We start from the raw sequence: 57,671 nt of genomic DNA on the forward strand, positions 1-57,671 counted from the left end.
CAAGAGGAGCGTATGAAAGTGCTTTAGATTACACCAGAACACGTGAGCAATTCGGAAAACCAATTGCCTCTTTTCAAATGATTCAGGGACACTTGGTAGAAATGCTTTCTAACTTAACTGCGATGCAGACTATGGTCTTCAGGCTGTCTGAAATGCAGGATGAAGATATTTTGAAAGACGAACACGCATCGCTGGCCAAAGTTTTCTGCACCATGAGAACGCGGGATATTGTTTCGCGAGCCCGTGAGGTTTTAGGCGGAAACGGAATTCTGCTTGAGTATAATGTAGCGAGATTTGTGGCAGACGCAGAAGCTATTTATTCTTACGAAGGAACGAAAGAAATCAACTCACTAATCGTTGGAAGGTCGATTACAGGGTTTAGCGCATTTGTGTGATCAAATGTAAATGATAGAAATATAAAGGGTCAATTGTAAATAAAATTCACAATTGACCATTAAAGGTTTTTCAGCTAATTAAAGCTTTATACTTTTCTTTGTTATCGATAATCATCCAAAGGTTGATAAGAAAAAGAACACACGCAATTGACATTCCCGTTGTAGACTTGTCTATGGTGAAAATGTGCAGGATAATTCCAACCATCACAGGTAGAATAATAATTGCGCCTAATGCTCTTGTTTTTGGAAAGATGAATAATAATCCGCCAACAATTTCTACAGCACCCACTAGAGGCATTAACCAATGCAACTGATTGAATGACTCGAAAATTTTCATTTGTTCGGGTGTGATTTCGGGCATGGGCATGTAGTGAAGAAATTTGTCTAAACCGGCATTGGCGAACATCAGTCCAAAAAGAAGACAGATAATAAATTTTACGATTTTCATGATATTGATTTTCATCAAATTTAAATAAAAATTTTATCCGTTGAAGAAAAATTTATTTCTCAAAAAATCATACTATGCATATTTTAATCCATTTCCTTTAACGTAATGTTCTTAGATATTTTATAGGTTTTCTTCTTTTTATGAGGTTTTTCATCTTCTCCCAGAAGTTTCCCCCAAGGTTGTAACCCTTCCACTCTTTCAAAAATAATTTTAATGATGGCAATGGCCGGAATACAGAGGAACATTCCGGAGATTCCCCAAAGATGTTCTCCTACAAGGATTCCGATAAATGAAAACAGTGCATTGATTTTTACTTTTGAACCCACCACAAATGGCAAAACAATGTTTCCGTCAATAGCATGGACGATGACATATCCTAAGGCAACATATACGCAAGTCGAAACCGTGCCAGTAGCAAATGCAATAAAACACGAGATTAATAAGGAAATACAAATTCCAATATACGGAATAACGTTTAATAAACCTGTCAAAACACCTAATAGAATAGCATATTTTACTTCTAAGATCGTTAAAACAGTGGTTGTTAAAACTGAAACAATCACCACCTGAAGAGAGAGCCCGATAATGTATCTCTTGGTCATGATTCTTACTTCAGAAACTACTTCCTGGACACTTGATTTATGCTTTTCATTAAAAACATTAATAATGAAATTGTTTAAGATCCTTCTGTAATTTAAAATGAAAATAAAGAACAAAATGAAAAAAGCTAAAAATCCTAAGCTTGAAGAAAAAATACCAAAAGTAAATCCTAAAATCACTCCGGATGAAGACAAAAGCTTGCCTAGGCCTTGATCAAGATAATCCAGCTGTTCATCTATTTTTACGTTAAAAGTATGAGAGACCCAAGTCTGTAAATTGTGAAAAACCGAATTAAACTGTTTTGTCAAATGAGGTACATCTCTGCTGAAACTCGATATCTGTGAACCGAAGAAAAATATTAACCCCGTTAAAATAACCAACATCATCATAACCGAAACTATGGTAGAAATTGATCTTGGAAATTTCAGTGATTTCTCAAAAAAATTAGCAACAGGCAAAAAAAGCATTGCCATTAAAAACGCCAAAAAGAACGGAGCCAGAATACTTTGTCCGAGATTGATCAGATATCCGATTCCTATAATAGAAATCACGGCAAGGGTAATCTTGAGAAGAAAAGGAATTTTGAAAAAATTCATGATAAAGTTTTTCCAAACATAACAAAAACCTCACCGTTATGATGAGGTTTTAAATTTTATTAATGAAAATTTATTTTTCGATGGCGAGTTCAAGAACCTCAGTCATCCAATTCACATAATTTACTTTCAGATTTTTTAGATAATCCTGTTTGATCTCTTCTACATCCTTTCTGTTGGCTTCACACAAGATTACTTCTTTAATTCCGGCTCTTGTTGCAGCAAGGAGTTTTTCTTTAATTCCGCCTACAGGAAGTACTTTTCCTCTCAGCGTAATTTCACCTGTCATTGCCAAATGAGGTCTTACTTTTTTATTTCTGAAAGTAGAGACCATAGAAGTCAGCATTGCAATTCCGGCTGAAGGTCCGTCTTTAGGAGTTGCACCTTCAGGAACGTGAACGTGAATATTTTTCTTTTCTAAATCATCCTCTGTAATACCTAAATCTTCATGTTTAGCTTTTATGTATTCCAAAGCAATCGTTGCAGATTCTTTCATCACGGTTCCCAAATTTCCGGTCATCGTAAGATTTCCTTTTCCTGTGCTGGTAATACTTTCAATGAAGAGAATGTCTCCACCAACGCTCGTCCATGCCAATCCGGTTACTACGCCAGGAACATCTGTCAATTCAGACAAGCTTTTCGGTCTTGGAACGCCTAAAATTTCGTCAACTTTTTCTATTGTGATTTTTGCATCATAATCTTTCACCATAGCAGTTTGAAGGGCTACCCAGCGAGCGATTCCTGCAATTCTTTTTTCTAAAGTTCTTACACCGCTTTCTGAAGTATGTGCTTCGATGATATGTTTTAATTCAGCATTTCCAAGCTTGAAAGATTTTGCGGTCAAACCGTTTTCTTCCTGTTGTTTTTTAATTAAATGTCTCTTGGCAATCTCAATCTTTTCCTCCAAAGTATAACCCGCAATCTGAATGATCTCCATTCTGTCCAAAAGTGGAGTTTGGATGGTTGACAAAGAGTTTGCCGTAGCCAAAAACATCACTTTAGATAAATCGTAACCCATTTCAAGGAAATTGTCGTAGAAAGCATTATTTTGTTCTGGATCAAGAACTTCAAGCAGAGCCGAACTCGGATCGCCATGCATTCCTTTTCCTACTTTATCGATTTCGTCTAAAACAATCACGGGGTTTGATGTTCCAGATTTTTTAATGGATTGAAGAATTCTTCCTGCCATCGCACCAATATAGGTTTTTCTATGACCACGGATTTCGCTTTCGTCATGAAGTCCACCTAAAGAAACTCGTACATATTTTCTTCCCAAAGCATCGGCAACAGATTTCCCAAGTGAAGTTTTACCTACGCCCGGAGGCCCTACTAATAGTAGGATAGGAGATTTCATGTTATTTTTCAATTTTAAAACAGCCATGTGCTCCAAAATTCTTTTCTTAATGTCTTCTAAACCGAAATGAGCTTTATCTAAAACTTTTTCAGCTTTTTCAATATCAAATGTGTCTTTGGTAAACGTTTCCCAAGGAAGATCTGTAAAGAAATCCAGATAATTTCTCTGAACATTGTAGTCAGGAGAATTCGGATTTTGGCGTTGAAGTCTTCCGATTTCTTTTTGAAAATGTTCTTCAACTTCCGGTTTCCACTTTTTTTCGCTGCCTTTTTTTAGCAAATCTTCGACATCGCTTTCAGGGCCACCTCCCAATTCATCTTGAATCGTTCTTATCTGTTGGTTTAAGAAATATTCTCTCTGCTGCTTATCAAGATCCTTTGACGTTTTCTGATGAATCTGATTTCTCAATTCCAGCTTTCTGAAATCTTCGTGCATCATTTCATAGCACTTTTTGGCTCTTTCCATAAGGCTTTTTTCCTCCAGAAGTTTTTGTTTTTCTGCGTAAGGAAAACTGGCGTTGGTGCAGATGAAATTCAATAAGTCATCGTTGTTATTGATGTTTTTGATTGCAAAATTGGCAGCATTAGGAATGTTTGGATCGAGTTCAATTATTTTTAAAGCTAAATCTTTTACATTTTCAAGTAATGCTTCGTACTCTTCTTTGTTTTTTGCTTTAGCATCTTTTAGTCTTGTGATTTCTGCTTTAAAATAAGGTTGGCTATCCGTTATTTTTTTAATCTTAAATCGGTGGAAACCTTTGGTGATTGCTGTAACATTTCCTTCCGGCAGTTTAATGATTTTAATGATTTTGGCTAAAGTTCCGGTCTGGTGAAAGTCTTTTTCCGTAGGTTGTTCGATATCAGAGTTTTTCTGGCTTACAATTCCAATAAAATCACCGTTTTGTTGTGCTTCCTCAAGGAGTTGAATTGATGTTTTTCTTCCAGCAGTAATAGGAATCACAACATTAGGAAACATCACCATATTTCTTACCGGAAGTATCGGGAAAATAACCTGCTCAGAGTTTTTTGCGGTTTCATCAATATCAGAAAGATTGATTTCTTCGGTCACAATATCAAATCCATCGCCCAAGATTTCCTCAAAATTTATATCTTCAAATTCTGTCATAATAAGTTAAATGACAAATTGTCATTTATAGTTTTAATCGTTAAAGGATAAAATCAAAATATGTTCGGCAAAAGCACTACATATAATGTATATGTAATTTTCACAATACTTATGCCATTTGCTTTTCGATAAAAAATACGGTCAAAATTTCCATTTTAGATGTATTTAAATTTTAAAAATTAAAAAACCATCTTATATTTCTGTAATTTCTTAAAAATGTGTATTTTCGCACACTGATATAAAACTATATTTATAAAATGGCAATTTTAGGACAGATTAGGAGTAGACCTTGGCTTTTGATGGGAATGATCGCATTGGCGCTTTTGGCGTTTTTGGTAAACCCAGAAAGTCTCGATAAAGTTTTTGGAAAAAATCCTGATGTTTTAGGAAAAGTAAATGGTGAAAAAATAACCCGTGAGGAGTATAATGACCAGCTTTTCGTATTACAACAGCAAGCTGAGCAGCAACAGCAGCCAAAAAACGGACTTGAAGAGCAGGCTTGGCAATTGCTTGTGCAGTCAAAATTGGTAAAACAGCAATTTGAAAAAATGGGATTCGAGATGACAGACGATTTGTTCTGGAATCAGATTCAGTTTGATCAAATGTTTGCACAAAGCCAGGACATGAGAGATGAAAAAGGTAATTTTAAAACGATGGAGCTTAAAAAGAACATCGAGACCATAAAAAATACAAATCCTGAACAATACAATTTGTGGCTGAAAACCAGAAAGACAATTGAGTACAGAATCATGGCAAGACAGGTTTTTGCTAATATTTCTACAGGGATCACTACTGGTAAGAAAGAGGCTGAAGAATTGATGAAAGAAAGAGATCAGCTTGCTGATATTGATTTCGTTAAAGTTGATTATGCTTCATATCTTCAAAAAAACAAAATTAAAGTTACTACTGAAGATTTAAAAAAATATATTGATCAACATCCTGTGATGTTCAAAACTGAACCTAGCAGAAATCTTGGTATCGTATTTTTCCCTTCACAGCCAAGTCCTGCGGATGATGCTGCTGTATTGAAAGATATTACAAAATTATACTCAGTAGGAACAGACGAAAGTGGTGGAAAAGAAAATTTCGTGAATACGACAAACGATTCTATGTTTGTAGCAACAAATTCTGATATTCCTTTCAATAATCAATATGTTCCAGCTAATCAAATGCCTCAAGGTGTACAGGGGAAAATTGAGACAGCTGCTATCGGTCAGACTTTTGGTCCATACAAAGAACAAAATTTATATGTGGTTTCTAAGTTGGTAGACAAAAAAGCTTCAGATTCTACTTTGTCTAAGCATATCTTAATTTCTTACAAAGGTGCAGAAAGATCTACAGCTACAAGATCTAAAGAAGAAGCAAAGAAAATTGCTGACAGCTTAATGGCTGCTATCAAAGGAAATCCTGCAAAATTTGCGGAGGGGCTTAAATTGTCTGATGAGCCTGGTGCTGTTGAAAGAAATGGTAGTGTGGGTTGGACGACTCCTCAGAGTCAGTTTGCTCCACCATATTTAGCATTCTTAGCAAACAATGCAAAAGGAGCTACAGGTCTTACTGAAACAAGTTTCGGTTACCATATTATTAATGTTGAAGATAAGAAAGCTGGGGCAATGGGTTATAAAGTAGCTCACTTGGTGAAAACAATCAAACCTTCTGAAGCTACCGAGGCGGTAGTTGATAAAAACTCAAGAAGATTTATTCAGCAGGTTCAAGGGAAGTCATTCAATGATTTTGTGAATATTGCTAAAAAATCAAACTACCAATACTCAAACGCAAAATCTGCAAAAAGATTTGACGGTCAGTTACAAGGTTTAGGAACCGATAAAGACGGAGAAATCCTTACTTGGGCTTTTGATAAGAAAAGAGAAAAAGGAGATTCTGAAATCTTCACAGTTGAAGGAACAGGAGATAAGATCGTTGTTTACTTAAACGGAAAACAGGAAAAAGGGCTTGCTGATCCTGAATCGGTAAGAGATCAGATTGAAACGGTTGTTATGAATAAATTGGCAGCTAAAAAGATTTCTGACAAGATTGGTAAAGCGACAAGCTTAGATCAAGTGGCAAAAACTTTTGCTACGACTAAGCAGTCTGCACAAGTAAACTTACTGAACCCTTCAGTTGCTGGTGCAATGGAACCTAAAGTTGCAGGTGCTGCATTCGGTGTTAAAAAAGGAGCAATCTCAAATGTAATCGAAGGTGGAACCGGAGTTTATGTTTTGGTGAAAAAGAACGAGACTACCAACAAACAGCCGGGAGATGTTAAGCAGTTTACAGAATCTGTTACACAGAGAAATGCTGGAATGTTTGGTCAGGCGTGGTTGAAGAGTTTACAGGATAACGCAGATATCGATGATTACAGAATCGAGATATGGAGTAAGCTTGGAAATCAACAATAGAAGATCTAAAATCAACAATATTAAAAGTGGCAGAGTTTTTGCCACTTTTTTTGTGTTTAACCCATAGCAATAAAGAAAAACATTAATTTAAATGTATTATATTTGCTTACTAGAAAAAATATAAAAAGTGAAGTTCAGTAAAGAAATAAAGGCTGGTTTAATAGCGATTTTAGCTGTTATCGGCTTTGTCATTTTGTTCCAATTCATGAAAGGTAGAAGCCTTTTTACTACAGATAATATATTTTACGCAAAATATGATAACGTTGAAGGTCTTGCACAGTCTTCACCGGTTTCCATTAATGGGTTAAAGGTTGGTCAGGTAGATAAGATCATTCCGCAGACATCAAAAGATGGAAAAATTCATTTCATTGTAAAAGTTACTGTTGATGATAATTTTGAATTTTCAAAAAATTCAAGCCTTGAGATTTTCGAGCCAAGCTTGATGGGAGGTAAAGAGATGAGAGTAAATTTGTTTTACGGAGGTCCTAGTGCCAAAGATGGAGATACCCTAAAGGGTGCTTTCAAATTGGGTATGATGAACAGCCTCTCTTCTCAGGTTGGCCCTGTAAAAGATCAGTTGCAGACTGTATTGCACAGAGTAGATTCTCTAATGGTAAATGCTAATCAGGTAATGAATGAGCAAAACAGAGAAGAAATTAAAATTCTTCTTCATAATCTTAACAAAACCGTGGGCGCATTAGAAACTACCGCAGGAAGTGTAAATAGATTAGTTGGAAATAATGACCCTAAACTTCAAAAAGTTCTTGATGAGGCAAGCCTTACGATGAAGAGCGGTAAAGTTACTTTAGACAAATATGGTAATTTAGCTGAAAGCATTGATACACAAAAGTTAAATGCCACGATTGCTAATTTAGACAATACGGTTGGGCAGCTTAATAAAGTAGTTTCTGGCATTGACAGAGGTGAGGGAAGTTTAGGCAAGATTATGAAAGATGACCAGTTGTATAATAACCTTAATGCAGCGTCAAACAATCTAAATTCATTGATTGAAGATTTAAAAGCCAATCCTAAGAAATATGTAAATTTCTCTGTGTTTGGTAAGAACAGTAAAGACTAATCATCCTTATGCAACATCTTGACAATATCATTTTTCTGATTCTATTAATTGCCGGTTTTGGGCTATTCGGAAAAAGCCTTTTTAAGATTTATAGAAATATCAGACTCGGAAGAGAAATAAACCGCAGCGACAGAAAATCTGAACGTTGGGAAACGATGGCTCGTGTAGCAATGGGTCAAAGCAGAATGGTGAAAAGACCTGTGGCAGGTATTCTTCACCTTTTTGTGTATGTGGGTTTTGTGATTATCAACATCGAGCTAATAGAAATTATAGTGGACGGAATTTTCGGAACGCACCGTTTTTTGGCAACCGTTTTCGGACATACTTTTTACAATATTTTCACCGCGACTCTTGAAGTTTTAGCACTTTTAGTTGTTATTGGTGTCGTACTATTTTTCATTCGGAGAAATTTCTACGGTGTTAAGCGATTAACAATGAAAGAACTTTTCGGATGGCCAAAAAATGACGCCAATTGGATTTTGATCATCGAATTTGCGTTGATGGTATTTTTCTTTACCATGAATTCTTCAGATTTGATCTTGCAGCATAAAGGTGTTTTAGCAGAACATGGAAGTTTCACGATTAGTGAAATGACGTTGGTGCCTTTTTTAGAGATTTTCAGTTTTGATAATGGTTTTTTAGTTTTCGTTGAGAGATCTGCGTGGTGGTTACACTTTGTAGGAATTCTGTTCTTCATGAATTACCTTTATTACTCAAAACATTTGCATATTATCTTAGCCTTTCCGAGTACTTGGTATGCCAATTTAGATTTGTACGGAAAGTTTAATAATTTAGATTCAGTTACGGCAGAAATCAAATTAATGATGGATCCGAATGCTGATCCTTATGCAGCTCCTGCTGAGGGTGCAGTTGAAGAGGCTCCGTCAAAATTTGGTGCGGAAGATATTTTTGATTTAAATCAGGTACAGCTGTTAAATGCCTATTCCTGTACAGAATGTGGTCGTTGTACCTCAGTTTGTCCTGCGAATATTACAGGTAAAAAATTATCGCCGAGATTGATTTTGATGAAAACCAGAGATCGTCTGGAAGAAGTCGGAAGAAATATAGATAAAAACGGAAAGTTTGAAGACGACGGTAAAAAATTACTAAACGATTATATCACGAAGGAAGAACTTTGGGCTTGTACGACTTGCAACGCTTGTACAGAAGCTTGTCCGGTACTGTTAGATCCTTTATCTATCATTTTTGAAATGAGAAGATTCTTAGTGATGGAACAGTCTGCGGCTCCGCAAGAATTGAATCTGATGATGACCAATGTAGAAAATAATGCTGCACCTTGGCAGTACAATCAGGCCGATCGTCTTAATTGGGCAAATGATTAATTATTTTTAAAATTTAAATTCATATTAAAACAAAATACATTTTACAATAAAATGGATTTCACTATAAAAACAATGGCAGAATATGCTGCCGAAGGAAAATCGCCCGAAGTTTTATTTTGGGTGGGCTGTGCTGGAAGTTTTGACGACAGAGCGAAAAAAATTACCAAAGCATTCTGTAAGATTCTGAATAAAATCGGGGTTGAGTTTGCTGTCCTCGGACAGGAAGAAAGCTGCACAGGTGATCCTGCTAAACGTGCCGGAAACGAGTTTGTTTTCCAGATGATGGCAATGACGAACATTGAAGTTCTGAATGCCTATGATGTGAAGAAAATTGTAACGGCTTGTCCACACTGTTTTAACACTTTGAAAAACGAGTATCCAAGTTTAGGCGGGAATTTTGAAGTGATTCATCATACGCAGTTCTTGAAGCAGCTGATGGAAGAAGGAAGATTGAAAATTGAGGGTGGTGCTTTTAAAGGAAAAAAAATTACATTTCACGATCCTTGTTATCTAGGAAGAGCAAACGGTGAATACGAAGCGCCAAGAATGCTTTTAGAGAAGCTTGATGCAGAACTAGTAGAAATGAAACGTTGCAAAACCAACGGACTATGTTGTGGGGCAGGGGGAGCGCAGATGTTTAAAGAACCTGAAAAAGGAAATAAAGACATCAACATTGAAAGAACGGAAGAAGCTTTATCTTTCGAGCCAAAAATTATTGCAACTGGTTGTCCGTTTTGTAATACCATGTTGACAGACGGTGTAAAACATTTCAATAAAAATACTGAAGTTGAAGTAAAAGATATTGTAGAACTTTTGGCTGAGGCTGAAGATTTATAGGTTTTACTTTTTAAAAATTATACTAAACTCAGGATTGTTCCTGAGTTTTTTTTGGTGTCATTTGAATCAATAAAATTGCGTAATTTTGTTATTTAAGATAGGGTTAAATAAAAATGATATCGTTGTTTTTGATTCTCAGGAACAATGAAAAATAGGCTTATTTGACCATTAAAACAATGAATACATATGAAAATAGAAGAATCAAATATAGTAGAAGCTGAAGATTACAGAGTGATTATTTATCCTGCGTCAAGAGCTTTTACAACGAAAGAGGCAAAAGCAATTACTGAAAGATTATATGATTTCTTGGCAGGCTGGGCCGCTCACGGAAAACCGCTTTCATCATCTTTTAAAATTGAGAAAAATCAATTTATCGTTATCTGTGTAGACGAAGAAAAAGAAATGGCTTCCGGCTGCAGTATGGATGCTTTAGGTAAAATAATGAGAGAGATAGACGAAGAATATCAATTGGGATTATTTGACCGTATGAAAGCGAGCTTCATAGAAAATGGTGAGGTTAAAACACTGAAACTTTTAGACTTTAAAAACAAAGTGAGAAGCGGCGAATTATCTAAAGAAATTGAAGTTTTTGATTTTTCTAAAAATACTTACTTAGAATTTTTGGGTAATTTCTTACTTCCTTTCAACAGAAGCTGGGCTGCAGGGATCAAATAATTTTTAAACAGTGGGGAAATTGACAGCCGGATTATTCAGAATCTTATTTAAAATTCCTTTTTTAAGGGAAAAATATTTTGGATTTCATAAGCATATTTTTAATCCATATCAACTTTTTTCGGGTGTAAAAGAACAGATTCTGTACAGAAAAAGTATAAAAATTCATGTGAATTTGTCTGACTGGATACAGCAGCAGTTATATTTCTTAGGTGATTATGAAAAACCTGAAATCGATTATGTAACCGAATTTCTTAAACCAGGAGATGTATTTATCGATATAGGAGCCAACATCGGACTTTTCTCACTCAATGCTTCGGAAATAGTGGGTGAAAAAGGAAAAGTATATGCGTTTGAAGCATTTCCTTCTAATTATAGACAGTTCAAAGAAAACATTTCAATTAATAAGTTTGAAAATATTATTCCGGAAAACAAAGCAATTTCCAATCAGAATTCTACGATTGAAATTCTGTATAATGAAAAGGATCGGAATATTGGGATGGCATCTGCATTTCTGAAAGATTTTACTTCAAATGAAGTTGTAGAGTGTACTACTTTAGATCAATATTCAGATGATCATAATATTAATAAAATTGCGCTGATTAAAATTGATATTGAAGGAAGTGAATATGATGCGCTTTTAGGAATGACAAAAATACTGACTGAAATAAAACCTCAGATTTTAATCGAAATCAACCATAAAACTTTACAGGATTCCGGGCATAATGAAGTTGAAATCATTAATCTGCTTCGTAAATTCAATTACAAAATCATCAAAAAACTTAGCAGCGACGAACAATCGTATAATGCTGTTTTCGGAATTTAATTAAAGTTTAATAGCTGTTAGTTAAGAAAATTTGTTCTTTTCAATTTCAACGGTAAATATACTTTCGGGCTCTTTCATTTTATTAAATGCAGAAGATTTCAATTTAGCTTTAATAAAAACGGCACAAATGGTATTTTTCGGATGATAGAGGTAAGAATGATTCTGACTTCCCACACCGTCTAAAATCGCCTGGAAAACCTCATGACGTATATTTTGCGGACTGTATGCATAGTCGTGCCACACAACGATAGAATGCTCATGCAGAAGATGTTTGAATACTTTTCGGGTGTCATTCAAAACCATTTCATAGCTGTGATCACCATCGATAAAAACTAAATCATATTTTTTGTTCAGTGAGGCAAAATCAAAGGTTTTGGTATTGGTTCCAAGGTGAAGAATTTTAGGATTTTTAGATGAAAGAATAGCGTGCTGTTCTGCATATTCGGGACTTAATCCCATGGATTTCATTTCCTCTTTAGAAAGGTTAATCGTCGTGCAGTCATCAATATGCTTGGCTACGTTATGTACACTTTCACCACGCCAAGTACCGATTTCAAGGTAAGAATGTACATCTTTTCTGGCAGAAAGTGCAGAAAGCAGTTGAAGATCTGTAATCAGTGAACCACCGTCAAGAATAAAAGTGTCAATATTTTTAGGGATTTCCTGACTTAACTGGTCTAGATCGATCTGAGGCAATGAAGGAAAATTAGGATAATGTTTTTTAAATTTTTCTTCAACCACAAGCGGACTGTCTAAAATAATATTGATTAAACTCGGCCTTTTGAGAATGATGCGAATAAAAGAAAGAAATTTATTAAATTTAGCGTTCATTATGCTTAGATTCGTTTGATATAAGTGATAACAAAGATACATTTAAATAAAATTTTGGAAAGAAAAAATATCCTCTTCATCTCTTCGTGGTTTCCAAACAAAGTTGAGCCATATAATGGAAATTTTGTTCAAAGACATGCTGAGGCTGTATCTCTAAAGCATGATGTTGAGATTTTGCATTCTATTGGTGATTTCAATCAAAAAGAAAAGTATTTGATTGATGATCAGTTGATTAATGGAATCAGAACATTGATTGTCTATTATAAAAATTCAAAAAATCCTTTCCAAAATTTTTATCGTAGAATGAACGCTTATAAGATGGGCTTTGCAAAAATGAAAAAGCCAAATCTTGTACATGCGAATGTGATGCATAATTCTATGCTTTTTGCTGTTTATTTAAAGAAAAAATTTAATATTTCGTATGTAGTCACAGAGCACTGGACAGCCTTTCAGGAGCAGAATCTTTCTAAGACATCAACTATTGCAAAAATAATTGCAAGGTACATTTCAAAAAACGCTGAGTATATTTTGCCCGTGAGTAATAATTTAAAGAGTAGCCTTATTCTCATGGGAATCAAGAGTCCGATGAGGGTGATTTCAAATGTTGTAAATACAGAACTCTTTAGTATAAAATCGATACTAAAGGACATTCATACCGTTAAATTTCTGCACGTGTCCAGCCTGATTCCCAGAAAAAGACCCAAAGATATTATAAAAAATGTTGTGAAATTGCATCAAAACGGATATTCTGTAAGCTTAGAAATTGGGGGTGATGGAGAAACTCAATCGTTAACTTCTTTGGTAGAAGAATTGTGTGCAGAAGAGTATATAAAGGTGTTTGGTGCTATAACGTATAGTCAAGTGGCAGAGAAAATGCAAAACTCCGATTGTTTTATTCTCTTCAGTGAAAATGAAACTCAAGGCTGTGTCATTTTAGAATCTTATGCATGCGGAAAACCGGTGATTGCAACAAAAGTAGGGGGAGCCGCTGAATTTATTATTGATGGTTTAGCAATAGGCATTGAGAAAAACAATACTGATCATCTTTACAGTGTTTTAGAAAAGATATGTAAAAATGAAATTTCCTTTAAAGATGAAAAAGAAATAAGACAGTTTTCAGTAAAGCGATTCTCAATGGAATCTATTGGAAGTCAGTTTTCAGAAATTTATGATGAAATTTATAGAAGATCAATGTCATGAAAAGTTTGAAACTCTTTCTTAGAAATTTTATCAATAACAGCGGGCATTATGTTTTTCTGTCGTTCTTTCTTGCTAAAATTTGTGGTTTTGCGGGGTCTTTACTCATCATCAGATTACTGCCGGAAAATGAATTTGGAATTCTAAGTATCGTATTTTCGGTTTTCGCTATTTTTCTTCCCTTCACGGGTTTTGGTAGCGGACAAAGCTTGATAAGATTTGGTGCAATTTCTTCAGATGAAAATGAAAAACAACAGATTTCGTCTTATTTTTTTTTCAGAGGAATCTTTTTTGAAATTCTGTTAATCATTGTATTTTTAAGCCTATCATTTTTTTATTTTAAGTACGACAATATTTTATCCATATTTGTTTTCTGTGCTATTCGGCTCGGAGGAATTTATTTTGCAAATCATATTCAGGCGTACTACCGGATTACTTCCAGAAATAAAACTTTTGCGACCATTAATAATGTAGTGAATGTAGGAGGTTTACTTTTAATACTCGTTTTGACTTATTTTTTTAAATTATACGGGTATCTTTTCGCCATTGCAATCACGCCGTATCTTTCATTATTGTGGCTCAAAAAAGATATTTATTCATCCAGGAAATTTATTCCCCCAAATTATAAAGTAATGTGGCGCTATGGTATGTTTACTGCTGCAACGTCGCTTATTTCTGAGACTTTGTTTTCTTTAGATATTATTCTGCTGGGATTTCTGATGAATGAAAGTGCTGTTGCCCATTACCGTGTTGCAATTTTGATACCGTCGAACATTACTTTTTTGGCAGTGAGTTTTTTACAAAGTGATTTTCCGATACTTTCCAAAAATTATCAGAACAGGAAATTTCTAACATCTTATATTATCAATTTTCACAAGGTTTTTATTCCAATATGTGTCGCAATTTTCATTTTTTTCATTTTTTTCGACCGATATATTTTGCATTTCATTTTTGGCGAAACATACGAAGACAATTCAGGATTATTGATAACTTTACTCATTGGTTTTAATTTAGGAATGCTTACCAGAAACTTATATGGAAACCTTCTTCCTGCAGTAGGGAAAATTGAGATCAATACATGGGTGAGCGCCTTCTCTCTACTTTGCCTAGCAGTGATCGCTTATTTGTTGATACCATCTTATGGCGTTTTTGGTATGGCGGTTGCGATGTCTTCAACCTTAGTGATTTCAGGTTTAGCATATCTTGTTTTTTTCTTTTTATACCTTAGGAAACTCTCATAGTTATAAATCTTTCCTATCTTTGCTTATATGAATAAATCGTTTTTCCTGACATTCATGGCATGTTGTACACTTCTAAGCTGCAGAAGTGATGAAGATTCTATTCAGAAAATCGATCAGATCATGAATTTTTATATTCAGGATGCAAATGGCAAAGATTTGTTACGTCCTGGCCAAATCGGATCTTTCACAACAATCACACTGAATGATAATTTGGCAGCAACCGACGTTGCTCCGATTAGTTTTTCACCAAAAATGACAACTGATTCTATCTTTTATCAAGAATATATTGCAGGGGCTACTAGACAGCTTGTAAACGGGAGCGATGCCAATTCTGAAAACAGACAATATCGCTCAGATGTAAGAGTCGCATTGACGAAGAAACTTACTGACAGTACATTTTCTGAAATTGATAACGATACATTACAGATTTTTTATAATTGGACACCTAGTATTTTTGAGGTTTCGAAAGTTCTTTACAACAATAATGAAGTACAGGTAACCAAAGATTCTGAGAATCGTAATATCGTGAAAATCACAAAATAATCTTTAAATTTGCAAAGCACGGTTCAATGTTGACGGGAAGGAGTTTTTTTGCTTAAAATGCTCACCACTTTCAACCTTAAACTTTTAAACTATAAACTTTTATGTTACAAGTCAATTTTTTGCGCGAAAACAAAGAACGCGTTTTAGAAGGTCTTCAAAAAAGACAATTCAAGGGTCTTGAGTTGGTAGACGAGGCAATCGTTACCGACGAAGAGAGAAAAAGAATTCAGTTTGAATTAGATTCTCAACTTTCAGAAATCAATAAAATCTCGAAAGAGATCGGAATTCTAATGAAAGAAGGGAAAAGAGAAGAAGCTGAAGCCTCAAAATCTAAAACCGCACAGTTCAAAGAATCGAGCACAGAATTGAAGTCTCAACTGGAAGTGATTGAAAAAAAGTTGTTGGATATTCTGTATCAGATTCCAAACGTACCTTACGAATTGGTTAAAGCCGGAGTTTCTGCAGACGATAACGAAATTATTTACCAGTCTCACGATGTTGAAGGTTTGGGTGAAGGCGCAATTCCACATTGGGAACTGGCTAAGAAATATAACCTGATTGATTTTGAACTGGGTGTTAAAATTGCAGGAGCCGGTTTTCCGGTTTATTTTGGGAAAGGAGCAAGATTGCAGAGAGCTTTGGTTCAGTATTTTTTGGATAAAAATGTGGATGCTGGTTATTTGGAAGTGAATCCGCCTCATGTTGTTAATGAAGCTTCAGGATATGGAACAGGACAGTTGCCGGACAAGGAAGGGCAGATGTACTATATCAATGCAGACGATTTATATTTAATTCCAACAGCGGAAGTGCCGGTTACGAATTTGTACCGTGATGTTTTGTTGGATGAAAAAGACCTTCCGATTAAAAATACAGCATTTTCTCAGTGTTATAGGAGAGAAGCGGGAAGTTACGGTGCTCACGTAAGAGGTCTTAACCGTCTTCATCAGTTTGAGAAAGTAGAAATTGTAAGATTAGAAAAGCCTGAGAATTCTTATTCAGTTTTGGAAGAAATGGTAGAACATATCAAAGAAATCCTGACTGATCTTGAATTGCCTTACAGAGTTTTAAGATTATGTGGCGGAGATACCGGTTTTGCTTCTGCGATGACCTACGATTTCGAAGTTTGGAGTGCTGCTCAGGAAAAATGGCTGGAAGTAAGTTCAGTTTCAAATTTTGAAACCTTCCAGGCCAACAGATTGAAGTGCCGTTACAAAGCGGACGGAAAAACTCAGTTGGTGCATACGTTAAATGGTTCTGCTATGGCATTGCCAAGAATTATGGCGGCTTTGCTTGAAAATAATCAAACTGCAGAAGGTATTAAGCTTCCTAAGAAAATCGCAGAGTACGCGAAGTTTGAATTTATTAATTAACAGTCTGTTTTTATATAAATAAAGCCACCGAAATTTCGGTGGCTTTTGTTTGATGATTTATCTAGTTATCTGTTGACAGTGCGTACTGGTTTTTTGAATGTGAACAAAATAATAGTTCAGCTACTATAGATGATTTGACAATTTTTAGATTGTAGGAGTCACTCCCTTTGTATGTGGATTTTGAAATTGGTAATAGAGAATTGGTAAAATTAAAACTATTGTCCAAATTATGATTGTACTTTTAGCCGTGTATTAATTTGAACTATCTAATCAATGACAGTTCGCATTATGTGGATGTGTACTGTGATCTCCCGGTAAGTGACATTCACCATTGTTATCTTTAGAAACTGTCATCGCTTCAGCTTTTGGAGAGAGGTAAGGAATCCCCAATTCTAAACCTCGAACAATAAATAATCCACCAAGAATAATCATGATGACAGGAATGGCTTTTAAAATTTTAAATCTGAAAGCTTGATTCATCAGATTTCCGACCAGAACTACGGCAAACATGAATGGAAGTGTTCCCAATCCGAATAAAGCCATGTATGAAGCTCCCTGCCATATTCCGCCTGCTGCTAAACTTGCGGTTAAAGCCATATAAACCATTCCGCATGGAAGAAATCCATTAAGAATTCCTGTGGTGAATCTTGATCGGTAATCTGCTTTCTGTAAAAGTTTACCTAAATTAAATTTTACTTTAAATAGAAATTTAGATAGAAAAGGAATTTTTGAAGCAAAGTCTTTTCCTCCAAATGAAAATAATGCCATCACAATCAGTAAAACCCCCACAGCAATCGTTAAATACTGCTGAAAACCTGCCATCTCAAAACCTTCACCGATAATTCCTAGAATCCCACCGAGCAAAGCATAAGTGAAAATTCTTCCGAACTGATAGGTTAAATTCTGGAGGTAAAAATTAGTTGCCTGTTTTTTTGTGAGTCCCATCGACAAAGCAATAGGGCCACACATTCCGATACAGTGAAAACCGGATGCAAAACCTAAAGCGATTGCTGATAGTAAAAGTGCTATTTCCATATCACATCATAATCCAGTCGGTAGTCTGTCTTGTCGGTAGTCCACATCAATCGTAACGTATAATTTCCCTTTGTCAAAACCTTGGCAGGAATAGTGAATGACTGATTGGCATCGAGCTGTTCAGATCTTTTGATATCTAAATTCTGATCGTCTGATCTGTTGAGTACAAATTTAATTTTAGAATTTGCATTGTTGATCGTTGCAGGAAAAGTCATTTTAATTCCTTCCGTAGTTTGCGAATACGCCGGTTTTTCCTGTAGCGTGTCTGCTCGTCTTTTAGCATCGATAACGGTTTGGTATTCCAATTCCTCTTCGTAGTATTTGTCGGTTACCATTTCTGAATTTTTCTGTCCGTTTGGAAACAGAAACAGCATTGATAAAATAAATATAATAAATGAGCCTAGTGCCAATAATACACCGTGTCCCCAAGTAAAATTTTTCATTATTATAGAAAATTAAAATTGTAATTTAAATGGTCCTTCGAAATAAGTTTCATAGGAATCGATAAGCTCGCCTTTCATGTCATAAACACCGATGGTGATGTTTTGTTTAGACAGCTTCATGGCGTTTTCAGGGAAGCTGATGTTAATCGTTCCTTTGGTAATTTTATCTCTGTTCACTGTAATTTTGCTTGATCCACTAGAGCTGATTTCGCCTTTTGCAGGTTCGATTACTTTAATGGTAACTACTTTTTTATCGTTGGTCTTATTCAGGAAAGTATAATTGTAGGTATTGGTAATTTTTCCTTCTCTTACAAAGAATGTACTTCCTGCCGGTTTGATGAATTTGGCTTCCATCTCCCCTCGGCTTGACAGTAGATATCCTAGAAATCCTACCAATAAAACAAGAACTACAGCAAAGCCTCTCATTCTTCCGGTAAATTTGTATGGTGCTCCGGTTTCTATTTCTTTTTCTGATGCATAACGTACCAGACCTTTCGGTAAACCTACTTTTTCCATGACTTCGTCACAGGCATCGATGCATGCTGTACAGTTGATGCATTCCAGCTGCTGTCCGTCTCTGATGTCGATTCCTGTCGGACAAACGACAACACATTGATAACAGTCGATACAGTCACCTTTTCCTGCTGCTTTACGATCTTCGCCTTTTCTCCATTTTGAACGGTTTTCGCCTCTGTTGAAATCGTAAAATACATTGATGGTTTCTTTGTCAATCAAAACGCCCTGCAATCTTCCGTAAGGACAAACCAGTGTACAAACCTGTTCTCTGAACCATGCAAACACAAAATAAAATGCTGCGGTGAAAAGAATCATTACAATAAAATTAGTAGGATGTGCAAATGGTCCGTCTGAAACAATGTCGAGAACCTGCTGGTAACCCACAATGTACATAAACATAAAATGGGTAATAATCAATGAGATGACAACATAGATTGACCATTTCAAGCTTCTTTTCCAGATTTTCTCGCTGTTCCATTCCTGTCGGTCGAGCTTCATCTGCTTGTTTCGATCTCCTTCAATTAGATATTCAATTTTACGAAAGATAGATTCCATAAAAATTGTCTGAGGACATATCCACCCGCAGAAAATTCTTCCGAATGCAATCGTAAAAATGATGATAAATAGGAGAGAGGCAATTGCTCCCAAAGTAAGGATGAAGAAGTCTTGCGGGTAGAAAGGCTGCCCCACGATGAAAAACTCTCTGTCGATCACATTAAATAAAAAGAAAGGATTGCCATTGATCTTTATAAACGGCACGATGAAATAAACAGCCAGTAATAAATAACTGACGATGTTTCGGTAATTGGTGTACTTACCTTTTGGTTTCTTAGGAAAAACCCATTTTCTCTTTCCGGATTGTTCCATTGTACCTATAGAATCTCTATAGGTTTCAGGATCTAAAACCTGTCCCTGTCCGCCGCGTAGAATTTCTTCTTCTTTATCTGACATTATAGTTTGGTTTTATTAAAAAAAAGAAAAAACATAATTCGTTACTATTTTTTAATTTAATAACAAATTATGTTTAATCATATTTTAAAGTTTTAGTTTACTGTTTCTCCCACTTAGCTTCGTCACCATAAGCTGGTGCACCGCCCTGAGCCGGAGTAATTGGTGGCTGTTCTTGGTTGATGTGGTATACATACGCCGCAACATTCTGAATGTCTCTTCCTGTAAGTACTCCGTTTTTACCCCAAGCCTGCATTGCAGTTCCTGTAACTCCATTTTCTACAACGTGGAATACGTTTTTGAATAATGTTTTTTCAGGTTGGTTGTGCCAGAAGTTATCTGTCAGGTTAGGACCGATACCTCCTTTACCACCGTCTGAGTGACAAGATACACAGTTTGTTTTGAAAACCTCTTCACCTGCTGCGATATTGTCTTCAGAGAATGCTGCAGTTTCTATCGTTACCTGTGGCTGAGTTTCTTCATACTTTGTAATGCTTGCAATTTGCTCTTTATATTCAGCTTCATACTCAGTCAATGGATGTGCAAAATCTGTGAACGAATATGCACATATATACACTGCACAAAATACTGTACCAAACCAGAATAAACCTACCCACCATTTTGGTAATTGGTTATCCAACTCCATGATGCCATCGAAACCGTGATCGATCAGAATGTCTTTCTCTTCAGTTTCAGATTGCTTTTTGAAAGCTGCATCATACTGTCTTCTCAAGAAAGGAATTTTCTTTTCATTAAGATAGGCTGCCTTTTCTTCTGGAGTTAGTTTTTTGAATTTATTGTTTTCAATTAAATCTCCGATTGCGCTGTGAATGTATGCCAAGATTGCACTGATCACTACCGTTCCCCAGAAATATGGTGATGCTAAAAACGAATAGCTCTGTACAAACAAATAATAAAAGATTACCAATAATACTGTTATTATTAAAATGTTTACAAAAACAGGTGTTCTTTGTCTCATAATAAATAGTTTAATTTTTCAAATTAACGTCATCTTGGTCATCCTCAAGAGGTGCATGCTCTTCTTCTTTGTAATATTTTTTAGGTCTGCTAAAGACATAGATTACTAAAGCAATGAAGAACAACATAAAGAAAATCAGAGCCAAAGTTTGATACAAACCTGCATTTTCCGTATTGGATAATATATCTTTAAAGTTCTGAGGAATCATGAGAGGTTAATGTTTAGTTATTACTCGCAGTTTTTATTTCTGTCGTTTTAATATCGGTACCCAATCTTTGCAGATAAGAGATTAACGCTACAATTTCTTTCTTTTCAAGCTTCACATCCGGTCTCTTAGCATATTCCGTTTTTAAATCGGCTGCTTCAGAGAAGATATCTTTTACAATTTTTGCTGCCTGATTGTCTGCCCATTGATCAGCAGAATCAATCTGAGCTTTTGTATAAGGTACTTCAAAAGATTTTTTCATCAAGGTCATCTTGTCAACCATCTTAGATCTGTCTAAGTTAGTAGCGATCAACCAAGGGTAACGAGGCATAATAGAACCTGCAGATGTAGATCTTGGGTTATACATGTGTTTGTAATGCCAAGAACTTGGGTTTTTACCACCTTCTCTATGCAAATCTGGTCCTGTTCTTTTAGATCCCCAAAGGAAAGGTCTGTCGTAAATAAATTCACCTGCCTTAGAGTACTGTCCGTTTTTACCGTTAAATCTTACAATCTCGTCTCTGAATGGTCTTACCATCTGAGAGTGACAAGCATTACAACCTTCACGGATGTAAATATCTCTACCCTCTAATTCTAGTGGTGAGTAAGGTTTTACTGCTGAAATTGTTGGAACACTCTTATCTAATGAAAGTGTTGGAACAATTTCGATCAAACTTCCGATTGATATAGTGATGAAAGATAAAATACCTAATAGTACCGGCATTCTTTCTAACCAAAGGTGAGTACCTTCTCCTTCTTTTCTTTTCTTGCTGATGATTGCCAAAGCCGGAGCTTCTGCTGGAACTTCTTTTTGAAATGATCCTTTTCTAACGGTAGCAAAAACATTGACTACCATCAATAGACCTCCAGAAAGATATAAGAAACCTCCTAAAAATCTTAATTTATAATAAGGGATAATTGCAGTTACAGTATCTAGCCAGTTTTTCCATAATAATGTTCCGTCTGGGTTGAATTGTTTCCACATTAAACCTTGAGTAAATCCTGCAATATACATTGGCACTGCATAGAAAATGATTCCTAAAGTACCTAACCAGAAATGCCAGTTAGCTAATTTTACAGACCAAATTTTTGTTCTCCACATAATCGGCACCAAATAATAGATAACACCGAATGCCATGAAACCATTCCATCCTAATGCACCTAAGTGTACGTGACCAATAACCCAGTCAGTAAAGTGACCAATTTTGTTGATGTTTTTTGTTGCTAAAAGCGGTCCTTCAAAAGTTGCCATACCATAACATGTAACTGCAACCACGAAGAATTTCAATATCGGGTTTTCTCTCACTTTATCCCATGCTCCTCTCAATGTAAGAAGACCATTCAGCATACCTCCCCAAGATGGTGCTATAAGCATGATTGAGAATCCTGTAGAAACTGCCTGTACCCAAGCTGGAAGAGCTGTGTACTGAAGGTGGTGAGGTCCAGCCCAGATATATACGAAAATTAATGACCAGAAGTGAATAATTGATAGCTTGTAAGAAAATACAGGTCTGTCAGCTGCTTTCGGTAAGAAGTAATACATCAAACCTAAAACTGGTGTTGTCAATACGAATGCAACCGCATTATGACCATACCACCACTGAACAATAGCATCTTTTACTCCGGCATAAACCGAATAAGATTTCCATCCTGAGAATGACAACGGAACTTCAAGGTTGTTGAAAATATGCAACATTGCCACTGCAATCCAAGTACCGATGTAGAACCAAATTGCTACATACAAGTGTCTTACTCTTCTTTTTGCGATTGTCAGGAACATGTTCGCTCCAAATATAATCCAAGAGAATGCAATCAATATGTCGATTGGCCACTCATGTTCTGCATATTCTTTTGAAGTGTTGATCCCCATAAAGAATGTGATGAACGTAGCAACAATCATCAACTGCCAAGTCCAGAAATGTAACCAAGATAATGTATCGCTGTACATTCTTGCTTTTAATAATCTTTGTAATGAGTAATAAATACCGGTATAAACGATATTACATACAAATGCCCAAATTACGGTGTTGGTGTGAAGCATTCTAATTCTTCCAAAACCAAACGCACCATGAGTGTTGATCAAACCTTGAATATCTCCGGATGACAGACTTTTAATCGTCGTATCATCGGTCCCGAATAAAAATTCAGGAAGTTCAGGGTAGAAAAGCATTAATGCTGCCGTAAGCCCAAACACGAATCCTATAATTCCAAAAACTATGGTCGCGTATAGGAATGCCCGAACAATACTGTTGTCATAACTAAACTTTTGTGTCTCCATACTAACTATTCACTTTTTTCTTCAATTTTATTATTTTCTCCTATTTCCTCTTTATCGTTTTTGTTGCCAGAATCTACCTTTTTATCCTCTTTTACTTCATCTTCAAAAAGTATACGTACAGCGGGAGATTCATCATCTTCAAACTGTCCTTTTCTAGCATTTACTATAAATACGATCAGGAAAACTGCAGCCAAAGAAGCACTGCATAAGATCATTAAATATAGAATATCCATCAGACAACAAAATTAACCTATTTTCGGGGTTCAAAATTAGTGAAAAATAATGACATTAATCACGAAATACGGGTTCTTGCTAATTTAAAATCAGTCTAAATAAGGCTGTTTATGCGGTTTTTCTGAAATATTTGCGACCAAGAATCCAGGTCGAAAGTGTGGTGAAAGAAATTACGGTGATTGAACTTATCGGCATTAAGATAGCAGCAAATAATGGTGACATGTGTCCGGTTACGGCAAAGCTTAATCCAACAATATTATAAAGAAAACTGATTAAGAACGTCAATTTAACAATCGTGATTGATCCTTTACATACGTTTAAGTAGTTGTCGAGCTGTGATACTTTTTCACCGTTCATAATAACGTCGGAGGATGGTGTAAAGCTGTTTGTATCGTCAGAAATAGCAATTCCGACGTTGCTCTGCTTCAGTGCGCCAGCGTCGTTTAATCCGTCTCCGAGCATTGCTACTTTCAGTCCGCTATTCTGTAGGTTTTGAATGTAGTTCAGTTTGTCTTCCGGGCTTTGGTTAAATGCCATTGAGCTGGCATTTGGGATGATTGTTTTAAGCTGGTTTTCTTCTGAAGAATTGTCTCCGCTTAAGATAAATATCTTGTAAAAATTCAGTTTTGAGAAAAGATTTTTAAGGTGTTCACGGTATTCATTTGTGAAAATAAATTTTCCAATAAACTCATTATTTTTGCTGATGTAAACTGCGGTTTCAAGATTTTTAGACTCCTGGTTGTTGTATTTTGCAGAGCCAACTTTATAAATATTTCCTCTGATGTTTGCTTCGTAGCCCTTTCCTGAGATTTCTTCAAAATTCTCTACAGGGAAATATTGATCGCTGATTTCAATGAATTCATAAAGAGATTTAGAAAGCGGGTGATTTGAGTTTTTCAGTAAGGTTTTGATATTCATTAAATCAAATTCAGGTATTTCTGGACCTTCAAATTTGATGTTGGTTTTTTTTCTTTGGGTAATCGTTCCAGTCTTATCAAAAACAATTGTGTTGATTTTTGCAATTTTTTCAATCGTCAACGTATCTTTTACGTAAAATTTATTTCGCCCCAAAATCCTCATAATATGTCCGAAAGTGAAAGGTGAAGAAAGTGCCAGTGCACAAGGACATGCAATGATTAGAATCGCAGAAATCACCTGGAACATTTTTTCTAAATCGATAAACGACCAGTAAATTCCTGAAATTAAAGCAATTCCTAAAATAATAAATGTGAAATACTTACTGATGTTATTAATTAATGTGTCTAGACCGGTTTCATGCTTCTTGAAAGCTTCTTTGTTCCAAAGTTGAGTCAGATAACTTTGGTCTACATTTTTGATAACCTCCAACTCAAGGGATGAGCCTACTTGCTTTCCTCCTGCGAAAATTTTGTCCCCGGGCTGCTTGCTGATGCTTTCACTTTCTCCGGTGATAAAACTATTGTCTATATTTCCTTCACCATTGATTAAAATCGCATCTACTGGAATAATTTCCTGATTTCGGACTAAAATTCTATCCCCGATTTTGATTTCGGAAAGTAAAATATTTTCCTGTTTTCCGCCAAAGTCAACTTTTGTAACAGCAATTGGATAAAATGATTTGTAATCTCTGTCGTAAGAAAGCGAACTGTAGGTTCTTTTCTGAAACATTTTCCCTAAAAGCATAAAGAATAAAAGTCCACATAGCGTGTCAAAATATCCAGGCCCGTAATCTGTGGCCACTTCGTAAACACTTCTTCCGAATAGAACGAATATTCCCAAAACAATCGGAACGTCAATGTTGACGATTTTATTTTTTAAACCATACCAAGCTGATTTGTAATAATCTGAAGCCGAGTAAAATACCACAGGAATTGCCAGTAAAAACATAAGGAACCTGAATAGGCCTTTGTAGTGTTCCATCCAGACGTCTTCTCCGCCTATGTATTCTGGAAACGCTAAGAACATTCCGTTACCAAAAGCAAATCCGGCAATGGCCAGTTTTACCAACAGCGATTTGTCTAAGTGCTCCTCATTTTTGTCAGCAGTTTCTAAGGTGATTGCCGGTTTGTACCCAAGATTCGTTAGGAATTTAGCTAATTCGCTTAATTTCAAATCGTTATGATTGAATGAGATCTGCAGGGTCTTACGTGTGAAGTTGACCTGAGAATATTTGATGTCTTTATGTAAAGTGTGAAGGCTCTCCAGAAGCCAGATGCATGAGGAGCAGTGGATCACCGGAATTTTAAAAGTTACAAGAGTTGTATTTCCCTCCGAGAAATCTGTAATTTTTTCAAAAATTTCGGGAGTATCCAGGTAGTCAAACTGCGAAGAATTTTCGTCACTTGGGCGAATTCCTGCTCGCTTATTTAGCTCGTAAAAATTGCTTAAATTGTTGATGTTCAGAATTTCGTAGACCGATTTGCAGCCGTTGCAACAGAAAATTTTGTCGTCGAAAGGAATTCTTTCCTTTTCTATGTCTTGTCCACAATGAAAACAGTTCTCGCTCACCTTCATAAATTATTGACTGACAAAATTATAACAATTTTTTTTGTTTATCGAGTTAAAATGTTCTATTTTTGTGATAAATGTCATATTAAAATGTCGCAGGAAAAACAAATTGCTATTGAAGAAAGATTTGCTAGGGTTTTTAATGATAAATCCTTTAAAGAAAGGCTTTCCAATACTGATTTTGAAAGATACTTTGGTGCTAAAAAGAAAATGAGTTTTCAGAAACATGATATCATTTTTGATGATGGTGAAATCCCAAAAGGGGTTTATGTTTTGGAAAAGGGAGCTGCGAAATTGTCGAAGTCAGGGTCTTTTGGGAAAGATCAGATTTTAAGATTTATAAAGGAAGGCGACATCATCGGATATCGTGCTTTGCTTTGTGGTGAAAATTTCCAGGCTAAAGCGGAGGCAATGACCGATATTGAATGTACTTTTTTACCTGCTGATGTTTTTATGGATCTTCTAGAGGTTGACCCTCAGCTTTCATTTATTATGCTTCAAAAGATAGCCTACGAATTAGGAGAATCATCAAATACCATTACCTTCTTGGCTCAAAAAACTGTCAGAGAAAGATTGGCGGAGATCTTAATTCTTTTGGAACAAAAATTAGGTACAGATCCTGAAGGTTTTATTAAAATATCTTTAACGAGAGAAGAAATTGCCAATATCATCGGAACTGCAACAGAAAGTGCCATCAGATTGATCTCTGAATTTAAAGGAGATCAACTCATCGAAGTTGACGGAAGAAATATTAAAATTCTGAATCACGATAAACTCATGAAACTCGGTCACGTAGTTTTATAAATCATACAACATACAAGTCGGCGAAAGCCGACTTTTTAACTTTTAAACAATACATATATTATGTCTGTTCATTCTGAAATTAAAAGAGTTACTACTGAAACCTTACGAAAAATGAAATTCGATAAGGAAAAGATAACCATGCTTACTGCGTATGATTTTACTACAGCAAAAATGGTAGATGCAGGCGGTATTGATGCTGTGTTGATCGGAGATTCTGCGGCTAATGTGATGGCGGGTTTTGAAACGACTTTGCCGATTACATTAGATCAAATGATTTATCATACTCAAAGTGTTGTGCGCGGTATTGACAGAGCTTTAATCGTTGCAGATCTACCTTTCGGAACTTATCAAAGTAATCCAGACAAGGCGCTGGAATCATCAGTAAGAATGATGAAAGAGGGTGGTGCTCACGCGATAAAAATTGAAGGTGGAAAAGAAATTTCGAAATCTATAAAGAAAATCATTAATGCAGGAATTCCTGTGATGGGACATTTAGGGTTGACGCCTCAGTCGATTTATCAGTTCGGGACCTACAAAGTGAGAGCTAAAGATGAAGAAGAAGCAGAAAAACTGATCAGCGATGCAAAGCTTTTGGAAGAGTTAGGATGTTTTTCTATTGTTTTAGAAAAAATTCCTGCCGATTTAGCCAAAAGAGTTTCTGAAAGTATCAGTATTCCGACTATAGGAATAGGAGCCGGTCCTGATTGTGACGGACAGGTTTTGGTGTATCACGATATGGTAGGAATGAACAAAGGTTTTTCACCAAAGTTTCTAAGAAGATACCTTGATCTCTATACAGAAATCACTGGAGCGGTTGCTCAATATGTAAAAGATGTGAAAAGTTCAGATTTTCCTAACCAAAATGAAAGTTACTAATGAGAAATAATTTACAAATGGCTCAGGGAGTAATCTCTGTATTGGCAATATTGTGTTTGGTTGTAGGTTGGTTTCAGGTATTTTCACCGGAAGTCAATGATATTCTTTCAAGAAAACTATTTTACCTATTAATAGGATTGAGCTTTATTTTGCAGGCACCATTACTTGTGAATGAAAAATTTAAGTATCCTATGTATGGTGCTGCGGCATTATGTATAATTGGCGCTTTTCTTCCGATTGATTCTAGTTTGTCATTTATCAAAACAATAGGTCTGCTGGGTGGTGTCATTATCTCTTTCACCAACAGGTCAGCGAATCGTCAGTAGTTATGGAGGAACAAATTGTTTATGAAGATAATCACCTTTTGGTTATCAATAAAAAAGTTGGACAATTAGTACAGGGAGATAAAACCGGAGATGAATCTCTGCTGGATTCTATTAAAAATTTTATCAAGATAAGAGATGAGAAGCCGGGAAATGTTTTTCTCGGTTTAGTGCATCGTATTGACCGTCCTACTTCGGGTTTGGTTATTTATGCTAAAACCTCTAAAGCGCTCAGCCGTTTGACTCAAATGGTGAAAAATAGAGAGGTTAAAAAAACATATTGGGCGGTTGTTGCTAAGGAAATGATTCCTCAAAGCCAAAGATTGATTCATTATTTAAAGAAGAATGAAAAAAATAATAAGGCTAGTGTTTTTACCAAAGTAACTGACGGAGCGAAAGAAGCGATTCTTACTTATCAGATTATTAAAACTTTAGATAATTATCATCTTCTAGAGATTGATCTTGAAACGGGTAGACATCATCAAATTCGTGCTCAGCTATCAAAAACGGGAGTTCCTATTAAAGGTGATTTGAAATATGGAGCTCCACGCTCAAATCCCGATGGCGGAATTAATCTTCATGCAAGAAAACTAGAATTTATACATCCAGTGACAAAAGAAGAAGTTGTAATTATAGCTCCTGTTCCGCAGAACGACGCAATTTGGAAGGCCTGTGAAGATACACTACTAGGGAAATAACTACATTGTGAAAATTTAGCAATAATCATAATATGTGCTAAATTATTAATGATTTTTAGCTTTTGGGATGTTATTTTTTTATTGTAATCAATATTATCTAAAAAAAGTATATTTGTTTAAATCTAATTTAAACTTATATGAAACATTTTTACCAGGTTTTTTCTCCAGCGGAAAAACTAAGACAATATGCAAAAAATATAACCTTATGGTTGTCATTTTTGATGGTATGCAATAGTCCCCTGGATGCTCAGGTAAGTACTTATAGTTTTACACAGTCATCTGGAACCTACACTCCCATTGTTGGAACTGTTTTAGGAACAGCCACAGGGAATGCTTCTGCTAGTAATTTAAACAGCGAAGTTTATCCTATTACATTACCGTTCGGGTTTAATTTTAATGGTACCGTTTATAATTCCCTTAATGCATCATCAAATGGTTTTGTAACTTTTGGAGCAACGGCTCCTACGACCACAAATGTCACTCCCATTTCTAGTACGGCAACGTATGATGGAGCTATTGCAGTATTTGGTAGAGATTTGAATAGTGTATTTGATGTGAACAGTGTTACAGGGAATATGAGCTGGGACATTATAGGAACTGCACCAAATAGAGAGCTTGTTTTACAATGGAAGGATTTCAGACCCACCAATGTTACAGTGACTACATCGGTATATACGTTTTCATTTCAGATACGTTTGTCAGAAACTTCAAGTATCATCAGGATGGTGTATACCTCAGGTGCTTACGTAATTGGTAGCACCGCTTACAATTCTACTGCGCAGATAGGATTAAGAGGTACATCAGCTTCTGATTTTAATAATAGGCTGAATGCTACATCTTTAGAATTTGTCAATTCAACTTCCGGTACTGCAAATACAAGTTCACAAGCCTTTAATACAGCCAATGCAGTTCCTGGGATGCCGACGACAGGTTTAACGTATACCTGGACACCGCCAAGTTGTTATACTCCAGGAGGTTTAACTTCTGGTTCGTCAACCATTACAACTGCTCCGATTTCATGGGACGCTTCCTCATCATCACCTTCAAATGGATATGATATTTACTACAGTACATCGAGCACTCCACCAACATCTTCTACCGCCCCGTTACAACAAGTTCCTGCTGGAACGACTGCTACATTAAGTCCTTTAGCTCCTTCAACCCAATATTATGTTTGGGTAAGATCGAATTGTGGAAGTGGGAATACAAGTATTTGGACTTTGCAACCAATTACTGTGATCACACAATGTCAACCTCCAGCACTACTGTCGTCAACTGGCACAACTGTTTGTCCCAATCAGTCAGCTACTTTGTCAGCTACTGGTGCTGCTGGTGCTACCTTAAAATGGTATGATGTTGCAAATGGTGGTACAAGTGTTGGTACTGGTACTTCTTTTACGACTCCTTTATTATCTACAACAACAAATTATTGGGTAACAGCTTCGAGTATAGGCAATCCTACGAATGTTGGTGCTGCTACTCCTGCAAGTTTGGGAACTAGTACTGCAACCAATACTTCGTGGGATCTTTTATTTACAGTAAATTCGAATCTTACTTTAAATTCGGTTGATGTATTTCCTGGTACAGTTGGTCAGACAGGAACAATTGAGGTTCTAACCGCTTCAGGAACTTCAGTTTCATCAGTTTCTTACACAACGACGGTTTCTGGGAATTCAACTCCTCAAACAGTTCCGTTAAATATAATTTTGTCACCCGGAACATATGCAATGAGAAGATCAGGAACTGCAAACTTGCATAGAAATTCTGCTGGAGCAGTCTTTCCTTATACTACACCCCAACTCGTCATTACAGGAACAACTTTCGTTAATTATCCTGCTTATTACTTTTACTTTTATAATATCAACTTTACCCCTGCTTGCGAATCAGCCAGAACTATGGTGACTGCTACTGTAAGCTCTGCGGGTTGCCTCTCTGCAAATGAAATTGAGGCTAATGACAAACTGAAAGTTTATCCAAACCCTTTCTCAGATCTTATTAATATCGAGCGACCTGATCTGGTAAAATCAATTCAAATTACTGATCTGTCAGGAAAACTGGTTAGAAATAATGTGAAAGCAGAATCTATTGTAAGGTTACATGATCTTAGTGCAGGAATGTATATTCTGCAGCTTGATATGAAAGACGGTTCTAAACAAACTATTAAAATCATAAAGAAATAGTTTTTATAAAAGTTTTTACAAAAAAATCGGCTCTGAATTATTCGGAGCCGATTTTTATTATAAAGTAAGTTTTAACAATGACTTATCTTCTATTGTCCCGGTTGCATCACGCCGCCAGTTTCTTCTTTTTTGCTGTTTAGAATATTCGGATCTTCTTTAGCCAATTTATTCTTTGTCGGAATCTTATAGTTCACAGACAAACCAAAATTTCTGCTGTCATACTTTGTTCTGATAAAAAGACTTTCTCCTCCTGTAGGATTATTGGTTCTTATTTGCATCACCTGACCGTTCAGAATATCATTTCCAAAAATAGAAACTGTTAAACGGTTGTCCATAAACTTCTTAGTTAAAGTAATATCTACGGAATTATTGAAAGGCTTTTCTGCTGTGAAGTAAAAATATCCTGCTCTCGGCGTTAGATAACTGTAGTTTGCCGTTAGCTTAATATCTTTTGGAAGAAGAATCTGGGTCATTAAATTAAAAATCCAGAAACCATTGTTCTTTAAATTATCAATATCATGCTTCTGATAACCTGCGTACAAATACATGAAATTAATTTTATCAGGATTAAAATCAAACTTCATAATCTCGCTCAAAGGTTTTGTGAAGATCATAAACGGAATGGGAAGTCCCACATTGAAATTGTGAATTTTCATGTTTGAAATATTCACCTGTTCATTAAAAATATTTTTACCGTCTCTTCTGATAATCTGCGCAACCTGATTCTTCGCGTTACTTACGCTGTAACCGATAAATGCATAATCAAAAGCCGAAATTTTCACCTCATAGTTATCAAAAATTGTCGGTTGCAGAAACGGATTTCCTGTTACCTGAGTATTCGGTCCCTGAAAAGTACTGTTGTTCGGGTTTAATGCAGAAATACTTGGAAGGTTAATCTTTTTATTATAATTAAGCAATGCGTGTACCTGATTCATCACATTATACTGCACACTTGCATTCGGGAAAAGTTTAAATTTATTAAAAGGAATTAAATCTGTTTGTACAAGTTTATCATCCTTATCCATTAATCTGGTAACTCCCGAAATATCATAATTTTCAGCTCTTACCCCCGCAATGAAATCAAACTTTTTCAGTTTTGCCTGAAATTCTAAATATGTTGAAGCTGTTTGTCTTTGATATTCTAAATTAGTTAAACCTTTGCTTTCTGTATCGAAATTTTGTTTTTCATACAAGCCTCCGAAGCTCACTTTTCCTTCATCAAGTATTTTCAGAGGTTGAGAATAATCTACTTTAAAATTGGCAATTCTCATATCTGAACTGTTTTGTAATATATTTCCATCAGAAAAGAGCGGGACTATTTCTATTGGATCTAAGTAAGTTACATCACGATAAATATTGTCCTGACCAAATTTGCTATCAGATTTTGTATATCCAAACTGAAAATCAAGCTTTTTAAGCTTGTCATCAAAGCGTACCTGATAAGTTGCTACGGCTTCCTGTCTCAAATTATTGGTATTAGCAGCATCGAAAGCTCCAAAATCTGCTTCCCTAAATAATTTTGTATCTTTATAAGGAAGAATTGCGTTTCCGTCACTTAAAGTATAATTGTCATTCTTATTATGATAAATATCGTAGTTCAAAAGCAATCGATCTTCACCCAAATCAAAAGTCATTCCTGCTTTCGCAAAATATCCTCTTCCCACTCTGTCGGTATTGCTGAGCATCAGATTATCCTGATTGGTATTCAGCATACTTTCGCGATAGTTTTGTCCTACGCTTAGTTGCCATCCAAACAGTTTATTTCTTGCATTTAGGTTCAAAGAGTTGCTTGTTCTGCTTCTCAGTTTATCTTCATTAGAAAAATTATAGTTACCGGAATAGGTTGCTGTAAGATATTTATTCGCATTTTTATTCGTTATAATATTCATAATAGCACCCCCTGAAGTTGCCGGAAATTCCGCACCGGGTTGAGTGATTACTTCAATTCTTTCGACAGAATTGGCGGGCATCCCTTCAAGAAAAGAATTTAATTCGTTGCTCGAAATATTAAGAGGTCTTCCGTTTAAATATACATCAAGAACCTTACCCTGATACATCATCCCTGCAATATCTGTGGACACTAGACCCGGAAGTTTTTTAATTCCTTCCAAAACGTTACCGTTGTTGAGGTGTGATTGCTCAGAAAAATCAAAAATCGTACGGTCGGCTTTCTGTTCGATCGCTTTTTTAGTTTTAGTGATAACAACGCCTTCGATCTCCTTTTCTTTGGTTTTGGTATCTTTTGTCTCCTGTGCAAAACCTAAAACTGAACCTAAAACCGAGAGAGTAAATAAAATTTTCTTCATAATGTGAGTAAATCTATTAGGTTAGACGCTGAAAAATTTGATTTGTTACAATTATTCAAAATGATTTACCCATATTTTGATGAGTTATTTTTAATATTCAAATGTGTTTACAAATTTATATTTCGGACTTCTTTTAAAAAAATGATCAAAGAATCCGGTGTTTGATCCTGCCGGTAGATAAGTTGGTTTTAGAAGCCTTCAATTTTCTGGATATCTGGGAGGGAGTTCTCATTGGATATATGTACAAACTCAATCTTTTAGATGAGTTAAAATAAAAAAAGCAACTCCAATTTTGAAGTTGCTTTTGATTATATTAAATAAATGTTAGTTCTCCTGTTGCTTAATCAAATTCAAAGCAGAACCCGCCTTAAACCAATCAATCTGCTGATCATTATAAGTATGGTTTGCCAAAACAATGTCTTTCGTTGAATCTGTATGAATGAATTCCAAAGTTAATTGTTTTCCCGGAGCAAACTGATCCAAGTCTAAGAAGTTAACCACGTCATCTTCCTGAATTTTATCGTAATCTGTTTCATCAGCAAATGTCAGTCCTAACATTCCCTGTTTTTTCAGGTTGGTTTCATGGATTCTTGCAAATGATTTAACCAGAACAGCTTTTACACCAAGATGTCTCGGCTCCATCGCTGCATGCTCTCTTGAAGAACCTTCACCGTAATTCTGATCTCCCACAACAATAGAAGGAATTCCTGCAGCTTTATAAGCTCTCTGTACAGTAGGAACTTCGCCGTAAGCACCATCCAGCTGGTTTTTTACTTTGTTGGTTTCCATGTTGTAAGCGTTTACAGCACCGATTAACATGTTGTTTGAGATATTATCTAAATGCCCTCTGTATTTCAACCAAGGTCCGGCCATAGAAATGTGATCCGTCGTACATTTTCCGAAAGCTTTAATTAAAACTCTCGCTCCGGTAATGTTTTTACCATCCCACGCGGGGAATTCCTCAAGTAACTGAAGTCTGTCTGAAGTCGGGCTAACCTTTACTTCAACAGCCGAACCATCTTCTGAAGGCGCCTGGTAACCATTGTCATCAACTGCAAATCCTTTTGACGGTAATTCAGAACCGCTTGGCTCATTTAATTTTATTTGTTCTCCGTTTTCAGCGGTTAATGTATCTGTGATTGGATTAAAATCTAATCTTCCCGAAATTGCAATCGCAGCCACCATTTCCGGTGACGCTACAAATGCGTGAGTATTGGGGTTGCCGTCTGCTCTTTTGGCAAAGTTTCTGTTAAAAGAGTGAATGATGGAGTTTTTCTCGCCTTTATCAGCACCTTCTCTGTCCCACTGTCCGATACAAGGTCCGCAGGCATTGGTAAAGATTCTTGCATTTTCAAATTTTCTGAAAGAATCTAAAAATCCATCTCTTTCTGCGGTAAATTTCACCTGCTCAGAACCTGGGTTGATTCCTAAAATAGCTTTAGGTTTTACTCCTTTTGCCACTGCATCTTCCACGATGGAAGCGGCTCTTGATAGGTCTTCATAAGATGAGTTGGTACAAGATCCAATTAATGCCCATTCTACTTCAATAGGCCAACCGTTCGCTTCTGCTTTTGCTTTAAATTCAGAAACCGGAGTTGCCAAATCTGGTGTAAACGGACCGTTCAAGTGAGGAGCGAGTTCTGAAAGATTAATTTCAATCACCTGATCAAAATATTGTTCTGGATTTGCATACACTTCTGCATCACCCGTTAAATGTTCTGCTACTTTATCTGCAGCATCTACAACATCCTGTCTTCCTGTAGAAGCGAGATATCTTCTCATGGAATCATCATATCCGAAAGTAGAAGTCGTTGCGCCGATTTCAGCACCCATGTTACAGATTGTTCCTTTTCCTGTTGCGGATAAAGAGATTGCACCATCACCGAAATATTCTACGATACATCCGGTTCCTCCTTTCACTGTAAGAATTCCGGCAACTTTTAGGATAACGTCTTTTGCTGAGGTCCAGCCAGACATTTTACCGGTTAATTTTACACCAATTAATTTTGGCATTTTCAATTCCCAAGCCATTCCAGCCATTACGTCTACGGCATCTGCACCACCAACACCGATGGCCACCATTCCTAAACCTCCTGCGTTTACTGTATGAGAGTCGGTTCCGATCATCATTCCTCCCGGGAATGCGTAGTTTTCTAAAACAACCTGATGGATAATTCCTGCTCCCGGTTTCCAGAAACCGATTCCGTATTTATCACACACAGAACCTAAGAAGTTGAAAACCTCAGAGTTTTTATTAATTCCTTCCTGTAAATCTGATTCAGCACCCACTCTGGCCTGAATAAGGTGATCAGCATGGGCAGTGGACGGAACAGCGACTTTGGCTTTTCCTGCCTGCATAAACTGTAAAAGAGCCATCTGAGCCGTTGCATCCTGCATGGCCACTCTGTCGGGAGCGAAATCCACGTAAGAATTTCCTCTTTCATGTTCTTTTGTTGCGTTTCCTTCCCACAAGTGGGTGTAAAGAATTTTTTCTGAAAGTGTTAACGGTTTTCCTGTGATCTGTCTTGCTGCTGCAATACGTTCAGGATAGCGTTCGTACACTTTTTTGATCATGTCAATGTCGAAAGTCATATCTTAATTTATTTTTTCTATTTAAAGCAAACTTCCGTTCTAAATTTAATTGAAAACGGATGATACTCTGTCCATCAAATTCTGTTCCTTCAATCATTTTAAAGGATAATACTAATGAATAACGAGCATGTTTTATTTCTATCAAGTTAAGAAAAAATAGAAATTCTGTAATTGATTTAAGTCAAAATAAATCAAATACAGCTTAATTGGAAACGTTCTAAACAAAAAAAATGAAAGATTTTAAATCCCTAAGGATCAAAATCTTTCATTTATATAAATTTAAAATAGTCTTATGATAGACTTTCGTTTGGCTTAATTGTGGCCAACGGTAACCAATTCTTTGATAGACGGTACAAAAGTAGTCAAGTCAATACCTTCTACTGCTGCTTTGTATTCTTCAATGCTTGGAATTCTTCCGATGATCGCAGATAATACAACAACCGGAGTAGAGGCCAATAAAGATTCCCCTTTTTTACGCTCAGAATCTTCAACCACTCTTCCCTGAAAAAGTCTGGTGGACGTTGCCAAAACAGTATCTCCTTTTTCCGCTTTTTCCTGGTTACCCATACAAAGGTTACATCCCGGACGCTCAAGATACATCATATTTTTGTACTCAACACGTGCTGCACCTTTTGGAGCATTATCATCAAATTCAAAACCTGAATATTTCTCCAACAATTCCCAATCACCTTCAGCTTTTAATTCATCGATGATGTTGTACGTTGGAGCAGCAACTACAAGAGGAGCTAAGAATTCAACTTTACCGTCTCTTCTTTCGATGTTTCTTAGCATCTGAGAAACAATTTTCAAGTCACCTTTGTGAACCATACAAGATCCTACGAAACCTAAATCTACTTTCTTGTCACCTCCATAATAGGTAAGGTCTCTGATGGTGTCGTGTGTATATCTTTTAGAAACATCTTCGTTGTTTACGTCTGGGTCAGCAATCATTGGCTCAACAATCATGTCAAGATCTACCACCACTTCTGCATAATAACTTGCATTTGAATCAGGAGTCAACGCTGGTTTTTCACCAGATTTAATTTCTGTAATTCTCTTGTTCGCTTTGTTGATTAATCCCTGAAGAACCTGATTATGGTTATCCATCCCTTTGTCGATCATAATCTGGATTCTGCCTTTCGCAATTTCCAATGATTCTATCAAAGTATCGTCTTCAGAAATACAGATGGAAGCTTTTGCTTTCATTTCTGCAGTCCAGTCTGTGAATGTAAATGCCTGATCAGCAGGAAGTGTTCCGATGTGAACCTCAATAATTCTACCCTGGAATACATTTTCTCCTCCAAACTGCTGTAGCATCTGTAACTGAGTCGCATGAACAACATCACGGAAATCCATATGATGTTTCATATCCCCTTTGAAAGTTACTTTTACAGATTCCGGGATTGGCATAGATGCTTCTCCAGTCGCTAAAGCCAAAGCCACAGTTCCTGAGTCAGCTCCGAATGCTACACCTTTCGACATTCTTGTGTGTGAGTCACCACCAATGATGATTGCCCACTCGTCAATCGTAATATCATTCAAAACTTTATGAATAACGTCTGTCATCGCATGATATTCGCCTTTCGGGTCACGAGCGGTAATCAAACCGAAATCATTCATAAATTTCATCAATCTCGGAATGTTTGCCTGAGCTTTTTTATCCCAAACCGAAGCAGTGTGACATCCTGATTGGTAAGCACCGTCAACAATCGGAGAAATTACTGTCGCAGCCATTGATTCCAATTCCTGTGCAGTCATCAAACCGGTTGTATCCTGCGATCCAACGATATTTACTTCTACTCTTACGTCTGAACCAGCGTGTAAAACTTTTCCTGGCGCTAAACCAACAGCGTTTTTGTTAAATATTTTTTCTACAGCAGAAAGACCTACACCTTCTTTTGTAATTTCTTTTGATGGAGCATAAACGGTAGGGGTTTCAATTCCTAAAATTCCCGAAGCCCAAGTTTGCAATTTTTTACCAAAAACAATTGCATAAGAACCACCAGCTTTGATGAATTCCATCTTTTGTGGTGTGAAAGACTTAGAAATATCTTTCAATTCCTGGTCGCCGTTGTATAATTTTTTAGTCTTAGTATTAATAGTAAGAACGGTTCCCGTTGCTACAGAATAAACTTCTTCAAGGATAGGTTCGTTGTTTTCGTTACGGATAACATTTCCTTCTGCATCTAGTTTTTTAACCCAGTTCTGAAGGTCGATACCAATTCCACCAGTTACGTCAACAGTAGTCAGGAAAATAGGAGAAATCCCGTTTGTTCCACCAACAATTGGCGCGAAATTCACAAATGGAATATAAGGACTCGCTTGTTTACCAGTCCAAAGTGCCACGTTGTTTACACCAGACATTCTTGATGAACCAACTCCCATTGTTCCTTTTTCAGCGATCAACATCACGCTTTTGTCAGGATGTTGTGCCTGCAAAGCTTTAATTTCCTCTTGAGCTTCCGGAGTCATCATGCACTTTCCGTGAAGTTCACGGTCTGATCTTGAGTGTGCCTGATTTCCAGGAGACAATAAATCTGTAGAAATATCACCTTCACCAGCAATATATGTTACTACTTTGATTTCTTCAGGAGCTTCAGGAAGTTTTGTGAAGAATTCAGCCTGTGCATAGCTTTCAATAAGTTCTTTTGCAACTTCGTTACCGTTATGGAATGCTTGTTTTAAACGATCTGTGTCAGCTTCGTAAAGGAAAACCTGAGTCTTCAGAACATTTGCAGCTTCCTTAGCAATACTAGCATCGTTGCCTAAAGCTAAATCCAACAATACTTTGATTGAAGGACCACCCTTCATATGAGATAATAACTCGAACGCAAAGGCTGGGGTTATTTCTTCTAATACGGATTCACCTAAAATGATTTCTTTTAAAAACTGAGCTTTCACTACGGCAGCAGGTGTTGTACCCGGTAAACTGTTATAGATAAAGAATTTCAGAGAATCTGCTCTGTATTCGTTTTGTGTATCTTTAATTTGTGCAATGATTGCGCTTAAAAGTTCGGCACCATCAATTGGTTTTGGGTGAAGACCCTGAGTTTTTCTTTCTTCAATCTCTTGGATGTAATCCTGATAAATATTCATAAATAGAAGTTCTTTTTAAAATTAAAGGTAGATTATTGAATAGTCGTCGTCTGAAAGTACAGAAGCAGTCTGAAATCTACACCATTTCTAAAAATGTGAGATAATAATCTGTCCCAATGGGTAAATAGTAAAAGGACTTTCTCTGAAAATATAAGTGGTTTACCTGCAATCTGTCTCGCCGCAAAAACTCTTTTCGGATAAAACGTTTGGTGGCTTTTGATGTGTTACAATCAAATGTTGTGGCTTAAAAACGTTTTAAAATTATCAAACATTTAAAAATGTTTCCAAAAATACGAATTTTAATTTTTCTTTGATAGTTATTTATTTAGATTGTGTATAAATATGTATTTTATATTTTCTATTTTTGGAAGATATTTTGAACACAAAACGTTATGAATAAAGTTTTAAGTGGTATTTTTATTGTATGGTCGGTTTTTCTGTTTTCTCAATCTAAAGTTTTGAAAAGCAGTAAGTTGGTTGCGAAAAACAAATCATCTACACCGGTGACAAAAAAAGTGCCTGATCATAACTTGGTAATCCTTAATGAAAACGTTCCGTTATTAATTCCAAAAAAAATAAATGGAAATTATGGATATGTTAATCAAAATGGGAAATTCGTCATTGCGCCTGAGTATCATATTGCGATGTTTTTTGCAGAAGATTGTAATCTCTTAAACTCCGCCAATCCGAAAGCTAAGAAATTTGGCACGGATGAATTTGCCACGGTTGACAAGAACAATATTTCCTATAGAATCGATAAGACGGGTAAAAAAGTGTATCAATATAAATCTACCGATTTAGGAAGATGCCATACTCAATTTAGAAAACAATTATTCCATGCTTACATTATGAATGGCTCTTATGGAATTATTGAAGATTCGAAGTTTAGCAATCCTTCAGACCGTTCACATTTTAAAATTTATCCTAAATACGACTATTTACATATTTTAGAAGGTGATGATCTGTCAAATCCCATGGTCGTAGTTTCTCATAAAAATAAATTTGGCATCATCGATGTTAATAACAATATTATTATTCCATTTGAATATGCTGATATAAAACGAAACTACAGCTGGAAACTGGGGAAAATGTTTGAAGTCACAAAAGACGATGTCCACTATTATTACATCGATTCTAACAACAAAGCCTATTAAATTTGGAAGATCAGTATTTTTTTGTAATTTCGCGCTGTAATTAAAGGGGTGCTCCAACGGGGGCTGAGATTATACCCAATGAACCTAGAACAGATAATGCTGTTTAGGGAAATTAAAAATGAACAATGAGTATTTAGCAATAAATAATTCTCGAATTATTAAATTACCAATTATTCATTATTTATTGTAATCGCCCCTTTTATTCCATTAAATTTTAAAAATTTATAAGAATGAAAGGATTTATTTTTTTAGGACTTACCGCAAGTTCTCTGGGTTTTGCGCAAACTCGAAATACTGATTCTCTGAAAATAAGAGAAATTGAAGCTGTCAATTTTACCAAAAGACTTCCAGTTGCCAAAGAAATCATCAATGTTCAGAAGGATCTCGAGAGCAGGAATCTGGGACAAGATTTACCAATTCTCTTAAAAAATCAAACCTCAATTATCTCGACTTCTGATGCAGGAAACGGAGTAGGTTATACTGGTTTCCGAATTCGTGGTGTTGCCGGAAGAGGAATTAACGTGATGATGAATGGCGTTCCGTTCAACGATTCTGAAAGTCAGGGAACTTTCTTTGTCAATGTTCCGGATTTGACGAGTTCTGCATCGCAGATCGTGATTCAAAGAGGTGTCGGAACTTCCAACAACGGAGTTTCTGCCTTTGGAGCAAGTATTAATGTGATTTCGAAGGAGCCGGAAGATAAATTTTATTTTAAAACGGATGACAGCTACGGATCTTTTAATACCTATAAATATTCAGCTGAAGTTGGTTCCGGAAAGTTTTGGAAGAACCGACTTTCGGTAACGGGAAGATATTCTCACATCCATTCTGATGGATATATCGACAGAGCATTTTCAGATTTAAATTCTTACAATTTTACAGCTGTATTTGAAGAAGGTAAAACAAAACTTCGACTAATGGCTTTTGGTGGAAAAGAAAAAACTTATCAGGCATGGAATGGCGTCGACAGAAAAACCTGGGAAACCAATCCTAAATATAACGTTTCAGGAGCAATTTATGATACAAACTGGGAAAATGTTGTCGGATTTTATGATAATGAAACCGATAATTACAGACAAAACCATTATCAGTTGCTTTGGGAACAGGGGCTGAATGAAAGGTGGAATTTAGAAACTACTTTACATTACACCAAAGGAAGAGGATACTACGAAAACTACAAACAGGGAGATCCATATGCAAGATACAATCTGCCTGATTTGAATGGAGAAAAATATTCAGATTTTATCAGAAAAAAATGGCTGAACAATGATTTTTACGGAATTGTTTCAACGCTCTATGGAAAGTTTGATAATCTTGATCTGAATTTTGGAGTAGTTGGAAATCAGTATTATGGAAAACATTATGGAAATGTTACCGATGTTTTCAATCCGCAGATTCAGGAGCATGAGTATTACAGAAACCGCTCTGTGAAAAACGAAGTAGCAGGTTTTGCAAAAGCTTTGGTAAAAGTCAATGATTTCGAATTCTTTGGAGATCTTCAGTTAAGGAATATCGATTACGATACAAAAATTTTGATGGAAGGCGACAGCGAAGGTGCCAATCTAAATAAAAACTGGCTGTTTTTTAATCCAAAAGCAGGGGTGAACTATAAATTAGGCAATGGAAAAGTCTTTGTTTCCTACGCTCACGCACAACGAGAGCCGAATCGTGACGATTTAATAGCAAACAACGATGTGAAATCAGAAAAGCTACACGATTTTGAAGCAGGAATAGAAAAGCAGTTCGGAAAAGTGGCATTCACTGCCAATCTTTATTATATGTATTATCTTAATCAGTTGGTTTTAAACGGGCAGATCAGCAATATAGGAGAATTCATCAGAACCAATTCAGGGAAAAGTTATAGAAGAGGAATTGAAATCGGAGCCTTGGCGAAACTTTCAAAACAATGGGAAGTTACAGGGAATGTAAGTTTGAGCCAAAATAGAAATCTTGATTTCAGAATTGAAAATGAGACAGGTATTAATCAATTAGGAAACACCGAAATTTCTTTTTCACCCAATCTAATTGCAAATTTAGGTTTGAAGTTTAATCCAAGCCAAAATTTCCAGTTTGCTTTGATGAATCAATATGTTGGAAAGCAATATTTAGACAATACAGAAACTCAGGATCTGCAGTTGAAAGATTATCTTCTGACAGATTTTAATGCTCAATATCAGTTTAACATTGCAAAGCAGGAGGTTGCTTTAAAGCTTTTGGTCAATAATGTTTTCAATCAGAAATATGTCAACAACGGTTATGTTTATAACGGCCCGATTTATTTTTCTCAGGCGGGAACCAACTTTATGTTCGGGATCAGCTGGAAAATCCAGTAAGTACATGAGATACCATTTCATATCATTATATTTCAGTAAAGTTTAGATTAAATTTTGAAGGCTGCTTCGGCGGCCTTTTTTGTTTCTACAATTAAAATAAGTTAGACAAAGGCGTTTCGATTATTTTTTGAAGACAAAGGTTCATAATCCAGAATAAATTTATCACGAAAGAAAATTCTTAGAAAATCTTTATAGGGCGTGGGAGCTCATTTCATAAGATATGATGCAAACAAATCTCTGAAAAAGTCACGAAAAAGTTATAAATTTGCCGTCAAATGAATATTTCAGCTTACATTTTAGACTATTTGAAACAGTTTGGAACGGTTACCGTTCCAAAGTTTGGTGTATTTTCTCTGGAAAATTCTAAAGCAGTTATCAACTCAGAAAACGGGAGCATCCTTCCGCCTTCCACAAAAGTTACTTTTCATTCTGATTATCAGGTTTTGTCTGATGATTTGTTGCAGTTTATCAGCAGTAAGAAAGCGGTTTCAAAAGAAGTAGCAGAAAATGAATTACAGGTTCAGACCGATTTTTGGAAGAAAAAACTTCAAGCCGAACAGTTTTTGGAAATTCAAAATCTCGGGACTATTTTTATTGAAGACGGTGCACTTCATTTTAAGGGAAACCGTCTGGAATCTGATCATCCCGATTTTTATGGTTTAGAAGAAATCCATTTTTCAGACATCAATAAAGGTGAAACGCTCGAAACTCTAAAAAATACGGACAAGGATTATAAATTCAACAAATCAATCTTGTGGATTTTCCTTTTTATCGTTCCGGTTTTAGGGATGTTGTATTTAGCATATACACAGCAGGAATTGATCTTCGGGAAAAAATCTTTTGATGATGTTTCGGTACAGACCAAAACCAAAAGAATTGAAAAGAAAATTCCGGTAAAAATTGATTCAGTTCAGATAAAAAAAGCAGATTCTGTAAAAGCTTTTAAGGCTGACTCTTTAAGAAAAGATTCAATCAAACAGGCTGCAAAAACTTGGAAACCCAAGTACAAAAAAAGAAAATCAAGATGGCAAAAATAAAAAAGGCGTCAGAATCTCTGACGATTATGACGAATATCGTACTTCCCAATGACACCAATCAGTTGAGAAACCTTTTCGGAGGAGAATTACTGGCGAGGATGGATCGTTGTGCGTCAATCTCCGCAACAAGACATTGCGAAAGAAGAGTGGTAACAGCTTCTGTGAATCATGTTTCATTTGACCATCCGATTCCTGAAGGGGGAATTGTTGTAATGGAATCAAAAGTGTCTCGTGCGTTCTCAACATCTATGGAAATTTATGTAGATGTTTGGTTAGACGACCCGATTAATCATAAAAAAATACAGACAAATAAAGGAATTTATACTTTCGTAGCAGTAGACGAATTCAACAGACCTATTCCAATTCCAGACATGGAGCCCGAAACTGACGTTGAAATAGAAAGATATGCAGCTGCATTAAGAAGAAAAGAACTTTCTCTTATTCTTTCAGGTAGAATGAAACCTACAGAATCAGTGGAATTAAAAAAGCTTTTTCAGGAAGAATCTAAATAATCTCTTTTAAAGAGAGTCCGCAAATAAATACTGTAAAGATGACAGATAAAACCGACAAAAATATTTGTCGGTTTTTTGTTGCCTCTTCAAAAGTGCTTTCCAAGTAATCTGAGCGATTATAAGTTTTTCTGAATATTTTGATAATGGGAATCCGATAAAGAATAAAATAGCTGCATTGATGGCTATCTCAAGCCATAAAAATATTTTACTTCCAGATGCGTCTGCGCCTTCTGCTAAATAATGAGTCGGGATTGTTTCGTGAATTGACAGCAACTTAATCTTCAAAAAGATCATATAAGCAAGAAGTAAAAAAAACAGAAAAGCTGAAAATGGTTTTATGTATTTGCATAGGGAGCAAAAATTGAAAAATTCTATCTTGCAAAAGCTATTTCTACAGCCGTGAATCTTACCTTTGCACCATCAAATATAAAGAATTATGTGTTCTATGAGAATTTTACTCCTTGATAAAAACCACCCACTCATCACTGAACAGCTGTTGGCTAAAAACTTTAATCTGGAAGAAGATTTTACATCTTCTTACGATGAGGTTTGCGATAAAATTGAACATTATGATGGTGTGATTATCAGAAGCAGAATTCCTTTAGATCAAAACTTTTTGAGGAAAGCGAAAAATCTGAAATTCATTGCCAGAGTAGGTGCCGGAATGGAAAATATTGATATTCCGGTGGCTGAAGAAGTAGGTATTCAGTTGATCAACTCTCCGGAAGGAAACAGGGATTCTGTAGCAGAACATGTTGTAGGTATGCTGTTGATCTTGATGAACAGGCTGTTCATCGCATCGAACGAAGTGAAAAATGGAATCTGGCTGCGTGAGGAAAACCGCGGTGATGAATTGCTTGGTAAAACTGTGGGATTAATCGGGTACGGAAACATGGGGAAAGCGACTGCAAAAAGATTATCTGGTTTCGGATGCAAAGTGATTTTTTATGATATTCTTCCCAATCTTTCAGATGAATTTGCGACGCAGGTTTCTTTAGATGAATTGAAAGATCACGCTGAGGTTATAAGCTTACATGTTCCTTTGACAGACTCAACAAATTATTTAGTAAATGCTGAATTTATTTCTGAGATGAAAAATGATTTTTATTTTGTGAATACTGCAAGAGGGAAAAATGTAGAAACGAAAAGTTTAGTTGAAGCTTTAAAATCAGGTAAGGTGAAAGGAGCGTGCCTTGATGTTTTAGAATATGAAAAGGCTTCATTCGAAAATCTGGAGACAGAAAATGAGGATTTGAAATTTCTTTTAAACTCTGAAAAAGCCATTGTGACGCCTCATATTGCCGGTTGGACGCATCAGAGCAAAGAAAAACTTGCGCAGATTATCGTTGATAAGATTGTCACTTCTTTCTGTTGATGTACATAAAAGATTGATGAGAAATTACTCTTTGAAGGGGTGAAATTTTATGTTAAATAATTCATAATTCATTCGTCTACGTTTAAATTTGAGTTGAGTTTTATTAAATTGCCACTCATTTTTGAAACTCATGAAGAAGCTTAGTTTTGTACTCGCAACAACCCTGTTTTTATTTATTTTTTCCTGTAAAAACAATTCAGAAAACAAAGAATCTCTCGCAGAGAACAGTACAAATCTCCCGAATTACGGGAATGTAGATTTGGGTAAAGTGTTTTCTCCAGAAGATGCAGTTCTTTCAAATAAAGATTTTATAGTCAATTATATCAATCAGTACTATAAAAAAGTTTGGGAAGGAAGCAATCTGAGCGGTGGAATATTGGTGGCAAAAGGGAATGATATTTTGTTCGAAAATTACAGAGGTTTTGCAAGAGAAGGCAATAAAAATGCTATAGACAAAAATACACCTTTGCATGTGGCTTCGGTTTCAAAAACGTTGACTGCAATGGCTATGCTGAAATTGGTAGAGGCCGGAAAAATAAAATTGTCTGATCATTTAACGCAGCATTTTCCGGGATTTCCTTATCCGAATGTTACGGTTCAGACTTTATTAGACCAAAGAAGCGGACTTCCGAAATACGAATATTTTATCACAAAAATTCAGCCGGCTCCGGCAGAACTTTCAAAAAAATATATTACCAATCAGGATGTTCTGAATATGATCATCAAATACAAACCAGATTTGGCGAGAGATACCGATACAGGTTTTATGTATTGCAATACCAACTTTGCACTTTTGGCTTTGCTGATTGAGAAAGTAACAAAAACTCCTTTTCCACAGGCTATGCAGGAGATGGTATTTAAGCCTTTAAAAATGAGTAATTCATATATTTTTCAGGAGAAAGATATTCCCACTGCTGCTCAGTCATTTTATTATGGTGGAAACAGGCTTTATCCTTTAGATCGTTTGGATCTGATTTATGGTGACAAAAATGTATACACTACGCCAAGAGATTTATTTGCATTTTCAAAAGCTATGTTTTCAAAAGATTTCTTGAAACCTCAATTGAAAGAAATGATATTTGCACCCTACAGCAACGAAAAAGCGGGACAAAATAATTACGGTTTAGGATTCAGAATGAAAATTTTTGATAATGGTGAGAAACTGACGTATCACAACGGTTGGTGGCATGGTACCAATTCAGTGTTTGCCCATCTTTTAAAATCAAAAGTTACTATTGTTGCGATTGGGAATAAATATTCAGGGAAAGTGTATTCTGCGTTGGCTCTTTCAGGTTTATTTGAAGATTTTCCTCCACAGAAAGATAAACTTACCCATATAATGAATGATAATAAGGACACATTAAAAACAGGAACTGAAGTTTTTGGAGAATAATGTTTATTTTTGCTCAAATATATTCATGAAAAGAATTCTTCTCTTACTGCTTGTCAGTTTTCTTGTGCATTCTTGTGCAAGAATGGGTTCTCCAGTTGGTGGTCCCAAAGACACCTTGGCTCCCAAGTTTCTTAGCTCAAATATTGATACGACAAGAGTCAATGTGAGAAGAGATATCAAAGAACTCAGAATAGATTTTGATGAATACATTACACTTAAGGACGTCAATAAAAATCTCAATATTTCTCCTCCGATAGAGAACATTACGAGAATTCTTCCGTCAAATATTGCTAATAAATATTTAATTATTCAATGGTCAGATACACTTCAGGCAAATACAACGTACAACTTTAATTTTGGAAATTCAATTGCGGATAATAGTGAATCAAATGTTTTAAGATATTTTAATTTTGCTTTTTCCACCGGAGAAAAACTGGATGATCTATACATAAGTGGTGAGGTGAAAGACGCTTTTACCATTATGAAACAAAGCAGCAGCGAAAATAAAATGGTAGTTGGGCTTTATCAGTTGAAAGATACCATTAATTATAAACAGAAGCCTTATTACATTACGAAAGTAGATGATGATGGGTATTATGAACTCAATTATCTCGCTCCCGGAAAATTTAAAATTATAGCCTTTGATGATGAGAATGGCAATTCGATCTATGATCCCGGAAAGGAGAAGATAGGTTTCCAGAAAGATACAGTGACGATTGAAAAATCTATTTCGGGTTTAAATTTAAAATTATACCCCTCTAAAAAGCCTTACAAAAAACCTGAATTGAAAGAAATTCCAGGAGGTATTTTAATGACTTTTGAAGGGAATCCCAACGATGTGAAAATCATTTCAAAGAATGAAAAGCTTCAGGATTTTAAAGTAACGCATACTCCACAGTCAGATTCTTTGAGGATTTGGTTTGATGCTGTGAAAAATAACTTAGGTCAGACGGTGACAGAAAATGTAAAACTGGGTTATGAGGTTGATGGCAAAAAAGATTCTACTTCTGTTTTTTACAAATACAATACAAAAAATGCGATGGATATCAACAGTGATAACGGCGGAAATATGTTGCCTCCTAAAACTGATTTTAAGATTACATCTACTTACATTATTGATAAGATCAGCCCTGAAAAATGGGTTTTAAAAAGCGACAGTCTTACGACACAGAATTTTACTGCAAAGATTTCAGAAACCAATCCATATCAGATATTAATAAGTTCGGATTTTATTGCCGGAAAAAAATATCAGTTAACGATTCCCAAAGAAACTGTTTCTTCTTTCTACACTAAGAATGTCCAATCAAAAAGATTCGATTTTGAAGCTGACAAAATAGAAAACTATGGTAACCTCACATTTAAAATTCTCAATGCACCCAGCTCAAAATACTGGATACAAATGCTTGATACCTCAGAAAACGCAGTGTATCAGCAGTATGTAAGCGGGAGTGAAGTGAAATTTGATATTGTGAAACCGGGAGAATATATTGCGAGGGTGCTTGTAGACAATAATGGCAATAAACGATGGGATGAAGCTGATTTTGTGAATCAAACTTTTGCAGAAGATTCTTATATCTATTATAAAATGGTTGTGGCGAGACCACTTTGGGAAACAAGGGAAGATTGGGATCTTAATGATAAAAGAGTATTTGAAGGGATAAAAGTTGCAAAACCTAAATCATCTAATGAGAAAAAAGACACGGAGCTGGATTCTGGTCTTCTGAATAGCAACAGCTCCGACTTAAACAGCACTTCAGGTTCAGATAATACACCAAGTAGGTTTAAACGCCAATGAAAACATTAAAAAAAATCGTTTTCTGGATTTTGGTTTCCTTTGCGATCATTCAGTTTATACCTACTGACAAAACAAATCAACCGGTAAAGCAATCTGTAAATTTTATTGATATTAAAAAATCACCTTCAAAGGTGGTTGCATTACTTAAAAATGCTTGCTACGATTGCCATTCAAACGAAACGCTTTATCCCAAGTATGCATATATAGCACCTTTTTCTTGGTCTGTTAAAGATCATGTCAATGAGGGGCGCGAGCATCTTAATTTTTCTGTTTGGAATACGTACAATAAAGATTTAAAAGAAAGTATGCTGAATAAAGCTGTTCAGACGTTGCAGAATAAAACGATGCCTTTGCCTGCTTATATTATTTATCATAAAGACGCCAATTTATCTGATGCAGATCGAACTATTTTAATTAAGTATTTTGAAGAAATTCTTAAAAGCAAGTCATACTAAACGAAAAATAAAAACTCCCACATCTTTTGTAAATGTGGGAGTTTGTTTTGATTTAAAAATTCTTTAAGTATTCTTTAAAAAATATTTTCTGAGAATTAAAGGCAATGTCATCAATATTAATTTTCTGTATAGGAATCCAATGCGTTTCCGAAATCTCTGAAAGTGCTAAGCTGGCTTCAAATTTTTCTGACACGGTGTATTCGTAGAACAGATCAATTGTATTGTAATCAATTTCTTTATACTTATAAACATTCGGCAGGCTTGTAAGATATTTTAGCTTTTCAATATCTATCTCAAGTTGCAGTTCTTCGGAAAGCTCACGCTTGCATGTATGTTCTGCGCTTTCTCGCGGGTCTACAAAACCTCCTGCCAAGTCAAGTTTTCCTTTCTTAGGTTCCTGATTTCTTCTGGTAAGGTAAATCTCGTCTCCACATCGTATAACCACAGCTACAGCGCCTGCAACATTATTATATAGATTAAAATTGCAATTAGGACAACTCCATTTTTTTTCGCCGTCCCATTGCAGTGATTCTTTGCCACAATCAGGGCAAAATTTCAATGTTTTCATTCAATAATTTTAGTCTTATTACGTGGGTGGAAGGTTAAAATCACATCGCGAAGCTCTTCAGTCTTAAGGTGAGTATAGACCTGCGTTGTGGTGATGCTAGAATGTCCCAACATTTCCTGAATAAAGCGTAAATCTGCCCCATTTTGCATCAAATGTGTGGCAAATGAATGTCTGAAGGTATGTGGTGATATTTTTTTACTAATACCCGCCTTATCAGTGAGTTCTTTAATGATAAGGAATACAATGACTCTTGACATGGAGGTTCCTCTGCTGTTGAGAAAGAGAGTGTCTTCATGTTTCTTATTGATTTTAATTTTAGAGCGTACTTCCCGGATATATGTCTTAAGAAGTTCTGCGGTGTAATGAGCCAATGGCACGAAGCGGGTTTTATTTCCTTTTCCGATGACCTTAATGTAGTTTTCTTTAAAATTGATATTTGAAATCTTTACGTCAATGAGTTCTGAAACACGTAAGCCGCAACCGTAAAGAACTTCAATGATGCAAAGATTTCTCTGCCCAAGATCCGAGCTTAAATCTACTGCATCAATAATCCTATTAATGTCTGAAAGGCTCAAAGTGTCCGGGAGATATAATCCCAGTTTTGGGCCTTCAAGTAATGCCGATGGATTATCTTCACGAATCTCGTCTTCCAAAAGAAATTTAAAAAATGCTTTGATTGACGAAATCCATCTTGCTTGTGATCTTTCGCTGAATTTCTGTTTAGAAAGTTTGAAAATATATTCTTGCAGATTATCATATGAGATTACATCCGGACCGATATTTTCTAGATTTTCTTCTGCGTATTCTTTTAGTTTTTTGATGTCTCTAACGTAAGCGTCGAGTGTGTTTTCGGAGAAATTTCTTTCAAATCTTAGAAAAATTTCAAAATCCTTAATTTTTTCATCCCAAGTCATTGCAATGTGGTTTATTTTATTTTATAATTCATTTTCTAAAACCTGTACTATTGCAATTCCATGATTTTTTAAAAATGTAATTCCTTCGTCATCAGAATACGCATTGATGAATACGAGTTTTTCGATACCAGCTTGTAATATAAGTTTGCTACAGTCTTTGCATGGAGAAAGAGTGAGATATAACGTTGCTCCGCGTGCTGACTGCGTAGAACCGGCTAGTTTTAAAATTGCATTTGCTTCTGCATGTAAGACATACCAATGTGTTTTACCGTTTTCGTCTTCACAGCAGTTCTCAAATCCAGAAGGTGTACCATTGTATCCATCTGAGATAATCATCCTGTCTTTTACAATCAGAGCACCTACCTGTTTCCTTTTACAATAGGAAAGTTTTGCCCATTCAAGAGCCATTTTTAGATAAGCCTTATCAAACTTATTAATCTGCTGCATCAATTCTTTTTTTGTAGGTAATTGTAAGGGGATGATATATTAGAATTGAGGTTTTCTTTTCTCAAGAAATGCAGAAACTCCTTCTTTTTTATCTTCCAATTCGAAAAGCTCCCCGAAATACTGTATTTCAGTTTCAAAGCCTTTATTTGTGTCAGAGAGATTAGTAGCCTGTATCGCTTTAGAAATGGCCATTGGAGAATTATGGGCAATTGTTTTTGCTAGCTCTTTCGTTTTGTTTAATAACTCTTCGATAGAGTAGACTTCATTGATCAAGCCAATTTCTTTTCCTTTTTGTGCAGAAATCATTTTAGCTGAGAAAATCATCTCATTGGCTATTCCTTTTCCAACTAATTTCGGAAGTCTCTGTGTTCCTCCGTACCCCGGAATCAGTCCTAAAGTTACCTCAGGAAGACCCAATTTTGCATTTTCTGATGCGTATCTGATGTGACATGACATCGCTAATTCTAGACCTCCGCCTAAAGCAAAACCATTCACTGCTGCGATTACCGGTTTAGATAAATTTTCAATTTTGTTGAAGAGAATATTGTGACCGTTTCTTGCTAATTCTTCAGCTTTTTCCTGATTAAAGTCGCTAAATTCTTTGATGTCGGCTCCTGCTACAAAAGATTTTTCACCGCTTCCTGTTAATATAATTACTCTTACATCATCATCATACACTACCTCATCTAACGCCGAACTGACTTCTTTTATTGTCTGTGCGTTAAGTGCATTTAGACTTGCCGGTCTGTTGATTGTGATGATAGCAATCTTATCTTCATTGCTAATAATTATATTTTGATAGTCCATTGTTTACGTAGATCTTTAATAACCTGCAAATTAATTTTTTTTTTGCATAAAAAAGGGAAAAAAATATATTTTTTCCCTTTTTAGTTTATTTTTTTAGTTTACTTTGAATGATTCATCATATTTGAATCAATATTGATTTGTAAACCTGAAGCTACTTTCATGCCAAGTTCAATATTTGCCCTGAAAAAGTGACACAGCTGACGGTTGATAATCTCATCTCTCTTTGGTCCGTCTATACCACTCATATTGTCAATGATATTTATAACCAAATGATCTCTGTCTTCCTGATTCATCGCTTTGGTATACAGTAATCCAGGTTGGGTGTAGTGATCATCATCATTTTCGTTTCGGTTATAGTTTGCAACCTGATTGCTGTCTAAATCATATTCGAAATTTTTATATGACGAATCGGGTTGAATGTCGTCGAAACTATTGGGGTGGTAATTAGGCTTGTCTAGATATTCACTCGAGTCTGCCATAAATCCGTCTCGTTGATAATTGTTTACAGCAAACGGACATCTATTCACTTCAAGCTGATGAGAATTTACGCCGACTCTGTACCTATGAGCATCAGGATAAGAGAATAATCTTCCCTGAAGCATCTTGTCTGGTGAAAAACTGATTCCGTTGATTAAGTTACTTGGAGAGAAAGTGGATTGCTCTACGTGTGCAAAATAATTAATGGGAACTTCATTCAGTTCCATTTCTCCCACTTCAATCAAAGGGAAATCTCCCTGGAACCAAACCTTGGTTACATCAAAAGGATTCCATCTGAATTCTCTAGCCTGCTCCTCTGTCATCACTTGGATATACATCGTCCATTTTGGGAAATCACCTCTGTCTATTGCATTACACAGATCTTCCTGAGCAAAGTCAGGATTTTCTCCTGCCATTTTTGTGGCGTCGTCGTTGTTGAAATTTTTGATGCCTTGTTTTGTTTTGAAATGGAATTTCACCCAGTTTCTTTCATTTTTTTCATTAATCATTGAAAAAGTGTGTGATCCGAAACCATGCATGTGTCTGTAACCGTAAGGTGTTCCTCTTTCTGACATTAAAATCAGCACCTGATGAAGCGATTCTGGGTTTAAGCTCCAGAAATCCCACATCATCGTCGCACTCTTTAAGTTCGTCTTAGGAACTCTTTTTTGCGTATGGATAAAATCAGGGAACTTTTTAGCGTCTTTAATAAAGAAAACAGGGGTATTGTTTCCCACTAAATCCCAGTTTCCGTCTTCTGTGTAAAATTTTAATGCAAATCCGCGAGGGTCTCTTGCGGTATCAGCACTTCCTTTTTCACCACCGACAGTAGAGAAACGGGCAAACATTTTACATGAGTTTCCTACTTGAGAAAAGAGTTTTGCCTTTGTATATTGTGAAATATCGTGAGTAACAGTAAATTTTCCATATGCGCCACTTCCTTTGGCATGAACTATTCTTTCAGGTATTCTTTCTCTTACAAAATGGGCGAGGTTTTCCTGTAAAATAAAGTCCTGTAATAGAACCGGACCTCTGGAACCTACCGTTTGCGAATCTTGATGCTCAAAGTATGGGGCACCACTACTTGATGTTAATTTTTTTGAATCCATAGAGTTATAATTTGATTTGTTTTTCACTGTTCAGAAGCTGTATTCAGCTTAATATTTATCAAATTTAGCAGAAATTTTCTATTGGTTGTGCTAAAAACGTCATATCTTTGTAATAGATAATATTAATCAAATGAACATTCAGCAATTGGAATATCTTATCGCTGTAGATAAGTATAAACATTTTGGTAAAGCTGCTCAGGCTTGTTTTATAACCCAGCCGACATTAAGTGCAATGATACAGAAGTTTGAAGATGAGCTGGATGTGAAGGTCTTCGACAGAACAACCCATCCTATTCGTACAACTGATGTTGGGTTACAGATTATCGATCAGGCGAAGGTTATTATAGAGGCCGTCAACGAACTTAAAAACAAAGCTAATTTATTAAATAATATTCTAGGTGGTACCATCAATCTAGGAATTATTCCTACCGTTTCATCATTTATTTTGCCAACGGAAATATTCCATTTCCTTGAAGAAAATCCTAAGATTTTGATGAATGTAAAGGAAATGACCACAGATAATATTATTAAGGCTTTAAAAGCAGGAGAATTAGATGCCGGAATTATTTCTACACCTTATGATAATGCCAACGAATTTTATCAGGACTTCTTGTTCAACGAAGAACTGATGATTTACAGTTCAGATACCGAAGCCAACAAGAAAAATACTTTTATAGTTCCCGATGAATTGAATGTAGAAAAAGTTTGGCTTTTGGAAGAAGGTAACTGCCTGAGAAATCAGTTTGAAAATATTTGTCATTTAAAAGAAAACAGATTGAAGCCTAAAAATCTTGACTTCTTAGCTTCCAATATCCAGACTTTAGTTCACATGGTTGACAAAGTTGGCGGAATAAGTATTTTACCAGAATTGGCATTAAATCAGTTGTCTGAAGAACAGAAAGGAAAAGTTTTCAGATTTAAAAAGCCTTTCCCTTACAGAGAAATCAGTATTATTTATTACAAGCCGACTTTCAAACAGAAAATTATCGATGAATTGGGATCTTTTATTAAAAATTCACTTACTACAAAGCTGAATTTTAATGAGAATCCTAAAGATTATGTGAGTATCAAGCCTTAGTAATTCTTTTCAATATTGATATAAATCATTAATTTCAAGAAAATTATAATTAGCGGATAAAAGTTTTGAGTATTAAGAAAATAGTACTTAAATTTGCCAACATTATTAACGAGGAAAAATTTGACCTGATTGCAACCTCTCTAAAAAAATGCTAAAACAGTAATATTCTTTTTAGCTTTTTCTGGGCAATTATTCATTTTTTTCTTCTACATTTAATTTAAAAATACAAGAATAATATGTCTTATTTATTTACGTCTGAATCAGTTTCAGAAGGGCATCCAGATAAAATTGCCGACCAGATTTCTGATGCATTAATTGATAATTTTTTAGCATACGACAAAACTTCGAAAGTAGCTTGTGAAACTTTGGTGACTACAGGTCAGGTGGTTTTGGCTGGAGAGGTAAAATCTGATGCATATCTTGACGTTCAGACAATCGCAAGAGAGGTAATCAACGGAATTGGCTATACAAAAGGTGAATATATGTTCAACGGTGATTCTTGCGGTGTAATTTCTGCAATTCACGAGCAGTCACCAGATATCAATCAGGGTGTAGACAGAGCAGTAAGTGATGAGTCTTTTGAAGCTAAGGCAAACGCACAGGGAGCAGGAGATCAAGGGATGATGTTCGGTTATGCTACCAACGAAACGGCAAACTATATGCCCTTAGCTTTAGATTTGGCACATACGATTCTTAAAGAGCTTTCTGCAATCAGAAGAGAAAATTCTGATATTAAATATCTTCGTCCTGATGCAAAAAGTCAAGTTACGATTGAGTATTCTGATGATCACAAACCGGTAAGAATTGATTCTATTGTTGTCTCTACTCAGCACGATGATTTTGCTGCTGAAGAAGAAATGCTGAACAAAATCAGAGAAGACATCAAAACTATTTTAATTCCTAGAGTTGTTGCTTTGCAGACTGAAGAAATTAAGGCTTTGTTCAACGATCAGATCAAGTATCATATCAATCCAACGGGTAAATTCGTAATCGGTGGTCCTCACGGAGACACAGGTTTGACAGGAAGAAAAATCATCGTTGATACATACGGTGGAAAAGGAGCTCACGGAGGTGGTGCATTCTCAGGAAAAGATCCTTCAAAAGTAGACAGAAGCGCGGCGTATGCTACAAGACACATTGCGAAAAACTTAGTTGCTGCAGGTGTTGCAGATGAGGTTTTGGTACAGGTTTCTTACGCTATCGGTGTTGCTGAACCTTGTGGTCTGTACATTAATACTTATGGAACTTCAAAAACTGGCTTGAATGATGGAGAAATCGCTAAAAAAGTTTCTACCATTTTCGATTTGAGACCTTATGCTATTGAGCAAAATCTTAAATTAAGAAATCCTATTTATCAGGAAACTGCTTCTTACGGTCACATGGGGAGAGAGCATTTCGTTGCTGATAAAACTTTCAACAAAGGCCATAAAAATGAATTGACTCTTACAGGTCTTGAGTTTTTTACTTGGGAAAAATTAGACAAAGTAGAAGAAATTAAATCCGCTTTCGGAATTTAATCTTTTCTTTTAGATATTTAAACTGCTTTATCTTGATAAGATAAGGCAGTTTTTTTTAAATTTACTTTTTAAATAAAATAAGATGAAGAACTTTCGTTGGGTAGCGGCAATCGTATGTGTATGTTTTTTGAGTGCTTTTGCAAAAGCTCAGGTTACGATACATAAAATGGTGAATGCAGGATATGTATATCAAAATCAAAGCTTTGGTGAAGTAGGAGGGAAGTTGCTATTTCTGAAAACCGATGATGTCATTTACAGATTGGGTGCTTCTGCATTGATGGGTTCTGCTAATTCAGAATTTGCAATTATGCCTAAAGTGAACGCTGATATATTATTGAATTTTGAAAAGAATGTAGATTTTAAGCATTCCTATTATTTTCTGGCAGGCGTTGAAGGAACAAATAAGTATGTCGCTCCAAAGATTGGCGTTTCTTTATTCGGACTTTTAGATTTAACCGGAGGCTATGCTTTTTCTATTGCGAATTCTAAGTTAAATGGAAAAGAGCTCAAGGGTTTAAATATTAATTTCACACTAAATATTCCTACCGCGTTCTTACATGACATGTTTAAGTAGTTTTTTTTACTAAATTCGTCTAAATATTTAATATTTAGTTAACAGTTATTAAAATTTTATTTATATTTACAGCATAATTTAATGCTTATTGATAAGACTTTACTCTAATAGAATTTGTAGCGCACAAAAAACCTGGCAAAATGTCGGGAGACTGTTTGTCTACAAGTAAATACTGAGAAGAAAAGTCATGAAATCAACAGATAGCCTATTAATATCTCTGTACCAAAGAGGAGATGAAGAAGCATTATCAACCCTTATACACCGTCATCAGAAAGACCTGTTTTCGTTTATCCTTTACAAAATAGGTGACGAAGATTTGGCCAACGATGTTTTCCAGGATACGTTTATTAAAATCATTATGATGCTGAAAGAAGGGCGGTATAATGAGGAAGGGAAATTTATCCTGTGGGCAAAAAGAATTGCTCAAAACTTAATCATTGATTATTTCAGAGCAAAATCAAAAAATGTAAAAGTTTCAGAAACTACTTTTGATAACGATGAATTTTCTATTTTTGATTTAATAAGGGAGCCTTCAGAAAATATTGAAGATCAATTGGTAAGTATGCAGATTCAAGAAGATTTGCTGAAGATGCTGCAGTGCTTACCTGAGAATCAACAGGAGGTGATAAAACTCAGGTTTTTTGACGGGTTAAGCTTTAAGGAAATTGCAGATCATACAGATATGAGCATTAATACGACTCTAGGGAGGGTTCGCTATGCACTGATCAACTTAAGAAAAATCATGGAAGAAAATAATATTATTTTGACAAGATAATAATTCACATCTTTTCACGTTTTAAAGAAAAAACATTTTTTGCCTATGAAAAATAACGATTCTTTAAAAGTGAAAAGTTTGAAACCCAAAAAACAAACCATTGATTTTTTGCTTAGTTTCTCAAAAAGTCTTGATGTTGTGAAGATTAAAAATAATCATTATCATCTTTCAAAAAATTAATCATTAATTTTGTGCTGTATGAAAATTCAGCACATTTTTTTTGACCTCGACAACACCCTATGGGATCACCGCAAGAACGCTTATCTTACTATCAAGAATCTTTTCGAAAAAGAAGAAATTACTTTAAAATACAATATAGATTTTGAAGATTTTCATTCTGTATATCATGAGATCAACGAAAAACTTTGGGAGCAAATAAGAGATGGTGAAATTGACAAAGAATATCTCAGAAAGCATCGCTTTTACGATACATTCAGACATTTCGGAATTGATGATTTGGAGTTGTCTATGTATTTTGAAGAACATTTTTTAGATAAAA

General features: G+C 35.7%; 50 protein-coding genes and 1 riboswitch (2 of these 51 only partly in view). Of the genes, 29 read left to right on the forward strand and 21 right to left on the reverse strand.

Features of this window, described 5'->3' with window-relative positions; translation table 11 throughout:
* On the forward strand, positions 1-395 hold the 3' end of the coding sequence (locus tag AR685_RS10125) for an acyl-CoA dehydrogenase family protein (RefSeq protein ID WP_059124476.1). The gene continues 964 nt to the left of window position 1, outside the view; the window shows 395 of its 1,359 coding nt (coding positions 965-1,359); the start codon falls outside the window, past its left edge; its stop codon occupies positions 393-395.
* A 70-nt stretch (positions 396-465) separates the two neighbouring features.
* Here AR685_RS10125 and AR685_RS10130 read toward each other — a convergent pair whose 3' ends face one another.
* The 3 genes from AR685_RS10130 to lon form a co-directional block, all read right to left on the reverse strand.
* Positions 466-843 (reverse strand): MauE/DoxX family redox-associated membrane protein, encoded by a 378-nt coding sequence (locus tag AR685_RS10130; protein WP_059124564.1) that lies wholly within the window; start codon positions 841-843, stop codon positions 466-468.
* Between the two features lie 83 nt (positions 844-926).
* Positions 927-2,039: an AI-2E family transporter gene (locus AR685_RS10135; protein WP_059124477.1), complete on the reverse strand. Its 1,113-nt coding sequence runs from the start codon at positions 2,037-2,039 to the stop codon at positions 927-929.
* A gap of 70 nt (positions 2,040-2,109) precedes the next feature.
* Complete coding sequence (gene lon / locus AR685_RS10140; protein ID WP_047443533.1) at positions 2,110-4,515, reverse strand: endopeptidase La; 2,406 nt, start codon at positions 4,513-4,515, stop codon at positions 2,110-2,112.
* Between the two features lie 257 nt (positions 4,516-4,772).
* On the opposite strand from lon, the gene AR685_RS10145 reads away from it, so the two are divergent.
* The 6 genes from AR685_RS10145 to AR685_RS10170 all read left to right on the forward strand — a co-directional run bounded on the left by AR685_RS10145 (position 4,773) and on the right by AR685_RS10170 (position 11,670).
* On the forward strand, positions 4,773-6,914 hold the full coding sequence (locus AR685_RS10145; protein WP_059124478.1) for a peptidylprolyl isomerase: 2,142 nt from the start codon (positions 4,773-4,775) through the stop codon (positions 6,912-6,914).
* 127 nt (positions 6,915-7,041) lie between these two features.
* Positions 7,042-7,992, forward strand: coding sequence for an MlaD family protein (locus AR685_RS10150; protein ID WP_047443535.1), 951 nt, complete (start codon positions 7,042-7,044; stop codon positions 7,990-7,992).
* Positions 7,993-8,000: 8 nt separating this feature from the next.
* Entirely contained in the window at positions 8,001-9,335 is a 1,335-nt protein-coding gene (locus AR685_RS10155; protein ID WP_059124479.1) for a (Fe-S)-binding protein, read from the forward strand.
* 51 nt (positions 9,336-9,386) lie between these two features.
* Positions 9,387-10,172: a (Fe-S)-binding protein gene (locus AR685_RS10160; RefSeq protein WP_047443537.1), complete on the forward strand. Its 786-nt coding sequence runs from the start codon at positions 9,387-9,389 to the stop codon at positions 10,170-10,172.
* 186 nt (positions 10,173-10,358) lie between these two features.
* A complete protein-coding gene (locus tag AR685_RS10165) occupies positions 10,359-10,847 on the forward strand; it encodes a hypothetical protein (protein WP_059124480.1) in 489 nt (162 codons plus the stop codon).
* Between the two features lie 10 nt (positions 10,848-10,857).
* Positions 10,858-11,670 (forward strand): FkbM family methyltransferase, encoded by an 813-nt coding sequence (locus tag AR685_RS10170; RefSeq protein ID WP_059124481.1) that lies wholly within the window; start codon positions 10,858-10,860, stop codon positions 11,668-11,670.
* A 21-nt stretch (positions 11,671-11,691) separates the two neighbouring features.
* On the opposite strand, the gene AR685_RS10175 is transcribed toward AR685_RS10170, so the two are convergent.
* Positions 11,692-12,501 (reverse strand): class I SAM-dependent methyltransferase, encoded by an 810-nt coding sequence (locus tag AR685_RS10175; protein ID WP_047443539.1) that lies wholly within the window; start codon positions 12,499-12,501, stop codon positions 11,692-11,694.
* 54 nt (positions 12,502-12,555) lie between these two features.
* Here AR685_RS10175 and AR685_RS10180 point away from each other — a divergent pair, with 54 nt between their 5' ends.
* The 4 genes from AR685_RS10180 to serS all read left to right on the forward strand — a co-directional run bounded on the left by AR685_RS10180 (position 12,556) and on the right by serS (position 16,852).
* Positions 12,556-13,701, forward strand: coding sequence for a glycosyltransferase (locus tag AR685_RS10180; protein ID WP_059124482.1), 1,146 nt, complete (start codon positions 12,556-12,558; stop codon positions 13,699-13,701).
* Positions 13,698-14,939: an oligosaccharide flippase family protein gene (locus tag AR685_RS10185; protein ID WP_059124483.1), complete on the forward strand. Its 1,242-nt coding sequence runs from the start codon at positions 13,698-13,700 to the stop codon at positions 14,937-14,939. Before AR685_RS10180 ends, AR685_RS10185 begins: the two co-directional genes overlap by 4 nt.
* A 27-nt stretch (positions 14,940-14,966) precedes the next feature.
* Positions 14,967-15,482, forward strand: coding sequence for a hypothetical protein (locus tag AR685_RS10190; RefSeq protein WP_082671916.1), 516 nt, complete (start codon positions 14,967-14,969; stop codon positions 15,480-15,482).
* A 101-nt stretch (positions 15,483-15,583) separates the two neighbouring features.
* Positions 15,584-16,852: a serine--tRNA ligase gene (gene serS / locus AR685_RS10195; RefSeq protein ID WP_059124485.1), complete on the forward strand. Its 1,269-nt coding sequence runs from the start codon at positions 15,584-15,586 to the stop codon at positions 16,850-16,852.
* A 270-nt stretch (positions 16,853-17,122) separates the two neighbouring features.
* Here serS and AR685_RS10200 read toward each other — a convergent pair whose 3' ends face one another.
* The 8 genes from AR685_RS10200 to AR685_RS10235 all read right to left on the reverse strand — a co-directional run bounded on the left by AR685_RS10200 (position 17,123) and on the right by AR685_RS10235 (position 25,977).
* Positions 17,123-17,887 (reverse strand): sulfite exporter TauE/SafE family protein, encoded by a 765-nt coding sequence (locus AR685_RS10200; RefSeq protein WP_059124486.1) that lies wholly within the window; start codon positions 17,885-17,887, stop codon positions 17,123-17,125.
* Positions 17,878-18,330 (reverse strand): FixH family protein, encoded by a 453-nt coding sequence (locus tag AR685_RS10205; protein WP_059124487.1) that lies wholly within the window; start codon positions 18,328-18,330, stop codon positions 17,878-17,880. Before AR685_RS10205 ends, AR685_RS10200 begins: the two co-directional genes overlap by 10 nt.
* Before the next feature lie 12 nt (positions 18,331-18,342).
* Positions 18,343-19,797 (reverse strand): cytochrome c oxidase accessory protein CcoG, encoded by a 1,455-nt coding sequence (ccoG, locus tag AR685_RS10210; RefSeq protein ID WP_059124488.1) that lies wholly within the window; start codon positions 19,795-19,797, stop codon positions 18,343-18,345.
* 97 nt (positions 19,798-19,894) lie between these two features.
* Entirely contained in the window at positions 19,895-20,773 is an 879-nt protein-coding gene (locus tag AR685_RS10215) for a c-type cytochrome (protein ID WP_059124489.1), read from the reverse strand.
* Positions 20,774-20,783: 10 nt separating this feature from the next.
* On the reverse strand, positions 20,784-20,981 hold the full coding sequence (locus tag AR685_RS10220) for a cbb3-type cytochrome oxidase subunit 3 (RefSeq protein ID WP_047443548.1): 198 nt from the start codon (positions 20,979-20,981) through the stop codon (positions 20,784-20,786).
* Between the two features lie 13 nt (positions 20,982-20,994).
* Positions 20,995-23,256: a cytochrome-c oxidase, cbb3-type subunit I gene (gene ccoN, locus AR685_RS10225; RefSeq protein WP_047443549.1), complete on the reverse strand. Its 2,262-nt coding sequence runs from the start codon at positions 23,254-23,256 to the stop codon at positions 20,995-20,997.
* A gap of 5 nt (positions 23,257-23,261) precedes the next feature.
* Positions 23,262-23,489, reverse strand: a complete 228-nt coding sequence (gene ccoS, locus AR685_RS10230) for a cbb3-type cytochrome oxidase assembly protein CcoS (protein ID WP_047443550.1) — start codon at positions 23,487-23,489, stop codon at positions 23,262-23,264.
* 109 nt (positions 23,490-23,598) lie between these two features.
* Positions 23,599-25,977, reverse strand: coding sequence for a heavy metal translocating P-type ATPase (locus tag AR685_RS10235; protein ID WP_185113241.1), 2,379 nt, complete (start codon positions 25,975-25,977; stop codon positions 23,599-23,601).
* Positions 25,978-26,067: 90 nt separating this feature from the next.
* Between AR685_RS10235 and AR685_RS10240 the strand changes: the two genes are divergently transcribed.
* From AR685_RS10240 to AR685_RS10260, 5 genes are all read left to right on the forward strand, one after another.
* Complete coding sequence (locus AR685_RS10240; RefSeq protein ID WP_047443552.1) at positions 26,068-26,781, forward strand: Crp/Fnr family transcriptional regulator; 714 nt, start codon at positions 26,068-26,070, stop codon at positions 26,779-26,781.
* 60 nt (positions 26,782-26,841) lie between these two features.
* Positions 26,842-27,657: a 3-methyl-2-oxobutanoate hydroxymethyltransferase gene (gene panB, locus AR685_RS10245; protein WP_047443553.1), complete on the forward strand. Its 816-nt coding sequence runs from the start codon at positions 26,842-26,844 to the stop codon at positions 27,655-27,657.
* Positions 27,657-27,983 carry a hypothetical protein gene (locus tag AR685_RS10250; protein ID WP_059124491.1) on the forward strand — a complete coding sequence of 109 codons (327 nt, stop codon included), beginning with the start codon at positions 27,657-27,659 and terminating at the stop codon, positions 27,981-27,983. The genes panB and AR685_RS10250 overlap by 1 nt, the downstream gene beginning before the upstream one ends.
* Before the next feature lie 2 nt (positions 27,984-27,985).
* On the forward strand, positions 27,986-28,678 hold the full coding sequence (locus tag AR685_RS10255; protein WP_047443555.1) for an RluA family pseudouridine synthase: 693 nt from the start codon (positions 27,986-27,988) through the stop codon (positions 28,676-28,678).
* A gap of 137 nt (positions 28,679-28,815) precedes the next feature.
* Positions 28,816-30,858, forward strand: a complete 2,043-nt coding sequence (locus AR685_RS10260; protein WP_059124492.1) for a T9SS type A sorting domain-containing protein — start codon at positions 28,816-28,818, stop codon at positions 30,856-30,858.
* An 89-nt stretch (positions 30,859-30,947) separates the two neighbouring features.
* On the opposite strand, the gene AR685_RS10265 is transcribed toward AR685_RS10260, so the two are convergent.
* The 3 genes from AR685_RS10265 to AR685_RS10275 form a co-directional block, all read right to left on the reverse strand.
* The gene (locus AR685_RS10265; protein ID WP_047443557.1) at positions 30,948-33,164 is read right to left on the reverse strand and encodes an outer membrane beta-barrel protein; all 2,217 of its coding nucleotides are present in this window, start codon (positions 33,162-33,164) and stop codon (positions 30,948-30,950) included.
* A 324-nt stretch (positions 33,165-33,488) separates the two neighbouring features.
* Positions 33,489-35,756 carry an aconitate hydratase gene (locus AR685_RS10270; protein WP_047443558.1) on the reverse strand — a complete coding sequence of 756 codons (2,268 nt, stop codon included), beginning with the start codon at positions 35,754-35,756 and terminating at the stop codon, positions 33,489-33,491.
* Between the two features lie 312 nt (positions 35,757-36,068).
* Positions 36,069-38,852, reverse strand: coding sequence for a bifunctional aconitate hydratase 2/2-methylisocitrate dehydratase (locus tag AR685_RS10275; RefSeq protein WP_059124493.1), 2,784 nt, complete (start codon positions 38,850-38,852; stop codon positions 36,069-36,071).
* A gap of 392 nt (positions 38,853-39,244) precedes the next feature.
* Here AR685_RS10275 and AR685_RS10280 point away from each other — a divergent pair, with 392 nt between their 5' ends.
* The 4 genes from AR685_RS10280 (at position 39,245) to AR685_RS10295 (ending at position 43,888) form a co-directional block, all read left to right on the forward strand.
* Complete coding sequence (locus AR685_RS10280) at positions 39,245-40,006, forward strand: WG repeat-containing protein (RefSeq protein WP_059124494.1); 762 nt, start codon at positions 39,245-39,247, stop codon at positions 40,004-40,006.
* A 34-nt stretch (positions 40,007-40,040) separates the two neighbouring features.
* Positions 40,041-40,135, forward strand: a riboswitch (TPP riboswitch).
* Between the two features lie 101 nt (positions 40,136-40,236).
* Positions 40,237-42,339 (forward strand): TonB-dependent receptor, encoded by a 2,103-nt coding sequence (locus AR685_RS10285; protein ID WP_059124495.1) that lies wholly within the window; start codon positions 40,237-40,239, stop codon positions 42,337-42,339.
* 275 nt (positions 42,340-42,614) lie between these two features.
* Positions 42,615-43,376 (forward strand): hypothetical protein, encoded by a 762-nt coding sequence (locus AR685_RS10290; RefSeq protein WP_047443562.1) that lies wholly within the window; start codon positions 42,615-42,617, stop codon positions 43,374-43,376.
* Positions 43,364-43,888 carry an acyl-CoA thioesterase gene (locus AR685_RS10295; RefSeq protein ID WP_047443563.1) on the forward strand — a complete coding sequence of 175 codons (525 nt, stop codon included), beginning with the start codon at positions 43,364-43,366 and terminating at the stop codon, positions 43,886-43,888. The genes AR685_RS10290 and AR685_RS10295 overlap by 13 nt, the downstream gene beginning before the upstream one ends.
* A 6-nt stretch (positions 43,889-43,894) precedes the next feature.
* Here AR685_RS10295 and AR685_RS10300 read toward each other — a convergent pair whose 3' ends face one another.
* On the reverse strand, positions 43,895-44,173 hold the full coding sequence (locus AR685_RS10300; RefSeq protein WP_228376427.1) for a hypothetical protein: 279 nt from the start codon (positions 44,171-44,173) through the stop codon (positions 43,895-43,897).
* Positions 44,174-44,333: 160 nt separating this feature from the next.
* On the opposite strand from AR685_RS10300, the gene AR685_RS10305 reads away from it, so the two are divergent.
* From AR685_RS10305 to AR685_RS10320, 4 genes are all read left to right on the forward strand, one after another.
* A complete protein-coding gene (locus AR685_RS10305) occupies positions 44,334-45,263 on the forward strand; it encodes a 2-hydroxyacid dehydrogenase (RefSeq protein WP_059124497.1) in 930 nt (309 codons plus the stop codon).
* A 130-nt stretch (positions 45,264-45,393) separates the two neighbouring features.
* Entirely contained in the window at positions 45,394-46,656 is a 1,263-nt protein-coding gene (locus AR685_RS10310; RefSeq protein ID WP_059124498.1) for a serine hydrolase domain-containing protein, read from the forward strand.
* A gap of 25 nt (positions 46,657-46,681) precedes the next feature.
* Positions 46,682-48,451, forward strand: coding sequence for an Ig-like domain-containing protein (locus tag AR685_RS10315; RefSeq protein ID WP_082671917.1), 1,770 nt, complete (start codon positions 46,682-46,684; stop codon positions 48,449-48,451).
* Positions 48,448-48,906 carry a heme-binding domain-containing protein gene (locus AR685_RS10320; protein WP_047443567.1) on the forward strand — a complete coding sequence of 153 codons (459 nt, stop codon included), beginning with the start codon at positions 48,448-48,450 and terminating at the stop codon, positions 48,904-48,906. The genes AR685_RS10315 and AR685_RS10320 overlap by 4 nt, the downstream gene beginning before the upstream one ends.
* Before the next feature lie 52 nt (positions 48,907-48,958).
* On the opposite strand, the gene AR685_RS10325 is transcribed toward AR685_RS10320, so the two are convergent.
* The 5 genes from AR685_RS10325 to AR685_RS10345 form a co-directional block, all read right to left on the reverse strand.
* Entirely contained in the window at positions 48,959-49,474 is a 516-nt protein-coding gene (locus AR685_RS10325; protein ID WP_059124499.1) for an NUDIX hydrolase, read from the reverse strand.
* Entirely contained in the window at positions 49,471-50,388 is a 918-nt protein-coding gene (gene xerD / locus AR685_RS10330) for a site-specific tyrosine recombinase XerD (protein ID WP_047443569.1), read from the reverse strand. The genes AR685_RS10325 and xerD overlap by 4 nt, the downstream gene beginning before the upstream one ends.
* Positions 50,389-50,409: 21 nt before the next feature.
* A complete protein-coding gene (locus tag AR685_RS10335; RefSeq protein WP_059124500.1) occupies positions 50,410-50,835 on the reverse strand; it encodes a deoxycytidylate deaminase in 426 nt (141 codons plus the stop codon).
* A gap of 39 nt (positions 50,836-50,874) precedes the next feature.
* Entirely contained in the window at positions 50,875-51,642 is a 768-nt protein-coding gene (locus AR685_RS10340; RefSeq protein ID WP_059124501.1) for an enoyl-CoA hydratase-related protein, read from the reverse strand.
* A gap of 98 nt (positions 51,643-51,740) precedes the next feature.
* The gene (locus AR685_RS10345) at positions 51,741-53,228 is read right to left on the reverse strand and encodes a catalase (protein ID WP_059124502.1); all 1,488 of its coding nucleotides are present in this window, start codon (positions 53,226-53,228) and stop codon (positions 51,741-51,743) included.
* A gap of 130 nt (positions 53,229-53,358) precedes the next feature.
* Between AR685_RS10345 and AR685_RS10350 the strand changes: the two genes are divergently transcribed.
* From AR685_RS10350 to AR685_RS10370, 5 genes are all read left to right on the forward strand, one after another.
* Positions 53,359-54,306: a LysR substrate-binding domain-containing protein gene (locus AR685_RS10350; protein WP_047443573.1), complete on the forward strand. Its 948-nt coding sequence runs from the start codon at positions 53,359-53,361 to the stop codon at positions 54,304-54,306.
* A 236-nt stretch (positions 54,307-54,542) separates the two neighbouring features.
* The gene (gene metK, locus AR685_RS10355) at positions 54,543-55,823 is read left to right on the forward strand and encodes a methionine adenosyltransferase (RefSeq protein WP_059124503.1); all 1,281 of its coding nucleotides are present in this window, start codon (positions 54,543-54,545) and stop codon (positions 55,821-55,823) included.
* Between the two features lie 82 nt (positions 55,824-55,905).
* Complete coding sequence (locus tag AR685_RS10360; RefSeq protein WP_047443575.1) at positions 55,906-56,397, forward strand: hypothetical protein; 492 nt, start codon at positions 55,906-55,908, stop codon at positions 56,395-56,397.
* A 187-nt stretch (positions 56,398-56,584) separates the two neighbouring features.
* Positions 56,585-57,172, forward strand: a complete 588-nt coding sequence (locus AR685_RS10365) for an RNA polymerase sigma factor (protein WP_047443576.1) — start codon at positions 56,585-56,587, stop codon at positions 57,170-57,172.
* Between the two features lie 198 nt (positions 57,173-57,370).
* Positions 57,371-57,671, forward strand: partial view of a YjjG family noncanonical pyrimidine nucleotidase gene (locus tag AR685_RS10370; protein WP_059124504.1) — the 5' end (the start) only. Its footprint extends 395 nt past the window's final position; the window shows 301 of its 696 coding nt (coding positions 1-301); it begins with the start codon at positions 57,371-57,373; its stop codon lies beyond the right edge, outside the window.

The sequence above is a fragment of the Chryseobacterium sp. JAH genome (assembly GCF_001507335.1).
Lineage (GTDB): Bacteria > Bacteroidota > Bacteroidia > Flavobacteriales > Weeksellaceae > Chryseobacterium.

What these genes read in the sequence shown, in the direction of transcription:
- AR685_RS10130 (WP_059124564.1), bottom strand. Translation starts at nt 843, where the DNA reads ATGAAAATCGTAAAATTTATTATCTGTCTTCTTTTTGGACTGATGTTC.
- AR685_RS10135 (WP_059124477.1), bottom strand. Translation starts at nt 2,039, where the DNA reads ATGAATTTTTTCAAAATTCCTTTTCTTCTCAAGATTACCCTTGCCGTG.
- lon (WP_047443533.1), bottom strand. Translation starts at nt 4,515, where the DNA reads ATGACAGAATTTGAAGATATAAATTTTGAGGAAATCTTGGGCGATGGA.
- AR685_RS10145 (WP_059124478.1), top strand. Translation starts at nt 4,773, where the DNA reads ATGGCAATTTTAGGACAGATTAGGAGTAGACCTTGGCTTTTGATGGGA.
- AR685_RS10155 (WP_059124479.1), top strand. Translation starts at nt 8,001, where the DNA reads ATGCAACATCTTGACAATATCATTTTTCTGATTCTATTAATTGCCGGT.
- AR685_RS10160 (WP_047443537.1), top strand. Translation starts at nt 9,387, where the DNA reads ATGGATTTCACTATAAAAACAATGGCAGAATATGCTGCCGAAGGAAAA.
- AR685_RS10165 (WP_059124480.1), top strand. Translation starts at nt 10,359, where the DNA reads ATGAAAATAGAAGAATCAAATATAGTAGAAGCTGAAGATTACAGAGTG.
- AR685_RS10175 (WP_047443539.1), bottom strand. Translation starts at nt 12,501, where the DNA reads ATGAACGCTAAATTTAATAAATTTCTTTCTTTTATTCGCATCATTCTC.
- AR685_RS10185 (WP_059124483.1), top strand. Translation starts at nt 13,698, where the DNA reads ATGAAAAGTTTGAAACTCTTTCTTAGAAATTTTATCAATAACAGCGGG.
- AR685_RS10190 (WP_082671916.1), top strand. Translation starts at nt 14,967, where the DNA reads ATGAATAAATCGTTTTTCCTGACATTCATGGCATGTTGTACACTTCTA.
- serS (WP_059124485.1), top strand. Translation starts at nt 15,584, where the DNA reads ATGTTACAAGTCAATTTTTTGCGCGAAAACAAAGAACGCGTTTTAGAA.
- AR685_RS10200 (WP_059124486.1), bottom strand. Translation starts at nt 17,887, where the DNA reads ATGGAAATAGCACTTTTACTATCAGCAATCGCTTTAGGTTTTGCATCC.
- AR685_RS10205 (WP_059124487.1), bottom strand. Translation starts at nt 18,330, where the DNA reads ATGAAAAATTTTACTTGGGGACACGGTGTATTATTGGCACTAGGCTCA.
- ccoG (WP_059124488.1), bottom strand. Translation starts at nt 19,797, where the DNA reads ATGTCAGATAAAGAAGAAGAAATTCTACGCGGCGGACAGGGACAGGTT.
- AR685_RS10215 (WP_059124489.1), bottom strand. Translation starts at nt 20,773, where the DNA reads ATGAGACAAAGAACACCTGTTTTTGTAAACATTTTAATAATAACAGTA.
- AR685_RS10220 (WP_047443548.1), bottom strand. Translation starts at nt 20,981, where the DNA reads ATGATTCCTCAGAACTTTAAAGATATATTATCCAATACGGAAAATGCA.
- ccoN (WP_047443549.1), bottom strand. Translation starts at nt 23,256, where the DNA reads ATGGAGACACAAAAGTTTAGTTATGACAACAGTATTGTTCGGGCATTC.
- ccoS (WP_047443550.1), bottom strand. Translation starts at nt 23,489, where the DNA reads ATGGATATTCTATATTTAATGATCTTATGCAGTGCTTCTTTGGCTGCA.
- AR685_RS10240 (WP_047443552.1), top strand. Translation starts at nt 26,068, where the DNA reads ATGTCGCAGGAAAAACAAATTGCTATTGAAGAAAGATTTGCTAGGGTT.
- panB (WP_047443553.1), top strand. Translation starts at nt 26,842, where the DNA reads ATGTCTGTTCATTCTGAAATTAAAAGAGTTACTACTGAAACCTTACGA.
- AR685_RS10250 (WP_059124491.1), top strand. Translation starts at nt 27,657, where the DNA reads ATGAGAAATAATTTACAAATGGCTCAGGGAGTAATCTCTGTATTGGCA.
- AR685_RS10255 (WP_047443555.1), top strand. Translation starts at nt 27,986, where the DNA reads ATGGAGGAACAAATTGTTTATGAAGATAATCACCTTTTGGTTATCAAT.
- AR685_RS10260 (WP_059124492.1), top strand. Translation starts at nt 28,816, where the DNA reads ATGAAACATTTTTACCAGGTTTTTTCTCCAGCGGAAAAACTAAGACAA.
- AR685_RS10265 (WP_047443557.1), bottom strand. Translation starts at nt 33,164, where the DNA reads ATGAAGAAAATTTTATTTACTCTCTCGGTTTTAGGTTCAGTTTTAGGT.
- AR685_RS10270 (WP_047443558.1), bottom strand. Translation starts at nt 35,756, where the DNA reads ATGACTTTCGACATTGACATGATCAAAAAAGTGTACGAACGCTATCCT.
- AR685_RS10275 (WP_059124493.1), bottom strand. Translation starts at nt 38,852, where the DNA reads ATGAATATTTATCAGGATTACATCCAAGAGATTGAAGAAAGAAAAACT.
- AR685_RS10280 (WP_059124494.1), top strand. Translation starts at nt 39,245, where the DNA reads ATGAATAAAGTTTTAAGTGGTATTTTTATTGTATGGTCGGTTTTTCTG.
- AR685_RS10285 (WP_059124495.1), top strand. Translation starts at nt 40,237, where the DNA reads ATGAAAGGATTTATTTTTTTAGGACTTACCGCAAGTTCTCTGGGTTTT.
- AR685_RS10290 (WP_047443562.1), top strand. Translation starts at nt 42,615, where the DNA reads ATGAATATTTCAGCTTACATTTTAGACTATTTGAAACAGTTTGGAACG.
- AR685_RS10295 (WP_047443563.1), top strand. Translation starts at nt 43,364, where the DNA reads ATGGCAAAAATAAAAAAGGCGTCAGAATCTCTGACGATTATGACGAAT.
- AR685_RS10305 (WP_059124497.1), top strand. Translation starts at nt 44,334, where the DNA reads ATGAGAATTTTACTCCTTGATAAAAACCACCCACTCATCACTGAACAG.
- AR685_RS10310 (WP_059124498.1), top strand. Translation starts at nt 45,394, where the DNA reads ATGAAGAAGCTTAGTTTTGTACTCGCAACAACCCTGTTTTTATTTATT.
- AR685_RS10315 (WP_082671917.1), top strand. Translation starts at nt 46,682, where the DNA reads ATGAAAAGAATTCTTCTCTTACTGCTTGTCAGTTTTCTTGTGCATTCT.
- AR685_RS10320 (WP_047443567.1), top strand. Translation starts at nt 48,448, where the DNA reads ATGAAAACATTAAAAAAAATCGTTTTCTGGATTTTGGTTTCCTTTGCG.
- AR685_RS10325 (WP_059124499.1), bottom strand. Translation starts at nt 49,474, where the DNA reads ATGAAAACATTGAAATTTTGCCCTGATTGTGGCAAAGAATCACTGCAA.
- xerD (WP_047443569.1), bottom strand. Translation starts at nt 50,388, where the DNA reads ATGACTTGGGATGAAAAAATTAAGGATTTTGAAATTTTTCTAAGATTT.
- AR685_RS10335 (WP_059124500.1), bottom strand. Translation starts at nt 50,835, where the DNA reads ATGCAGCAGATTAATAAGTTTGATAAGGCTTATCTAAAAATGGCTCTT.
- AR685_RS10340 (WP_059124501.1), bottom strand. Translation starts at nt 51,642, where the DNA reads ATGGACTATCAAAATATAATTATTAGCAATGAAGATAAGATTGCTATC.
- AR685_RS10345 (WP_059124502.1), bottom strand. Translation starts at nt 53,228, where the DNA reads ATGGATTCAAAAAAATTAACATCAAGTAGTGGTGCCCCATACTTTGAG.
- AR685_RS10350 (WP_047443573.1), top strand. Translation starts at nt 53,359, where the DNA reads ATGAACATTCAGCAATTGGAATATCTTATCGCTGTAGATAAGTATAAA.
- metK (WP_059124503.1), top strand. Translation starts at nt 54,543, where the DNA reads ATGTCTTATTTATTTACGTCTGAATCAGTTTCAGAAGGGCATCCAGAT.
- AR685_RS10360 (WP_047443575.1), top strand. Translation starts at nt 55,906, where the DNA reads ATGAAGAACTTTCGTTGGGTAGCGGCAATCGTATGTGTATGTTTTTTG.
- AR685_RS10365 (WP_047443576.1), top strand. Translation starts at nt 56,585, where the DNA reads ATGAAATCAACAGATAGCCTATTAATATCTCTGTACCAAAGAGGAGAT.